At 60.1% G+C, this 55,887-nt stretch carries 53 protein-coding genes and 1 pseudogene (2 of these 54 running past the window's edge); 21 read left to right on the top strand and 33 right to left on the bottom strand.

From position 1 onward, the window contains the following. Positions 1–762 carry the 3' portion of an ATP-binding protein gene (locus ACZ9IM_RS15590; RefSeq protein ID WP_427624645.1) on the top strand. It extends 540 nt beyond the left edge of the window, so only the last 762 of its 1,302 coding nucleotides appear in the window; its start codon lies off the left edge, out of view; the stop codon is at positions 760–762. A 183-nt stretch (positions 763–945) separates the two neighbouring features. On the opposite strand, the gene pncA is transcribed toward ACZ9IM_RS15590, so the two are convergent. Continuing rightward, positions 946–1,575 carry a bifunctional nicotinamidase/pyrazinamidase gene (gene pncA / locus ACZ9IM_RS15585; protein WP_427624644.1) on the bottom strand — a complete coding sequence of 210 codons (630 nt, stop codon included), beginning with the start codon at positions 1,573–1,575 and terminating at the stop codon, positions 946–948. Between the two features lie 295 nt (positions 1,576–1,870). On the opposite strand from pncA, the gene ACZ9IM_RS15580 reads away from it, so the two are divergent. Together ACZ9IM_RS15580 and nudC are read left to right on the top strand one after the other, a co-directional pair. Further along, positions 1,871–2,683 (top strand): crotonase/enoyl-CoA hydratase family protein, encoded by an 813-nt coding sequence (locus ACZ9IM_RS15580; protein WP_476224399.1) that lies wholly within the window; start codon positions 1,871–1,873, stop codon positions 2,681–2,683. A 6-nt stretch (positions 2,684–2,689) separates the two neighbouring features. Then, positions 2,690–3,520, top strand: coding sequence for an NAD(+) diphosphatase (nudC, locus tag ACZ9IM_RS15575; RefSeq protein ID WP_476224398.1), 831 nt, complete (start codon positions 2,690–2,692; stop codon positions 3,518–3,520). Here nudC and ACZ9IM_RS15570 read toward each other — a convergent pair. The 3 genes from ACZ9IM_RS15570 to ACZ9IM_RS15560 form a co-directional block, all read right to left on the bottom strand. Further along, entirely contained in the window at positions 3,488–4,267 is a 780-nt protein-coding gene (locus ACZ9IM_RS15570) for a TSUP family transporter (RefSeq protein ID WP_008067915.1), read from the bottom strand. The genes nudC and ACZ9IM_RS15570 overlap by 33 nt on opposite strands. A 277-nt stretch (positions 4,268–4,544) precedes the next feature. Next, positions 4,545–5,021, bottom strand: a complete 477-nt coding sequence (locus ACZ9IM_RS15565; protein ID WP_008012921.1) for a nuclear transport factor 2 family protein — start codon at positions 5,019–5,021, stop codon at positions 4,545–4,547. A 56-nt stretch (positions 5,022–5,077) separates the two neighbouring features. Beyond that, positions 5,078–5,641 carry a TetR/AcrR family transcriptional regulator gene (locus tag ACZ9IM_RS15560; RefSeq protein ID WP_427624682.1) on the bottom strand — a complete coding sequence of 188 codons (564 nt, stop codon included), beginning with the start codon at positions 5,639–5,641 and terminating at the stop codon, positions 5,078–5,080. 216 nt (positions 5,642–5,857) lie between these two features. On the opposite strand from ACZ9IM_RS15560, the gene pssA reads away from it, so the two are divergent. The 7 genes from pssA (at position 5,858) to ACZ9IM_RS15525 (ending at position 14,497) form a co-directional block, all read left to right on the top strand. Further along, a complete protein-coding gene (gene pssA, locus ACZ9IM_RS15555; RefSeq protein ID WP_476224397.1) occupies positions 5,858–7,201 on the top strand; it encodes a CDP-diacylglycerol--serine O-phosphatidyltransferase in 1,344 nt (447 codons plus the stop codon). Between the two features lie 274 nt (positions 7,202–7,475). Continuing rightward, positions 7,476–8,492, top strand: coding sequence for an AraC family transcriptional regulator (locus ACZ9IM_RS15550; RefSeq protein WP_476224396.1), 1,017 nt, complete (start codon positions 7,476–7,478; stop codon positions 8,490–8,492). 245 nt (positions 8,493–8,737) lie between these two features. Further along, on the top strand, positions 8,738–10,402 hold the full coding sequence (locus tag ACZ9IM_RS15545) for an AMP-binding protein (RefSeq protein WP_476224395.1): 1,665 nt from the start codon (positions 8,738–8,740) through the stop codon (positions 10,400–10,402). A 16-nt stretch (positions 10,403–10,418) separates the two neighbouring features. Further along, complete coding sequence (locus ACZ9IM_RS15540) at positions 10,419–11,180, top strand: SDR family NAD(P)-dependent oxidoreductase (protein ID WP_476224394.1); 762 nt, start codon at positions 10,419–10,421, stop codon at positions 11,178–11,180. A 12-nt stretch (positions 11,181–11,192) separates the two neighbouring features. Further along, entirely contained in the window at positions 11,193–12,386 is a 1,194-nt protein-coding gene (locus ACZ9IM_RS15535; RefSeq protein WP_476224393.1) for an acetyl-CoA C-acyltransferase, read from the top strand. Positions 12,387–12,581: 195 nt separating this feature from the next. Next, entirely contained in the window at positions 12,582–13,709 is a 1,128-nt protein-coding gene (locus ACZ9IM_RS15530; protein ID WP_427624632.1) for an acyl-CoA dehydrogenase, read from the top strand. A 14-nt stretch (positions 13,710–13,723) separates the two neighbouring features. After that, entirely contained in the window at positions 13,724–14,497 is a 774-nt protein-coding gene (locus ACZ9IM_RS15525; protein WP_052966350.1) for an enoyl-CoA hydratase, read from the top strand. Between the two features lie 129 nt (positions 14,498–14,626). On the opposite strand, the gene ACZ9IM_RS15520 is transcribed toward ACZ9IM_RS15525, so the two are convergent. Together ACZ9IM_RS15520 and ACZ9IM_RS15515 are read right to left on the bottom strand one after the other, a co-directional pair. Next, on the bottom strand, positions 14,627–15,778 hold the full coding sequence (locus ACZ9IM_RS15520; RefSeq protein ID WP_427624631.1) for an acyl-CoA dehydrogenase family protein: 1,152 nt from the start codon (positions 15,776–15,778) through the stop codon (positions 14,627–14,629). Between the two features lie 3 nt (positions 15,779–15,781). After that, a complete protein-coding gene (locus ACZ9IM_RS15515) occupies positions 15,782–16,888 on the bottom strand; it encodes an enoyl-CoA hydratase/isomerase family protein (protein ID WP_427624630.1) in 1,107 nt (368 codons plus the stop codon). A 575-nt stretch (positions 16,889–17,463) separates the two neighbouring features. Here ACZ9IM_RS15515 and ACZ9IM_RS15510 point away from each other — a divergent pair. From ACZ9IM_RS15510 to astA, 7 genes are all read left to right on the top strand, one after another. Continuing rightward, on the top strand, positions 17,464–18,243 hold the full coding sequence (locus ACZ9IM_RS15510) for a transporter substrate-binding domain-containing protein (protein WP_427624629.1): 780 nt from the start codon (positions 17,464–17,466) through the stop codon (positions 18,241–18,243). 76 nt (positions 18,244–18,319) lie between these two features. After that, complete coding sequence (locus ACZ9IM_RS15505) at positions 18,320–19,045, top strand: ABC transporter permease (RefSeq protein ID WP_008072415.1); 726 nt, start codon at positions 18,320–18,322, stop codon at positions 19,043–19,045. Further along, on the top strand, positions 19,042–19,752 hold the full coding sequence (locus ACZ9IM_RS15500) for an ABC transporter permease (RefSeq protein ID WP_008008584.1): 711 nt from the start codon (positions 19,042–19,044) through the stop codon (positions 19,750–19,752). The genes ACZ9IM_RS15505 and ACZ9IM_RS15500 overlap by 4 nt, the downstream gene beginning before the upstream one ends. A gap of 53 nt (positions 19,753–19,805) precedes the next feature. Continuing rightward, entirely contained in the window at positions 19,806–20,567 is a 762-nt protein-coding gene (locus ACZ9IM_RS15495; RefSeq protein WP_427624628.1) for an ABC transporter ATP-binding protein, read from the top strand. Positions 20,568–20,579: 12 nt separating this feature from the next. Then, the gene (locus ACZ9IM_RS15490; RefSeq protein ID WP_007900194.1) at positions 20,580–21,059 is read left to right on the top strand and encodes an Lrp/AsnC family transcriptional regulator; all 480 of its coding nucleotides are present in this window, start codon (positions 20,580–20,582) and stop codon (positions 21,057–21,059) included. Positions 21,060–21,335: 276 nt separating this feature from the next. Beyond that, complete coding sequence (gene ctlX, locus ACZ9IM_RS15485; protein WP_476224392.1) at positions 21,336–22,280, top strand: citrulline utilization hydrolase CtlX; 945 nt, start codon at positions 21,336–21,338, stop codon at positions 22,278–22,280. Then, positions 22,277–23,311, top strand: coding sequence for an arginine N-succinyltransferase (gene astA, locus ACZ9IM_RS15480; RefSeq protein WP_008072418.1), 1,035 nt, complete (start codon positions 22,277–22,279; stop codon positions 23,309–23,311). Before ctlX ends, astA begins: the two co-directional genes overlap by 4 nt. A gap of 149 nt (positions 23,312–23,460) precedes the next feature. Here astA and ACZ9IM_RS15475 read toward each other — a convergent pair whose 3' ends face one another. The 9 genes from ACZ9IM_RS15475 to argH all read right to left on the bottom strand — a co-directional run bounded on the left by ACZ9IM_RS15475 (position 23,461) and on the right by argH (position 33,288). Next, positions 23,461–24,156 (bottom strand): HPP family protein, encoded by a 696-nt coding sequence (locus tag ACZ9IM_RS15475; RefSeq protein WP_427624624.1) that lies wholly within the window; start codon positions 24,154–24,156, stop codon positions 23,461–23,463. A gap of 158 nt (positions 24,157–24,314) precedes the next feature. Further along, the gene (locus tag ACZ9IM_RS15470; RefSeq protein WP_476224391.1) at positions 24,315–25,493 is read right to left on the bottom strand and encodes an MFS transporter; all 1,179 of its coding nucleotides are present in this window, start codon (positions 25,491–25,493) and stop codon (positions 24,315–24,317) included. A 138-nt stretch (positions 25,494–25,631) separates the two neighbouring features. Further along, positions 25,632–26,975, bottom strand: coding sequence for an MmgE/PrpD family protein (locus tag ACZ9IM_RS15465; protein WP_476224459.1), 1,344 nt, complete (start codon positions 26,973–26,975; stop codon positions 25,632–25,634). A gap of 50 nt (positions 26,976–27,025) precedes the next feature. Then, complete coding sequence (locus ACZ9IM_RS15460) at positions 27,026–27,913, bottom strand: polysaccharide deacetylase family protein (RefSeq protein WP_476224390.1); 888 nt, start codon at positions 27,911–27,913, stop codon at positions 27,026–27,028. After that, positions 27,906–28,754, bottom strand: coding sequence for a polysaccharide deacetylase family protein (locus ACZ9IM_RS15455; protein ID WP_476224389.1), 849 nt, complete (start codon positions 28,752–28,754; stop codon positions 27,906–27,908). Before ACZ9IM_RS15455 ends, ACZ9IM_RS15460 begins: the two co-directional genes overlap by 8 nt. A gap of 402 nt (positions 28,755–29,156) precedes the next feature. After that, positions 29,157–29,981 carry an ABC transporter substrate-binding protein gene (locus ACZ9IM_RS15450; RefSeq protein ID WP_476224388.1) on the bottom strand — a complete coding sequence of 275 codons (825 nt, stop codon included), beginning with the start codon at positions 29,979–29,981 and terminating at the stop codon, positions 29,157–29,159. A 53-nt stretch (positions 29,982–30,034) separates the two neighbouring features. Continuing rightward, positions 30,035–30,799: an amino acid ABC transporter ATP-binding protein gene (locus ACZ9IM_RS15445; protein ID WP_007900205.1), complete on the bottom strand. Its 765-nt coding sequence runs from the start codon at positions 30,797–30,799 to the stop codon at positions 30,035–30,037. A 10-nt stretch (positions 30,800–30,809) separates the two neighbouring features. Then, a complete protein-coding gene (locus ACZ9IM_RS15440; RefSeq protein ID WP_008015001.1) occupies positions 30,810–31,688 on the bottom strand; it encodes an amino acid ABC transporter permease in 879 nt (292 codons plus the stop codon). Between the two features lie 172 nt (positions 31,689–31,860). Beyond that, positions 31,861–33,288, bottom strand: a complete 1,428-nt coding sequence (argH, locus tag ACZ9IM_RS15435; protein ID WP_476224387.1) for an argininosuccinate lyase — start codon at positions 33,286–33,288, stop codon at positions 31,861–31,863. A gap of 305 nt (positions 33,289–33,593) precedes the next feature. On the opposite strand from argH, the gene ACZ9IM_RS15430 reads away from it, so the two are divergent. After that, positions 33,594–34,559 carry a LysR family transcriptional regulator gene (locus ACZ9IM_RS15430; RefSeq protein WP_427624614.1) on the top strand — a complete coding sequence of 322 codons (966 nt, stop codon included), beginning with the start codon at positions 33,594–33,596 and terminating at the stop codon, positions 34,557–34,559. A 375-nt stretch (positions 34,560–34,934) separates the two neighbouring features. Here ACZ9IM_RS15430 and ACZ9IM_RS15425 read toward each other — a convergent pair whose 3' ends face one another. From ACZ9IM_RS15425 to ACZ9IM_RS15410, 4 genes and pseudogenes are all read right to left on the bottom strand, one after another. Next, positions 34,935–36,314, bottom strand: coding sequence for a UDP-glucose dehydrogenase family protein (locus ACZ9IM_RS15425; RefSeq protein WP_476224386.1), 1,380 nt, complete (start codon positions 36,312–36,314; stop codon positions 34,935–34,937). Continuing rightward, positions 36,311–36,724: a 4-amino-4-deoxy-L-arabinose-phosphoundecaprenol flippase subunit ArnF gene (gene arnF, locus ACZ9IM_RS15420; RefSeq protein WP_427624612.1), complete on the bottom strand. Its 414-nt coding sequence runs from the start codon at positions 36,722–36,724 to the stop codon at positions 36,311–36,313. The genes ACZ9IM_RS15425 and arnF overlap by 4 nt, the downstream gene beginning before the upstream one ends. After that, positions 36,721–37,065 (bottom strand): 4-amino-4-deoxy-L-arabinose-phosphoundecaprenol flippase subunit ArnE, encoded by a 345-nt coding sequence (gene arnE / locus ACZ9IM_RS15415; protein WP_008072369.1) that lies wholly within the window; start codon positions 37,063–37,065, stop codon positions 36,721–36,723. The genes arnF and arnE overlap by 4 nt, the downstream gene beginning before the upstream one ends. Continuing rightward, positions 37,062–37,317: pseudogene (locus ACZ9IM_RS15410) on the bottom strand (lipid IV(A) 4-amino-4-deoxy-L-arabinosyltransferase); the annotation flags it as partial. The pseudogene ACZ9IM_RS15410 and the gene arnE, both read right to left, overlap by 4 nt. Positions 37,318–37,555: 238 nt before the next feature. On the opposite strand from ACZ9IM_RS15410, the gene ACZ9IM_RS15405 reads away from it, so the two are divergent. Continuing rightward, positions 37,556–38,494: a site-specific integrase gene (locus tag ACZ9IM_RS15405; protein ID WP_371317105.1), complete on the top strand. Its 939-nt coding sequence runs from the start codon at positions 37,556–37,558 to the stop codon at positions 38,492–38,494. A gap of 9 nt (positions 38,495–38,503) precedes the next feature. On the opposite strand, the gene ACZ9IM_RS15400 is transcribed toward ACZ9IM_RS15405, so the two are convergent. The 14 genes from ACZ9IM_RS15400 to ACZ9IM_RS15335 form a co-directional block, all read right to left on the bottom strand. After that, a complete protein-coding gene (locus ACZ9IM_RS15400; RefSeq protein ID WP_427624611.1) occupies positions 38,504–39,259 on the bottom strand; it encodes an ABC transporter ATP-binding protein in 756 nt (251 codons plus the stop codon). After that, entirely contained in the window at positions 39,253–40,314 is a 1,062-nt protein-coding gene (locus ACZ9IM_RS15395) for a FecCD family ABC transporter permease (protein ID WP_008072361.1), read from the bottom strand. The genes ACZ9IM_RS15400 and ACZ9IM_RS15395 overlap by 7 nt, the downstream gene beginning before the upstream one ends. Beyond that, entirely contained in the window at positions 40,311–41,495 is a 1,185-nt protein-coding gene (locus ACZ9IM_RS15390) for an ABC transporter substrate-binding protein (RefSeq protein ID WP_476224385.1), read from the bottom strand. Before ACZ9IM_RS15390 ends, ACZ9IM_RS15395 begins: the two co-directional genes overlap by 4 nt. 63 nt (positions 41,496–41,558) lie before the next feature. After that, positions 41,559–43,991, bottom strand: coding sequence for a TonB-dependent siderophore receptor (locus tag ACZ9IM_RS15385; protein WP_476224384.1), 2,433 nt, complete (start codon positions 43,989–43,991; stop codon positions 41,559–41,561). Positions 43,992–44,090: 99 nt separating this feature from the next. Further along, positions 44,091–45,068, bottom strand: coding sequence for a FecR domain-containing protein (locus tag ACZ9IM_RS15380; RefSeq protein ID WP_476224382.1), 978 nt, complete (start codon positions 45,066–45,068; stop codon positions 44,091–44,093). Further along, positions 45,069–45,584 carry a sigma-70 family RNA polymerase sigma factor gene (locus tag ACZ9IM_RS15375; protein ID WP_008072357.1) on the bottom strand — a complete coding sequence of 172 codons (516 nt, stop codon included), beginning with the start codon at positions 45,582–45,584 and terminating at the stop codon, positions 45,069–45,071. It abuts the gene before it with no gap. A gap of 80 nt (positions 45,585–45,664) precedes the next feature. After that, positions 45,665–46,909 (bottom strand): MFS transporter, encoded by a 1,245-nt coding sequence (locus ACZ9IM_RS15370; RefSeq protein ID WP_476224381.1) that lies wholly within the window; start codon positions 46,907–46,909, stop codon positions 45,665–45,667. A gap of 65 nt (positions 46,910–46,974) precedes the next feature. After that, positions 46,975–47,529, bottom strand: a complete 555-nt coding sequence (locus ACZ9IM_RS15365; protein WP_427624603.1) for a PqiC family protein — start codon at positions 47,527–47,529, stop codon at positions 46,975–46,977. Between the two features lie 17 nt (positions 47,530–47,546). After that, the gene (locus ACZ9IM_RS15360; RefSeq protein WP_427624601.1) at positions 47,547–49,202 is read right to left on the bottom strand and encodes a PqiB family protein; all 1,656 of its coding nucleotides are present in this window, start codon (positions 49,200–49,202) and stop codon (positions 47,547–47,549) included. Continuing rightward, the gene (locus tag ACZ9IM_RS15355; RefSeq protein ID WP_476224380.1) at positions 49,183–49,851 is read right to left on the bottom strand and encodes a paraquat-inducible protein A; all 669 of its coding nucleotides are present in this window, start codon (positions 49,849–49,851) and stop codon (positions 49,183–49,185) included. Before ACZ9IM_RS15355 ends, ACZ9IM_RS15360 begins: the two co-directional genes overlap by 20 nt. Beyond that, positions 49,848–50,444, bottom strand: a complete 597-nt coding sequence (locus tag ACZ9IM_RS15350) for a paraquat-inducible protein A (protein WP_476224379.1) — start codon at positions 50,442–50,444, stop codon at positions 49,848–49,850. The genes ACZ9IM_RS15355 and ACZ9IM_RS15350 overlap by 4 nt, the downstream gene beginning before the upstream one ends. Positions 50,445–50,731: 287 nt before the next feature. Next, on the bottom strand, positions 50,732–52,033 hold the full coding sequence (locus ACZ9IM_RS15345) for an NAD(P)/FAD-dependent oxidoreductase (protein ID WP_476224378.1): 1,302 nt from the start codon (positions 52,031–52,033) through the stop codon (positions 50,732–50,734). Continuing rightward, positions 52,030–53,118, bottom strand: a complete 1,089-nt coding sequence (locus ACZ9IM_RS15340; protein ID WP_427624595.1) for a polyamine ABC transporter substrate-binding protein — start codon at positions 53,116–53,118, stop codon at positions 52,030–52,032. Before ACZ9IM_RS15340 ends, ACZ9IM_RS15345 begins: the two co-directional genes overlap by 4 nt. 155 nt (positions 53,119–53,273) lie before the next feature. Beyond that, complete coding sequence (locus tag ACZ9IM_RS15335) at positions 53,274–54,632, bottom strand: glutamine synthetase family protein (protein ID WP_007900282.1); 1,359 nt, start codon at positions 54,630–54,632, stop codon at positions 53,274–53,276. Positions 54,633–54,795: 163 nt separating this feature from the next. On the opposite strand from ACZ9IM_RS15335, the gene ACZ9IM_RS15330 reads away from it, so the two are divergent. Together ACZ9IM_RS15330 and ACZ9IM_RS15325 are read left to right on the top strand one after the other, a co-directional pair. Beyond that, positions 54,796–55,722, top strand: coding sequence for a helix-turn-helix domain-containing protein (locus ACZ9IM_RS15330; RefSeq protein WP_476224377.1), 927 nt, complete (start codon positions 54,796–54,798; stop codon positions 55,720–55,722). Continuing rightward, on the top strand, positions 55,719–55,887 hold the 5' portion of the coding sequence (locus ACZ9IM_RS15325; protein WP_427624592.1) for a hypothetical protein. The gene runs 137 nt beyond the window's last position; the window shows 169 of its 306 coding nt (coding positions 1–169); its start codon is at positions 55,719–55,721; its stop codon lies off the right edge, out of view. Before ACZ9IM_RS15330 ends, ACZ9IM_RS15325 begins: the two co-directional genes overlap by 4 nt.

Raw genomic sequence — 55,887 nt, 5'->3', positions numbered from 1 at the left:
AGCGAGCGCACGCAGATTTCCCCCAGCTCCAACATCGGCAGCCTGGCCAATGTTTTCGACACCATGGCCGGCGACATCGAAAACTTGCTCAACCAACAGCGCGATCTGCTCAACGCCGTGTCCCATGAGTTGCGCACGCCACTGACGCGGCTGGATTTCGGCCTGGCCCTGGCACTGTCCGATGACTTGCCGGCCACCAGCCGCGAACGTCTGCAAGGCTTGGTCGCGCACATTCGCGAACTGGATGAACTGGTGCTGGAGTTACTGTCTTACAGCCGCTTGCAAAACCCGGGGCGGCTGCCGGAACAGGTCGACGTGTCGCTGGATGAGTTCATCGACAGCATTTTGGGCAGCGTCGATGAAGAACTTGAGTCACCGGAGATCGTGATCGATGTGCTGCTTAACGGCCAGCTCGAACGCTTCTCTCTGGACCCGCGACTGACCGCCCGGGCGATCCAGAACCTGCTGCGCAATGCGATGCGCTATTGCGAAAAACGGATTCAGATCGGTGTGCAGGTGTGCCCCAAAGGCTGTGAGATCTGGGTGGATGACGATGGCATCGGCATTCCGGAAGAAGAGCGGGAGCGGATTTTCGAGCCGTTTTATCGGCTGGATCGTAGTCGGGATCGCGCAACGGGTGGGTTTGGGCTGGGCTTGGCGATCAGCCGCCGGGCACTGGAAGCACAGAGCGGCACACTCACCGCGCAAGCTTCGCCGCTGGGGGGCGCGCGGTTTCGACTCTGGTTGCCGACACCTACTTGAATCTTTCACCGTACCTGTGGCGAGGGAGCTTGCTCCCGCTGGGGCGCGAAGCGCCCCCAATACCTACAAATACATTTCTCCAGAGAGACTTCATTCGAAGATTTTGCGACTGCTTCGCAGCCGAGCGGGAGCAAGCTCCCTCGCCACAAGGAGTCATTTGCCATGGGGGTTGTGCATGATCGTTCAGCCGAGTATTTCGGTTGACGGAATCAACCCGACCCCAGCCACTTGCATCCGATCAATCGCTGCCGCCAGCGATCCATCCAGATCAATCGCCCGACATGCATCCATCACCACAAACGCATTGAACCCCGCCGCCCGCGCGTCCAGCGCAGAAAACATCACGCAGAAATCCAGTGCCAGCCCGACCATGTAAACCGTGTCGATGCCACGTTCTTTAAGATACCCGGCCAAGCCTGTGGTGGTGGTTCGATCCGCCTCCAGAAACGCCGAATAGCTGTCGATGTCCGGATTGCAGCCCTTGCGGATGATCAGTTGGGCGTGGGGCAGGTCCAGTTTCGCGTGGAACTCGGCGCCGGGTGTGGCCCGTACGCAATGCTCAGGCCAAAGCGTTTGTTCACCGTAAGGCAACTGAATCACGTCGTAAGGTTTGCGCCCCGGGTGGCTGGAGGCGAATGAGGCATGGCCGGGCGGGTGCCAGTCCTGGGCAATGATGACCTGCTTGAACTGGCGCCCGAGTCGGTTAATCAAGGGCACGATCAGGTCGCCCTCCGGCACCGGCAGTTGACCGCCGGGGATGAAGTCGTTCTGTACGTCGATAACCAGCAGGGCTGCTCGTGAAGAGATTGGCATGGGGGTTCCTCCTTGGAAAGTCCGGTGCAAGCATAGTGACAAGTTTGCTCGTGTGCTAAGTCGGTTTCTCAATAATTTCGGTGGTGCGGCCAATCGCGAGCAGGCTCGCCCCCACAGGGGATTTGTGAACGCCCAGGATCCAATGTGGGAGCGAGCCTGCTCGCGATGAGGTCAGTCCAGACGCTGAAGAACCTGAAACCAGTCCCGCATTTGGCCGAACCACTGCCTTACTGTCGGCACTAATGCCTTGTTATAGTTCGGGCCTCATTTTCCGCCCCGGTAAAGGATCACTGCCATGTCTCAATACACCGCCTTCAGCGTCGAAATGGCCGATAACATCGCCCATGTGCAGATCAATCGCCCGGAAAAGATCAATTCGATGAACGCCGCGTTCTGGAGCGAGATCATCGAGATTTTCCAGTGGATCGACGATACCGATGAAGTCCGTGTGGTGGTGCTCAGTGGTGCCGGCAAGCATTTTTCGTCGGGCATCGACCTGATGATGATGGCCGGTATGCTCAATGAGTTGGGCAAGGACGTCAGCCGCAATGCACGGCTGCTACGACGAACGATCCTTACGCTGCAAGCCTCGTTCAATGCCGTCGACAACTGCCGCAAACCGGTGCTGGCGGCGATTCAGGGTTATTGCCTGGGCGGCGCCATCGACCTGATCTCGGCCTGCGACATGCGTTACGCCGCCGAGGACGCGCAATTTTCCATCAAGGAAATCGACATCGGCATGGCAGCCGATGTAGGCACTTTGCAACGCTTGCCACGGATAATCGGTGACGGCATGCTGCGTGAACTGGCTTACACTGGTCGCACCTTTGGCGCCGACGAAGCGCGCAACATTGGCCTGGTCAATCGCGTCTACAGCGATGCCGCCAGCTTGCTTGAAGGCGTGATGGGCATTGCCCGCGAGATCGCCGGCAAGTCGCCGATTGCGGTCACCGGTACCAAAGAGATGATCAGCTACATGCGCGACCATCGCATCGACGACGGCCTCGAATACGTCGCCACCTGGAACGCCGCCATGCTGCAATCCACCGATCTGCGCGTGGCCATGGCCGCCCATATGAGCAAACAGAAACCCGAATTTCTGGATTGATTAACCATGATTTCACGCTGGACCACCGCAGTACTGGACACCGATCAACCCGGCGGTTGGGCCGTGGCGCGCAGCCCCGAAGGCTTTTTGTTCGATGACAATGGCGCGCTGTTTCCACGGGAATGGCTCAAGCGTCAGGACCTGTCGATTCTCGCCGAGCATGGCATCGGTCACCTGGATGGCGAACCGGTCTACCTGCTGGAGCTGCGCAGTCACAGCGATGTGCCAGGCTGCAACTGGAAAGGCCTGCGAGCGTTCATGCTCGAAGGCGATCACACCGTCTACAAGGTGCTCGGCTACGCCGCGCAAATCGGTACCTGGGCCCGTGAACATCGTTTTTGCGGCAATTGCGGACAGGTGATGAGCCAGGTGCCGCGTGAGCGGGCGATGTACTGTGAGCCGTGTGATATACGCCACTATCCGCGCATTTCACCGAGCATGATCGTGCTGGTGACCCGTGGCGACGAGGTTCTGCTGGCTCGTTCGCCGCGTTTTGTCGCCGGGGTCTACAGTACGTTGGCGGGGTTTGCCGAGCCGGGTGAGTCGGCCGAGGATTGCCTGATTCGCGAGGTCCGCGAAGAGGTGCAGATCGAGGTCAAGAACATCCAGTACATGGGCAGTCAGTGCTGGCCGTTCCCGCATTCGATGATGCTCGGTTTTCACGCCGAATACGCCGGCGGCGAGATTGTCTGTCAGGAAGATGAGATCGAAGACGCCCAGTGGTTCAACGTGCACGAGCTGCCGCCGTTGCCGGCGTCACGCTCGATTGCCCGTTACCTCATCGATGTCTATGTGGCGCGGCGCTTAGGCCACGCTGAACCAGTGCTGCCAGGCTAACCGGACGGTCAAGCCGAGCACCACGGTGATGAACACCGGGCGAATGAATTTCGCGCCGCCGCTGATGGCGGTGCGCGCGCCGAAGAAGGCGCCGACCATCACCGACAGGCCCATGCTCAGGCCGATGATCCAGTCCACCTGCCCGGAAAAGATGAACACCGACAGCGCCGCGATGTTGCTGACGAAGTTCATGCTGCGCGCCACGCCGCTGGCCTTGACCAGGTCGATGGGGTAGAGCAGCAGGCTGCTGACGGTCCAGAACGCTCCCGTTCCCGGACCGGCCACGCCGTCGTAGAAGCCGAGGCTGAAGCCTTGAGTCGATTGCCACTTCTTCTTGATCGGTGCGTCGCTGTCCAGCGGCGCCTTTGGTGTGCCGCCGAACAACAGGTACAGACCGCAGGCGAAAACGATCACCGGCAGCATCTTGTTCAGCCATTCCGCTGGCAGGTAATGAGCGACCACGGCACCGGTGAGTGCGCCCACCAGCGTGCCGACAATGGCGTGCATCCATTGCCGTGGATGAAACAGTTTGCGCCGGTAGAAAGTGAAACTGGCGGTGGCCGAGCCGAAGGTCGAACTGAGCTTGTTGGTGCCCAGCACCAAGTGCGGCGGCAGGCCGGCGGTCAGCAGTGCCGGGGTGGTCAACAGACCGCCACCGCCGGCGATGGCGTCGATGAAACCGGCGATGAAAGCGACGAGAGCCAGAACGGCCAGGGTAGTGAGGTCAACGCTGAGTTCGAAAGGCATGGAATGGGCTTATTCGGCAGGGTCGCAGAAAAGAGCTGCGGGGAAGGGCCGCTATCTTACCCATATCCAACTTCTGCGGCGACCTGTCTGGCCCGCGAAGACGTCAGCCCAGGCGACACATCAGCCAATTGCCTCTGGTACGCCGAATCCTTGGTGAACACCAAAAAACCTGTGGGGGCCGGGCTTGCCCGCGATGACGGTTTCACATTCAACAAAAATGTTGTCTGTGACATCGCCATCGCGGGCAAGCCCGCTCCCACATGGGAACTCGGTGAAGTTATAGACCCAGATCAGACAGGCCCGGGTGATCATCCGGCCGACGGCCCAGCGGCCAGTGGAACTTGCGGTCGCTTTCCTTGATCGGCATGTCGTTGATGCAGGCGTAACGGTTGAACATCAAGCCGTTCTCGTCGAACTCCCAGTTCTCGTTGCCGTAGGAGCGGAACCAGTTACCCGAGTCGTCATGCCATTCGTAGGCATAACGCACGGCGATACGGTTGTCGCCATGGGCCCAGAGTTCCTTGATCAGCCGATAGTCCAGTTCCTTGGCCCATTTACGGGTCAGAAAACCTTTGGCTTCTTCGCGGTTGTGAGCGAACTCGGCGCGGTTACGCCACTGGGTGTCCAGGGTGTAGGCAAGAGACACCCGTTCCGGGTCGCGGGAGTTCCAGCCATCTTCGGCCAGGCGAACTTTTTCGATGGCCGATTCACGGGTAAACGGCGGCAATGGCGGACGAACTTCGGCAGTAGACATATTAAGTCTCCCTATCAAATTAGCGTTCAAGCAAGTTGTCGGGCTTATTAAAAGTGTTACAGGTCCAATAACTTTCGCGCCATGCATTGCGCATTATCGGCGGCACTGTGATCACCCATCACAAGCGCTACGGTAATGGCACCGTCGATCAGGATCAGCAGCTGTTTGGCCAGCGTCTCCGGGTCTGTTGCGCCATGTTCGGTACAGAGCTCGCACACATAGTCGAGCAGTTTCTGTTTGTGGTCTTTGGCGACCAGGCGAACCGGGTCTTGCGCATCGCCGGTTTCGCCGCTGGTGTTAATGAATGCGCACCCGCGAAAGCCTTCGGAGGCGAACCAGGTCTTGAGCACGGTAAACAGGTTGAGCAGCCGCTCGGCCGGGGTTTGTGCCTTGCCGACTTCCGTTCGGTACCAATGCATCCAACGCACATCGCGGCGTTGCAGGGCCGCGACGGTAAGCTCCTCCTTGTTGGCGAAGTAGCGGTAAATACTTTTTCTGGAAACGCCGGCGGTTTTCACCAGAAGATCCATGCCGGTGGCAGCGATGCCACTTTTGTAGATCAACTTTTCGGTGACATCCAGAATGATGTCGCGTGTGTCATTACTAGTGATTTCGTTCATGTGGCTAACAGTAGAATGATCGTTCTCCATGGTCAAGCTGTTATTTTTGGCACCCATAAAATTTCCTTCGCGAGCAAGCCCGCTCCCACAGGGGAATGCATTTCAAATGGGGGGGCGGGCTTGCTCTCGAAGAGGCCATTACAGACAGTAACAAGACCCAAACCGATCCATGGTGTAAGCTCTCGGGTTCTTCGGATTCGACCCTTTGCGAGCCCTATGCCGTCGCTTTTCAAACGCTCTCTGCTGCCTAAACTGCGCAGTTTTCCGCTGACCGCCGATGCCGTCACCATCCTCTCTGGCGCCGCCGAGTTCCGTCGTTGCCTGCTGGAACAAATCGCTCAGGCAACCCGGCGCATCTATATCGTCGCACTGTACCTGCAACAGGATGAGGCCGGGCAGGAAATCCTCGATGCCCTGCACGCCGCCAAACTGGCGCGCCCGGAACTGGACGTGGTGGTGGTCGTGGACTGGTTGCGCGCCCAGCGCGGTTTGATCGGTGCCGGCAAGCAGCCGGGCAACTCGGCCTGGTATCAGGAAACGACCCGCACCCACGAAAGCGTGGTGCCGGTGTACGGCGTGCCGGTGCAGACCCGCGAGCTGTTCGGCGTACTGCATCTGAAGGGCTTCGTGATCGACGATTGCGTGCTCTACAGCGGCGCGAGCCTGAACAACGTTTACCTGCATAAATTCGACAAGTACCGCTTCGACCGTTATCACCTGCTGCAGAATCACGCGCTGGCCGATTCGATGCAGCACCTGATTCAGCACGGTCTGATCGCCTCCAAAGCGGTGCATCGCCTCGACCTGCCGAACCTGCCGACCACCCGCAGCCTGCGTAACGACATCGGTGACTTGCGCAGCCGTCTCAAGCACGCGGCGTACGACACCACGGCGGGCAGCACGGCGAAGGGCGGTTTATCCGTCAGCCCCTTGCTCGGTGTGGGCAAGAACAACCCGTTGAGTCGGGTGATTTGCGAGCTGATCGCCAGTGCGCAACATCAGCTGACCATCTGCACGCCGTACTTCAACCTGCCGCTGGCGGTGACCCGGGAAATCAATCGGGCGCTGGCGCGGGGGGTGAAGATCGACATCATCGTCGGCGACAAAACCGCCAACGATTTCTACATCCCGCCCAGCGAACCGTTCAAGGTGATCGCGGCGCTGCCATACCTTTACGAAATCAGCCTGCGACGCTTCGCCAAGCGCCATCAGCGCAGCATCGACAGTGGCAAGCTGAACCTGCATTTGTGGAAGGATGGCGACAACACCTATCACCTGAAGGGCATGTGGATCGATCAGCGCTATACCTTGCTGACCGGCAATAACCTCAACCCGCGTGCATTCCGTCTCGACCTGGAAAACGCGTTGCTGATCGATGATCCGAAAGGTGAATTGCTGGAGCCACGTGGCAATGAGCTGGCGGAGATTTTCCAGCACACCAGCCGCATCGAGCGGTATCAGGATCTGGAAACGCTGCCGGATTATCCGGCGGGAGTGGCCAAGTTTCTCAAGCGTGTGAGCCGGGTACGGATCGAGCGGTTGTTGTATCGGATTTTGTAGGGACTAGCACGGCGGGGCAGGTGTGGTGCCTGCCCAAATGCCATCGCGAGCAGGCTCGCTCCCACATTGGAATTGTGATCGACTCAAATCCACTATGGGAGCGGGCTTGCTCGCGAAAGCGGTGTGTCAGGCGACATCAATGTTGACTGTTATGGCCCCTTCGCGAGCAAGCCCGCTCCTACAGGGATCTAGGCTGCCCACAGGGATCTGCGCCGGGCGGGTGGCTGCGCTAATATGCTCACCACTCAAACAAGAACAAGGCTCGCCTCGGTCAATGTCGGAAAAAGACACCATCTCCATTCAACTGGTGCGTGAAGCGCTGTTGCAAAGTTGCGCCCCGGGCGCGGCCACCGAAGAGGTGTTGAACAAGGTCGGCATCGATCCGGCGCTGCTGGAAACCACCGACGCCCGCGTTCCGGCCACTGCTTATGCAAGGCTGTGGCGCTTGTTGGCCCGGCGCGGGGACGATGAGTTTTTTGGCATGGACCCGCGCAAGCTCAAGTCTGGCAGTCTGGAGTTTCTGTGTCGTTGCTCGATGGTTCAGCCAAGCCTGGCCGCCGGGCTGACCTCGGGGCTGAGCTTTCTGTCATTGATGCTCGAACGCATGCCCGCGCAATTGGTGCGCCAGCAAAGCCTGGCAGAAATCGTCCTGCTGGAGGACGACGAAGACCCGCGCCGCGCCTTCACCTATTTCACTTACTGGATGATCGTGCATGGCGTTGCCTGCTGGCTGGCAGGGCGGCGGATTCCGATCCTGGCCATCGAGTTGCGTTGCCCGGCGCCGGATTTTTGCGATGACTATCGGGTGATGTTCTCCGAGAACCTGCGGTTCGACCGGCCGCGCACGCGGATGATTTTCTCCGCTGACTGCCTGGATTTGCCGATCAAGCGCAGCCCTGAAGAACTGAAGCGATTCCTCGCCCATGCGCCGGCGAACATTCTGGTCAAGTACCGCGATCCCGAGAGCCTGGCCAGTCGGATCAAGCACGACTTACGGCAACTGCCCGCCGAACACTGGCCGGAAACCGAGGCATTGGCGCAACAACTGTGCATGTCGGCCTCGACCCTGCGTAGGCGCCTGGCTGAAGAGGGCCAGACGTATCAGGGGCTCAAGGACAGTGTGCGCAAGGAACTGGCGATCGTCTGGCTGGCGGAGCCTGCCATCAGCTTCGCCGAAATCGCTACCCGTTTGGGGTTTGCCGATACCAGCTCGTTCTACAAGGCGTTTCGCAAGTGGTCGGGGTCCAATCCGGGGCATTATCGGAGTTTGATTCTTAACGAGGCGAGCTGATCGATCGTTCCCACGCTCTGCGTGGTAATGCCTCAATGGACGCTCTGCGTCCGCTTCCGGGACGCGGAGCGTCCCGGGCTGCATTCCTTTGCTGCGCGTGGGAACGAGGTAGGTAGTGACCTTGGCCAAACCAGTCACACAACTTGATAGCTTTGACCATTGTCCCGCTCCCCGCGCAGAGCGAGTATTTCCCTGTTAGTTACGGTTCCCCCCCAACCTAATAAAAATACTCAGGGATTCTGGCAATGCGCGATTACTTGTCTGCCACGTCACAGTTCAATTATCAGCACACCGTCGATGCCGCGCTCACAGGGTCGTTGAGCGCGCTCAATGCCTGCGTCGAGTGTTGCGACCGGCATGCCTTGCCGGGACGCATCGCGCTGTTCTGGGAAGGTCGCGACGGCGCCAGCGCGACCTACACCTTCAGCGACTTGCAGGACAAAGCCGCGCGTTTCGCCAATTTCCTGCTGGCCCAGGGCGTGAAGAAGGGCGATAAAGTCGCCGGCCTCTTGCCACGCAACATCGAATTACTGATCACCGTGTTCGCCACCTGGCGCATCGGCGCGGTCTATCAGCCACTGTTTACCGCCTTCGGCCCGAAAGCCATCGAACACCGTCTGAGCAGTTCCGGCGCCAAAGTAGTGGTGACCGACGCAGTCAATCGCCCGAAACTGGCTGAAGTGGCCGACTGCCCGACCATCGTTACCGTTGGCGGCGCCAAGGGCCAGGGCATCGTACGTGGCGACTTCAGTTTCTGGGCCGAACTGGCCAACTACTCCAGCGTCTGCGAACCGGTATTGCTGACCGGCGAAGACCCGTTCCTGTTGATGTTCACCTCGGGCACCACGGGCCCGTCGAAAGCGCTGTCGGTGCCGCTGAAAGCCATCGTCGCGTTCCAGAGTTACACCCGTGACGCGGTGGACCTGCGCCCTGAAGACGCATTCTGGAACGTCGCCGATCCGGGTTGGGCCTACGGCATCTATTTCGGTGTAACCGGGCCGATGGCGATGGGGCACCCGATCACCTTTTACGATGGCCCGTTCACCCTCGAAAGCACCTGCCGGGTGATCAACAAATACGGGATCACCAACCTCACCGGTTCGCCGACCGCCTACCGCTTGCTGATTGCCGGAGGGGACGAGTTTGCCCGCTCGATCAAGGGCAAGCTGCGCATCGTCAGCAGCGCCGGCGAGCCGCTGAACCCGGAAGTGATCCGCTGGTTCGCCGATAACCTCGGCGTGGTGATTCATGACCATTACGGCCAGACTGAACTGGGCATGGTGTTGTGCAATCACCACGGCCTCGATCATCCGGTGCACGTCGGCGCTGCCGGTTTTGCCTCGCCGGGCCACCGCATCGTGGTGCTCGACGACGAATACAAAGAACTGGGCGTCGGCCAGCCAGGCATCCTGGCCATCGACCGGACCCAGTCGCCGATGTGCTGGTTCGGCGGTTACGAAGGCGCACCGACCAAGGCCTTCGTCGGCAACTATTACCTGAGCGGCGACACCGTCGAGTGGAACCCGGACGGCAGCATCAGCTTCGTCGGCCGCAGCGACGACGTGATCACCACCTCCGGCTATCGCGTTGGCCCGTTCGACGTCGAAAGCGCGCTGATCGAACACCCAGCAGTGGTCGAAGCGGCAGTGATCGGCAAGCCCGATCCGGAACGCACTGAGCTGGTGAAAGCCTTCGTCGTGCTCAGCCCGCAATACCGTGCCGAACCTGCACTCGCCGAAGAGCTGCGCCAACACGTGCGCAAGCGTCTGGCGGCGCACGCGTACCCCCGTGAAATCGAATTTGTCAGCGAATTGCCGAAAACCCCAAGCGGCAAACTGCAGCGCTTTATCTTGCGCAACCAGGAAATCGCCAAGGCTCAAGAGGCTGCCGCGAAGAACGTTTCAGCTTGAATCCAAGGAAACAATGATGCAGATCGAAAACAAGGTTTTTCTCGTCACCGGCGGTGCGTCCGGCCTCGGTGCCGCCACCGCTGAAATGTTGGTGGCTGCCGGCGCCAAGGTGATGCTGGTGGACATGAACGCCGAAGCCGTCGCGGCCCAGGCTGCACGTCTTGGCGCGCAAAGCGTGGTGGCGGATATCAGCAATGAAACTGCCGCAGAAGCGGCGGTCCAGGCGACGGTCAAAGCGTTTGGCGGCCTCAATGGTCTGGTCAATTGCGCTGGCATCGTCCGTGGCGAGAAGATCCTCGGCAAGAACGGCCCCCATGCACTGGTCAGTTTCAGCCAGGTGATCAACGTCAACCTGATCGGCAGCTTCAACATGCTGCGTCTGGCGGCGGCGGCGATTGCCGAAACCGAAGCCGACGAAGACGGTGAGCGTGGCGTGATCATCAACACCGCGTCGGCCGCAGCCTTCGACGGCCAGATCGGTCAGGCCGCGTATTCGGCGTCGAAAGGCGCGATCGTCAGCCTGACCTTGCCCGCCGCCCGTGAACTGGCGCGCTTCGGCATCCGCGTGATGACCATCGCCCCGGGCATTTTCGAAACGCCGATGATGGCCGGCATGACCCCGGAAGTGCGCGCGTCCTTGGCCGCTGGCGTGCCATTCCCGCCGCGTCTGGGCAAGGCGAGCGAGTACGCCGCGCTGGTCAGGCATATCATAGAAAACAGCATGCTCAACGGCGAGGTGATCCGTCTCGACGGTGCCTTGCGCATGGCCGCCAAATAAGGAGGATTAGACATGACACTTTCCAACGATCCGATTGTTATTGTCAGCGCCGTCCGCACCCCGATGGGCGGTTTTCAGGGCGAACTGAAAAGCCTGACCGCGCCACAGCTGGGCGCCGCGGCGATTCGTGCTGCCGTTGAGCGTGCCGGTATTGCTCCTGAATCCGTAGAAGAAGTGCTGTTCGGCTGCGTGCTCTCCGCCGGTCTCGGCCAGGCGCCGGCGCGGCAAGCGGCACTGGGCGCCGGACTGGATAAATCGACCCGTTGCACGACACTGAACAAGATGTGCGGTTCGGGCATGGAAGCCACGATCCTGGCTCACGACATGCTGATCGCCGGCAGTGCCGATGTGGTAGTCGCTGGCGGGATGGAAAGCATGTCCAACGCGCCGTACCTGCTGGACCGCGCCCGCAGCGGTTACCGCATGGGCCACGGTCGGGTGCTCGATCACATGTTCCTCGATGGTCTGGAAGATGCCTACGACAAGGGCCGCCTGATGGGCACCTTCGCCGAGGATTGCGCCGAAACCAACGGTTTTACCCGCGAAGCGCAAGATGCCTTTGCCATCGCTTCGACCACTCGCGCCCAACAGGCGATCAAGGACGGCAGCTTCAACGCCGAGATCGTGCCGCTCACCGTGACCGTCGGCAAAGAGCAGGTGCTGATCAGCCACGACGAACAGCCGCCGAAAGCCAAACTGGACAAGATCGCCTCGCTGAAACCGGCGTTCCGTGACGGTGGCACCGTGACGGCGGCGAACTCCAGCTCGATCTCCGACGGCGCGGCGGCATTGGTGTTGATGCGCCGTTCCGAAGCAGAGAAACAAGGCCTGAAACCGCTGGCGGTGATTCATGGTCACGCTGCATTTGCCGACACGCCGGGGCTGTTCCCGGTGGCACCGGTGGGCGCGATCAAGAAGCTGATGAAGAAAACCGGCTGGTCGCTGGACGAAGTCGAGTTGTTCGAAGTCAACGAAGCGTTCGCGGTGGTCAGTCTGGTGACCATGACCAAACTGGAAATTCCCCACGAGAAGATCAACGTCCACGGTGGAGCCTGCGCGTTGGGTCACCCGATTGGTGCGTCCGGCGCGCGGATCCTCGTGACCTTGCTCTCGGCCTTGCGCCAGAAAGGACTGAAACGCGGCGTTGCAGCGATCTGCATCGGCGGCGGCGAAGCCACGGCCATGGCTGTGGAATGCCTGTACTGAAACTGACGCTATCCCATTGTGGGAGCGGGCCTTGTGGCGAGGGGGCTTGCCCCCGTTGGGCTGCGCAGCGGCCCCAAGAATCTGCGAGCGCTGCGCACTCGAACGGGGGCAAGCCCCCTCGCCACAAGGCGCTCCCACAGGTTCAGCGTTTCAACCAGGCATTTTGTGCGTTAGGCTCATTTTTAAGGACTTGGCATGATTCCCAATGACGAACAACTTCAGATCAGCGACGCGGCCCGGCAGTTTGCCCAGGAACGGCTGAAACCGTTCGCCGCCGAATGGGACCGCGAACATCGCTTCCCCAAGGAAGCCATCGGCGAGATGGCCGACCTGGGCTTCTTCGGCATGCTGGTGCCGGAAGAGTGGGGCGGTTGTGACACCGGTTACCTGGCCTACGCCATGGCCCTGGAAGAAATCGCTGCCGGCGATGGCGCCTGCTCGACCATCATGAGCGTGCACAACTCGGTAGGTTGCGTGCCGATCCTCAAGTTCGGCAACGACGATCAGAAAGAACGCTTCCTCAAGCCTCTCGCTAGCGGCGCGATGCTCGGTGCGTTTGCCCTGACCGAACCGCAAGCGGGCTCCGATGCGAGCAGCCTGAAAACCCGCGCCCGGCTCGACGGCGATCACTACGTGCTCAACGGCTGTAAGCAGTTCATTACCTCCGGGCAAAACGCCGGGGTGGTGATTGTGTTTGCGGTGACTGACCCGAGTGCCGGCAAGCGTGGGATCACAGCGCTGATCGTGCCCACCGATTCACCGGGCTATAAAGTTGCGCGAGTCGAAGACAAGCTCGGCCAGCACGCCTCCGATACCTGCCAGATCCTCTTCGAGGATGTGAAAGTCCCGGTCGCCAATCGACTGGGCGAGGAGGGCGAAGGCTACAAGATCGCCTTGGCCAACCTCGAAGGCGGCCGTGTCGGCATCGCCTCGCAATCGGTGGGCATGGCCCGCGCCGCGTTCGAAGCGGCCCGCGACTATGCTCGTGAACGCGAGAGCTTCGGCAAGCCGATCATCGAACACCAGGCGGTGGCCTTCCGGCTGGCGGACATGGCGACCCAGATTGCCGTCGCCCGGCAGATGGTGCATTACGCGGCGGCGTTGCGCGACAGTGGCAAACCGGCGCTGGTCGAGGCGTCCATGGCCAAGCTGTTCGCTTCGGAAATGGCCGAGAAGGTCTGCTCCTCGGCGTTGCAAACCCTTGGCGGTTACGGTTACCTGAACGACTTCCCGCTGGAGCGGATCTACCGCGACGTGCGGGTGTGCCAGATCTACGAAGGCACCAGCGATATTCAGCGCATGGTTATTTCGCGCAATCTTTGAGAAGGAATCCACCTATGAACTACGAAACGATTTTGCTGGAAACCCACGGCCGCGTCGGCCTGATCACCCTCAACCGTCCGCAAGCCTTGAACGCGTTGAATGCGCAAATTGTCAGCGAACTGAACCACGCCCTCGATGGCCTGGAAGCCGATTCGAACATCGGTTGCATCGTGCTGACCGGCTCGAAAAAAGCCTTCGCCGCCGGTGCTGACATCAAGGAAATGGCCGAGCTGACGTATCCACAGATCTACCTCGACGACTTGTTCAGCGACAGCGATCGCGTGGCCAACCGCCGCAAGCCGATCATCGCCGCGGTCAACGGTTTCGCCTTGGGCGGTGGTTGTGAACTGGCGTTGATGTGCGACTTCATTCTGGCGGGCGACAACGCCAAATTCGGTCAGCCGGAAATCAACCTCGGTGTGCTGCCGGGCATGGGCGGCACTCAGCGTCTGACTCGCGCAGTGGGCAAGGCCAAGGCTATGGAAATGTGCTTGAGCGGGCGTTTGATCGATGCGGTGGAAGCGGAGCGTTGCGGCATTGTTGCGCGGATCGTGCCGGCGGATGAGTTACTGGAAGAAGCGCTGAAAGTCGCGGCGCTGATTGCCAAGAAGTCACTGCCGATTGCGATGATGATCAAGGAAAGCGTCAACCGCGCGTTTGAAGTCAGCCTGTCGGAAGGCGTGCGATTTGAACGCCGGGTGTTCCATGCGGCGTTTGCCACGCAGGATCAGAAGGAAGGGATGGCGGCGTTTATTGCCAAGCGTGAGGCGGAGTTCGTCGGCAAGTAATGCGGCGTCCTCACCGATCGTTCCCACGCTCTGCGTGGGAATGCCGCCCGGGACGCTCCGCGTCCCTTCGCAAACATGACGCAGAGCGTCACAGAATGCATTCCCACGCGGAGCGTGGGAACGATCTTCTTAGACCAGGTAGTGCTTGAGCTCCCGGGCAATCACCATCCGCTGTATCTCGCTCGACCCTTCATAAATCTGCGTGATCCGCGCATCCCGGTAGTAGCGCTCCACCGGGTAATCTTCCAGATACCCATACCCGCCATGAATCTGTATCGCCGACGAGCAGACCTTCTCGGCCATTTCCGAGGCAAACAGCTTGGCCTGGGAAGCCTCCGACAGACACGGCTTGCCGGCACTGCGCAACCGCGCGGCGTGCAGGATAAGCAAACGTGCAGCATTCAAGCGGGTGTGCATGTCGGCCAGCATATTGGCGATGCTCTGGTGTTCGATGATCGGCTTGTCGAACTGCACCCTATCCCGCGCATAAGCCAGCGCCGCTTCGAACGCTGCGCGGGCGATGCCCAAGGCTTGCGCGGCGATGCCGATGCGCCCGCCTTCGAGGTTGGAGAGGGCAATGGCCAGACCTTTGCCGCGCTCGCCCAGCAGATTGGCCTCGGGAACGGTGCAATTGTTCAGGGTCACGGCGCAGGTGTCAGAAGCGCGGATGCCCATCTTGTGTTCACTGCGGTCGACGATGAAACCCGCGGTTTCGGTCGGCACCAGGAACGCCGAGATACCGCGCTTGCCCAGCTCCGGATCGGTCACGGCGAAGACAATCGCCAGTTTCGCCCGTTTGCCATTGCTGACGAATTGCTTGGCGCCGTTGATCACCCACTGGCCGCCGCGCAATTCGGCGCGGGTGCGCAGGTTATGCGCTTCGGAACCGGCTTGGGGTTCGGTGAGGCAGAAGCAACCGATGGCCTGGCCGCTGGCGAGGTCCGGCAACCATTGCTGTTTCTGCTCTTCGGTGCCGTAGTTGAGCACCGGCCCGCAGCCCACGGAATTGTGGATGCTCATCAGCGCACCGGTGGCGCCGTCACCGGCGGAAATCTCTTCCACCGCCAAGGCGTAGGCCACGTAGTCGACATAAGTGCCGCCCCATTCCTCGGGCACCACCATGCCCAGCAGACCCAGTTCACCCATCTTCGCCACCAGACCGTCATCGATCCAGCCGGCCTTTTCCCAGGCTTGTGCGTGGGGCGCGATTTCGCCGCGGGCAAAATCCCGGGCCATGTCGCGGATCATCACTTGCTCTTCGCTCAATTCGATATCGTGCATGGCTCAGCTCCCGCTCTGGTCGAACCCGGTGAAAAAACTCGCCACGTGCCCGGCGTCCAGCGCCTGCAGAGTCGGCGGATTCCAGCGCGGGTTCTTGTCTTTGTCGATCAGCAAGGCGCGCACGCCTTCGATCAGGTCGCCGCGTTCGAACCACTGGCGATCCAGGTGCAGTTCGAGGGCGAAGCACTGTTCCAGGCTCAGGTGCCGACCGCGCCGCAGCATTTCCAGGGTCACGCCCATGGCCAGCGGTGAACGGCTTTCCAGCAGGTCAGCGGTGGCCGTGGCCCACTCATGACTGTCGGCGACGGTCACTGCACGCAGTTGCTCCACCATACTCGGCACATCGGGCAGGGCGAAGAAGTGATCGATGGCCGGCCGCAATGCCGCTAATGGTGCCACCGGCAGTTGTTGCACGGCGAGTTTCGCCAGCAGACCTTGAAGGTCCTTCAACGGAGTTTCGTGCCATTGGAGCTGATCGAGTTGCTCGTCCAGAGTGCCCAGCTTGTTGCTTTCCAGGTACCAGTCGGCCAGGCCGCAATAGAGCGCATCGGCCGCGCGGATTTGCACGCCGCTGACACCGAGGTAAATACCCAGTTCACCGGGAACGCGCGGCAGAAAATGGCTGCCGCCGACATCCGGGAAATAACCGATGGCCACTTCCGGCATCGCCAGACGGCTGCGCTCGGTGACCACCCGCAAATCGGCGCCTTGCACCAGCCCCATGCCACCGCCCAGCACAAAGCCATCCATCAAGGCCAGGACCGGTTTGCGATAGTGATGGATGGCGAGGTCGAGGGCGTATTCCTCGACGAAGAAGTCTTCGTGCAGGGTGTCGCCGCTTTTGAAACTGTCGTACAGCGAGCGAATATCGCCGCCGGCACAGAACGCTTTCTCACCAGCACCGCGCAACACCACCGCATGCACCTGCGGATCCTGTGCCCAGGCATCGAGCTGCTGTTGCAGGCTGCGAACCATGTCCAGGGTAATGGCGTTGAGGCCGGCGGGGCGATTGAGGGTCAGGTGACCGATGTGATTGCGAACCTCGGCCAACACTTCGTTTTGCGTGGCATCCATGGGCTGTGTTGTCGGGGATGAAACCTGAGCAGTCATCACTAACTCCCTGCTTTTATTGTTCTTTCTAGAGAAGCTCGCGCGCGAGCGATGCTGGATCGTATCAGTGCAAATTTGTGATGTACAACCGGGATACGTGCAGGTCCCGTCTGCATTTTTACCTTAGAGCAAGATCAAAAGATCGCAGCCTGCGGCAGCTCCTACGCAATCGGTGTTCATGCCGAAAAATCGCGGTGGACGCGGTCAATGCAGGAGCTGCCGAAGGCTGCGATCTTTTGATCTTTCTTTTGATCTTTCCTCCGATCTTTACTCCCATCCGGCAATCAACGACAGAATCGGCTGCGAAAGGCCTTCGTTCAGCGCACTTGAGCTGTCTGAACAGGGACTTACGACACCCGTGCCGTCCGGGCAATTGGCATTCTGGCAATCCATTTCAAGCACTTGCGATTAAGGGCCTGGAACGGACTGACCCCGACGACTGATTAGACCCAGTCGAAAACAACAACAAATACGGCTGCGGTGAATGCCGCATCGACTCTCTGCCCCTGTCAAAAAGTGTGGTGCGGCGCAGGCGCCAAGCCGCGATAAATCCAAATAATCCGGGACTCTAGAAGATGAACATCAAATGGCTGACCTTACCGGCATTGGCTTTGCTGTGCTGCTCCACCGGAGCCAGCGCCAAGGAATGGAAAGAGTTGCGATTCGGCGTCAACCCCAGTTACCCGCCTTTTGAATCCACCACCGCCGATGGCGGTGTGCAGGGGTTTGGCGTGGACCTGGGCAATGCGATTTGTGCCGAGCTGAAGTTGAAGTGCGTGTGGGTCAGCAATGACTTCGACGGGCTGATTCCGGCCCTGAAGGCGGGCAAGTTCGACGCCATCGAATCCTCGATGACGGTCACCGACGTGCGCAAAAAACAGATCGACTTTACCGATCGCCTGTACGCCGGACCGACCGCCATCGTCACCCGCAAGGATTCCGGCCTGTTGCCCACCGCCGAATCGCTACGAGGCAAAACCATCGGTTACATGCAGGGCACGATTCAGGAAACCTACGCCAAGGCCAAACTGGGGCCGGGCGGGGTGAAATTGCGCGCTTACCAGAACCAGGATCAGGTTTACGCCGACCTGGTTTTCGGGCGTCTCGATGCGTCGATTCAGGACAAGCTGCAAGCGCAGATGAGCTTTCTGACGTCTCCCCAAGGGGCGGACTTCCAGAACAGCGAAGGCATCAGCGACCCGTTGGTGCCATCGGAAATCGCCATCGGCATCCGCAAGGACAACGAAGAGCTCAAAGGCATGCTCAATACCGCCATCAAGGCCCTGCATGAAAAGGGCATCTACGCACAGATCCAGCAGAAGCACTTCGGCGATCTGGACCTCTACAACAACTGATCCTCGCGCCCAAAGCGCTGCGTCCTGGTAACAGGCGCAGCGCTTGCAAGCGGGTGCCTCAAGACAGGTGACTGGCGTGAATTCCTTCCTGAATCTGATCGGGGTCGATCTTTCGTCCCTGCAAGGCTATGGCCCTTTGTTGCTGCATGGCACCTGGGTCACCCTAAAATTGTCGGCGCTGTCGCTGCTGGTAAGCATGGCGCTGGGGTTGCTCGGCGCGGCGGCCAAGCTGTCGCCGCTGAAACTGTTGAACCTGCCCGCCACCTTCTACACAACGCTGATTCGCGGTGTGCCTGACCTGGTGCTGATGCTGCTGATTTTCTACAGCCTGCAGGGCTGGCTGAGCAGCCTGACCGAAGCCATGGACTGGCCTTACATGGAGATCGACCCCTTTGTGGCCGGCGTCGTCACTCTCGGTTTTATTTACGGCGCGTACTTCACCGAGACCTTTCGCGGGGCGATCCTGAGCGTGCCGCGTGGCCAGCAGGAAGCCGCCGCCAGCTTCGGTCTGAACCGCTGGCAGCGTTTTCGTTTCGTGGTGTTCCCGCAAATGATGCGGTTCGCCTTGCCGAGCCTGGGCAACAACTGGCTGGTGCTGCTCAAGGCCACGGCGCTGGTGTCGATCATCGGTTTGTCGGACCTGGTCAAGGTGGCGCAGGAGGCCGGTAAAAGCACTTTCAACATGCTCGACTTCCTGCTCCTGGCGGGGGCGCTGTACCTGCTGATCACCAGCGCGTCGAACTACGTGTTGCGAGTGCTCGAGCGGCGTTATAACCAGGGCGTACGGGGGATGGCGCGATGATCGAGTTGATTGCCGAATACTGGAAACCCTTTCTGTTCAGCGACGGCTACAGCCTGACCGGGCTCGCCATGACCCTGTGGTTGTTGGTGGCGAGCATCGTGATGGGGTTCTTCCTGTCATTGCCATTGGCGATCATGCGCACTTCGCGCTGGGGTCTGCTGCGTTGGCCGGTTCAGCTGTTTACCTATGTGTTTCGTGGCACGCCGCTGTATATCCAGTTGCTGATTTGCTACAGCGGGATCTACGGTATAGCCGTGGTCCGCTCGCAACCGCTGCTCGAAGCGTTCTTTCGCGATGCGATGAACTGCACCTTGCTGGCGTTCACGCTCAACACCTGCGCCTACACCGTGGAAATCTTCGCCGGGGCGATTCGCAGCATTCCCTACGGTGAAATAGAGGCGGCTCATGCCTATGGCTTGAGTGGCTGGCGCCTGTACCTGCGGCTGATCCTGCCTTCGGCATTGCGTCGGGCGCTGCCGTATTACAGCAACGAAGTGATTCTGATGTTGCACGCCACGTCGGTGGCGTTCACCGCGACCATTCCCGACATTCTCAAAGTCGCCCGGGACGCCAATGCCGCGACCTTCATGACTTTTCAGGCCTTCGGCATTGCCGGCCTGCTGTACCTCGCGCTGTCGTTCGGTTTGGTCGGCGCGTTTCGTCTGGCGGAGAAGCGCTGGTTGAGCTTCCTCGGGCCGGCGCACTAATTCCTCTTTTCATCCAGAGCAGCGCCGAAGCAGGCACTGCTGGAGACTTACGCATGTACAAACTCACGGTTGAAAATCTGTACAAACGTTTTGGTGACAATGAAGTGCTCAAAGGCGTCTCGTTGAACGCACGGGCCGGCGATGTGGTGAGCATGATCGGTGCCAGCGGTTCGGGTAAAAGCACCATGCTGCGCTGCATCAACTTTCTGGAGCGGGCGGACGAGGGTGCCATTGTGCTGGACGGTGAACGCGTCATCACTCGCCCGGGCGCTGGCGGCATGCGAGTCGCCAACCCGGCACAGTTGCAGCGCTTGCGCACACGCCTGGCGATGGTGTTCCAGCATTTCAATCTGTGGAGCCATCTGACCGTACTGGAAAACATCATACTGGCGCCGTGTCGGGTGCTGGGTATCAGCCGCAAGGCCGCCGAAGAGAGCGCGCGGGCGTATCTGGACAAGGTCGGTTTGCCGCAACGGGTGGCCGATCAATACCCGGCGTTTCTGTCCGGTGGGCAACAACAGCGCGTGGCGATTGCCCGGGCGTTGGCCGTGGAGCCGGAGATTCTGTTGTTCGACGAGCCGACCTCGGCCCTCGATCCGGAACTGGTGGGCGAGGTGTTGAAGGTGATTCAGGCGCTGGCCGAAGAAGGCCGGACCATGTTGATGGTGACCCACGAAATGGGCTTTGCCCGGCAAGTGTCCAGCCAGGTGTTGTTCTTGCATCAGGGGCGGGTCGAGGAGCAAGGTGATGCAACCATCCTTGACCGGCCAGAGAGTGAACGTTTACAGCAATTCCTATCGGGTCGTTTGAAGTGAGGCAAGACGTACATGGCGGATATCCGCGATCTGTCGATTGTGCTTGATCGTATCGATCAGGCCATTATCGAAGTGCTGCGCCACGAAGGGCGCATCACTTATCAAAAGCTTTCCGAGCGCGTACACCTCACGCCCAGGCCGTGCCTGGAGCGGGTGCGCAAGCTCGAACAGCTCGGGGTTATCCGTGGCTACGGGGCTATTCTCGACGAAAAAAAACTGACGCCGGGCCTGTCGCTGCTGGTGTTGGTTGCGCTGTCGAACCAAAGCGGGCGGGCGGCGCAAAAGGCTTTTGAGGCCAAGGTTCGCGGTTGTCCGCAGGTGCTGGAATGCCGCTTGATCAGCGGTGCGTTCGACTACAGCCTGCGCATGCGTTGCCGGGACATGGAGCATTATCGGGTGCTGACCGAAGTCTGGTTCGACGACCCGGAGTTGCACATCGACAAACTGGTCAGCCATCCGGAACTGGCGATGGTCAAGACCACGATGGAATAGGGCGCGTTCGGCGAGATTAAGGTCAAGGTCAAGGTCAAGGTCAAGGTCAAGGTCAAGGTCAAGATCAAGGTCAAAAGATCGCAGCCTTCGGCAGCTCCTACGCGCCTGTGGGCGCCGCCGAAGGCTGCGATCTTTTGCTTTTCACCCCTCGCCGAATCGGCTGAACGATCCCGGATTTTCAGCCATTTCCATCACCCGCCAAGCCCTTATCAACCGGGTTTTTCCCGGCTCTGAACAGACAATGAGCACCTCTCAACCCTCATTGAATCTGTGCCCATGCAAACCACCAATACCGTTTTGATGATTCGCCCGACACGTTTCTCGTTCAATCAGGACACGGCGGCGAACAACCGTTTCCAGCGCCCGGCCTCGGTGTCCGAGGACGTGCAGCAAAAGGCCTTGGAAGAGTTCGATGGCTACGTCGCCGCCCTGCGCAGCCACGGCGTCGAAGTCCTGGTGCATAACGACCTCGAAGCCCCGCATACCCCCGATTCGATCTTCCCCAACAATTGGTGGAGTAGTCACCCCGACGGCACACTGGTGCTGTACCCGATGCAAGGCCACAACCGCCGTCTGGAGCGCGATAAAGGTGTGCTCGACTGGCTGCGGGGCGAGTACCGCGTCGAGCAGTTGCTGGACCTTTCCAGCCTGGAACAGCAGGAAGTGTTCCTCGAAGGCACCGGCAGCATGGTGCTGGACCGACAGCAGCGGGTTTGTTACGCCGGCTATTCCACACGCACCCACGCTCGGGCGCTGGATCAACTGGTCGACCATTTGGGTTACGAGCTGTGCGCCTTCAACGCGGTGGACCGCCAGGGCGTGGCGATCTATCACACCAACGTGATGATGAGTGTCGGCACCCAGCTGGCCATCGCGTGCCTGGCCTCCGTCACTCATCCGGGCGAACGCCTGGCCCTGCGTAAACGTCTGGAAGACAGCGGCAAAAAGGTGATCGCGCTGGACTGGGCGCAGCTGGAGTCGTTCGCCGGCAACATGCTGGAAGTCCACAACGCTGCGGGCGAACCCTTGCTGGTGATGTCGCGCACCGCCTGGCAATCGCTGGATGCCGATCAGCGCCGTTTGATCGAAGCCCACACCACGCCGCTGCCGGTGAACATCGACACCATCGAACGCATCGGCGGCGGCAGCGCCCGCTGTATGTTGGCCGAAGTCTATTTATCTAAACGTCAGGCCAAACCTGCCCAGGAGCAAGTGCGATGATCGTCCGTCCTGCAACACCGGCAGATTTGCCGGCACTGTTAGCCCTGGCCCATAGCGCCGGAACCGGTTTGACCACCTTGCCGGCCGATGCGGCGCGTTTGACCCAGCGTCTGGAATGGGCGGCGAAAACCTTTGCAGGCGAGGCCGAGCGCGGCGATGCCGACTACCTGTTTGTGCTGGAGAACGACCAGCAAGAAGCGGTCGGTATTTGCGCGTTGGCAGGCGCCGTCGGTTTACGCGAGCCCTGGTACAACTATCGACTGGGCCTGTTTGTCGCCGCGTCGAAAAACCTAGGGATCAATCAGCAACTGCCGACGTTGTTCCTCGGCAATGACATGACCGGCCACTCGGAGCTGTGTTCGCTGTTTTTGCATGCCGATCACCGCAGCGGTCTGAATGGTCGTTTGTTGTCGAAGGCGCGCTTCCTGTTTCTGGCAGAGTTTCGTCAGCACTTCGGTGACAAGGTGATCGCGGAGATGCGTGGCTATTCCGACGAAGAGGGTGTTTCACCGTTCTGGGAAGGCCTGGGGCGACACTTCTTCAAGATGAATTTCGCTGACGCCGACTACCTCACGGGCCTTGGCAACAAAACCTTCATCGCCGAACTGATGCCCAAGTTTCCGCTGCCGACCTGCCTGTTGCCCGAGGCAGCGCGAGCGGTCATCGGTCGCGTGCACCCCAACACCGAACCGGCACTGGGCATGCTCAAGGCAGAAGGGTTCGAGCATCGGGATTACATCGATATCTTTGACGGCGGGCCGCTGATCGAATGCGCCACTGGCGACATCCGCGCGGTGCGTGACAGTCAGGTGCTGCAACTGAGCATCGGTACGCCAGGAGAGCAGGCGGCGACGTACCTGATCCACAACCGCCAGTTTGCCGAATGCCGGATTACGGCAGCACCGGCGCGAGTCGCCGCCGGGACCTTGATTGTCGATGCGCAAACGGCGAAAACGTTGGGGTTGAGTGCCGGGGCGTCGGTGCGCGCGGTGAGTGTGGCAGTGCCGGCGCGGCAGCAGTCCGCGGCCTGAGCTGTTGTTGAGTCTGCGATGAACCTGTGGCGAGGGAGCTTGCTCCCGTTCGACTGCGCAGCAGTCGCAGGCTCTGTAGAGGGGCCGCTTCGCAGCCCAGCGGGAGCAAGCTCCCTCGCCACAAAAGCCTGTTGCTGCCTTTGATGAACTCAGGTTCTGCCGCTCAGCACTTCACCGATGCTACGGCGCCTGGCATGCAACTCGCTGGCATGGATCAACTGCTCGAGGTCTTCAGGGGTGACGTCGTAGAAGGCCTCCATGTCGGCGAGGGCCAGTTTCAGATCCGCGGCAGTGATCGCCTGACTGTCAGGGGCGGGCATCATCGGCGCCGGTTCTGCGGGACGTTTTGGGTAACGAATGCGCGTCAGATTGTTGTACGCCAATGCGCTGAGCAGCATCGTCGAGGCACTGAGCATCACCGGGCCGAGGGCTTTCCACTCCAGGGCGATGGTCGCCGGGTCTGCCACCACCATAAGCAACGCCAAGGCACCGGCCGGTGGGTGCAAGCAACGCAGCCAACACATCAGAATCAGTGCCATGCCAGCAGCCAGGCAAGCGCTGCCGAGGGTGCGTCCGAGCACATGAGCGACCAGTAGCGAGACCACTCCCGCGCAAAGGTAACCGCCAAGAATCGACCACGGCTGGGCAAGCGCGCCCGAGGATACAGCGAACAACAGCACCGCCGAGGCGCCCAGTGGCCCGATCAGATGCAGCGCCACTTGCATGCCGAATACCTGACTGCAGAGCCAGACGCTGAACATCGTGCCCAGCGACATGCCGATGGCTGCGCGGCTCCATTCTGAAGGGCGGGTATTGATGGCAGCAGGTAACCAGCGAGCGAACATGAGGCAAACGGTCCGTATAAAAATCGAGGCAAAAAAAAGGCTTAGCTGGGATACCCAGAAAGCCCTTGAAGTGGTTCCAACTATTGGGGGAGGAACGCCGCACAGTGTGCCGATCATTCCTTATGCTGACAAATTCATATTAATGCTGCTTCAGTGCATTATTTTTGCAGTATTGCCACGCGCCGACCGCTCATGAAGCACAGCAAACCGCCCATCGCCGTCAACGCACTCAGTGCATAAAACATGGTGGGCGCGGGCGTGTGCAGCAGCAGATAGCCACAGATCACCGGGCTCAGCGCCCCACCGAGGGCCGCGAGATTCTGCGCGCCATAGTAGCTGCCACGCAGTTCTTCCGGGGCCAGGGTGTCGACGAACAGAAATTCGGCCGGGTAAATGATCATTTCGCCAAGTGTGAAGATGAACATCGCCACGCACCAGCTCACCAGGCTGTCAGCCAGGCTGAAACCGATCAACCCGAGGATGAACAGGCTGGTGCCACCAGCAATCCAGTAACGCAGTTGTTCGCGTTTGAGGAACCGCCCGATCTGGTATTGCAGCAGGATCACGCTGATGGCGTTGCAGGCGAGCAGGGCGGCCATGGTTTCCAGGGCGCGTTTGGTGTCTTGGGTGACCAGCAGGTATTGCGACAGATACAGGGTGAAACGACCGTGCACCACGGTGCTGAGCAGGCAGCCGCAAGTGAACATGATCAGCGTGCGGTCGTTCTTCAGGGTGATCAGGGTTTTGAGGAAACTCTGGGGCTGGCCGATGGCGGGTGTCTGGGCCGGTTCTTTGGGGATTCCGCTCATCAGGAAAATACTGAAGAACGCGATGCCGCCGGCAATCAGGAACGGCGCCAGCGGCTGCACCCCGGCGATCACCACGCCGAGCATCGGGCCGGTGGCGTAGCCGATATTGGTCAGGGTGTAGCGCAGCGAAAAAGCCTTGGCGCGCTGGCCCACGGGCAGGTTTTCGCTGAGGATCGCCTTGGACCCGATCAGGAACAGCGCCGAGGCAGTTTCGGTGATCACCAGGGTGGCGGTGGTCAGGTAGAGGTTTTCGGCGAAGGTCAGCAACACGAAACCGATGGCGCTGGAGAGCATGGTCAGAATCAGCAGCCGACGTTTTTCGAGGCGGTCGATGATGTAACCGCCGTAAAGCGCGAGCAGCGTGGCGATGAACACCGCGATGCCCAGCAACAGGCCGACGTCCTGTTGGTTAAGGCCGAGTTTGTTGCTCAGAAACAGGGTGAGCAACGGGCTGGTAATGGCGCGGCTGACGACGATGGTCAGCGAGCAGATCATCAGCCGGCGGATAACGAGCGAGTAAGTGACCACGGTGGGGCAAATGTCCTTATTTCAGATTTTAGCGAGGTGTCGCCGCCAATCGCGAGCAGGCTCGCTCCCACAGGGGCACGCATTTCAAATGTGGGAGCGAGCCTGCTCGCGATGAGGTCCGCGAAGGCAACGCAATATTCAATTCAACCACCGATCAAGGGTGCGAACCGATTCCAGTTCTTCAAGCCGCCACAACTGCTCAAGCAAGCCTTTCGCCTGCTCCTGCGGCATCACCCGCCCCGCCAGACTGCAGAATTTCTCCTCCAGCGCCTCATCACTCAGCGGATTCCCCGGCGCCCCCAATGGCACCTCAACGCACAAACTCGCGTGCCGACCATCCACGGTCTGCAGGCTGACCACAGGCTCGCCATCCTCCGACAGTAGCGGGTCGACTTCAAGGTGAATGCGCGACATCCAGTGAGCAATTCGCGGATGGTGGCGCTGTTCGTCGTCGTAGGCTTCCAACCGGCAATGCCCATGGACCAGTCGGGCGGCGAGGGCATAGCGCAAGCTCATCTGCGCCGCCGGCAGGGTGTTGATGTCCTGACCGCCACACATGTCCTGAAGGAATCCGCACAGCGAAACCTGAACGCTCTCGACCTGATCCACGCTGACCTGCAATTGATCCAGCAACAGGCCCAATGCATCGATCGCCGAATGCGTCCCCCGGCATGCCGCGTAGGGTTTGATCGAGCAGCGGGCGAGTTTCCACACACGGCCCAGTTCGGCATCCAGCGCCTCGGGCACGGCGGTATCCGCCGCGAGGGTCTTGAGAAAACCGCCCCAGACATCATCGAACAGTTTTGTCGGCCCGGTGATGCCTTGTTGCGCAAACCGCGCCGCCAGCAATCCACCTTCGGCGGCCCTTCCGCTGTGGAGTTTTTTGCTTTGCGAGCCGTCATGAATGAACGCCCAAAGACCGCCGCTGAAGCTGCCGGCAATGCCCAGCGCCGCCAGGGTTTGCTGGGCATCCAGACCCAGAATCCGTGCACTGGCCGCCGCCGCACCAAACACCCCGCACGTCGCGGTGGAGTGCCAACCGGCGCCGTTGTGGGCCGAATAACTGCCGCAGGCTTCAAGCACCCGGCGGCCGATTTCGTAGCCGATCACCACGGCGGTGATCAACTCGCGGCCGTTGACCGGTTTTACCGACATCGAGAGCGCTGCCATCACCGCCGGCAGCACCACCGCGCCGGAGTGATCGCAGCCGCCGGTGTCGTCCAGCTCCAGGGCATGTGCGGCGATGCCGTTGAGCATGGCGGCCTGCGCTGCGCCGACGCGCTGACCGGTACCCCAGACCAACGTGCTGCCGGCTTCACCCTCGAAAACCTGACGCGCCTGCTTCGCCACATCACTGCCGGCCCCGGCCAGGGTCACGCCGAAGGTGTCGAGGATGTGTCGCCTGGCTTGCTCCACCAACGCGGAGGGTAAATCTTCGAAGCGAGTATCGACGCAGAACTGCGCCAACCGCTCCATCCGCATCACCCCATCGTAGGCGCTGCCGAAGGCTGCGATCTCTTGATCTTGATCTTTCATACGCCGTAATCCCGGTAATGACGTTCGTACACGGCCGCCGGATGATCCTCGGCCACGGGCGCTGCCGATTCAGCCCACCATTGAGCGACCTCGGCACCGGTGGCGATCCACACGTCGTCATGCTGTTGGATGCTTTGCAGCAATTCGCGTAACACACCGATCCGCCCGGGCGTGGCGATGATTTCCGGGTGCAGCCGCAGCACGTAACACAGCCCGAAGCGGTGAAACCCGGCGAAGTCCATTTGCAGGTTGCCCAGGGTATGGCTGTAGGAAGCGATCCGCGATTGCGCCGGCGGCACCGCCGGGCTGAGGTTGAAGGCGAAGTAGGGTTCGTCTTCCAGTTCGTAGTGCAACGGCAGCTCGATCACTTCGGGGGCCGTCGGGTGAGCGAAGGGCAAATCATCGCCGCGCCATGACGAGTCCCAGCGGATGCCATGCGCCCTTAACGCTTCAATGAAGCCGGGTGCACCGTTGCCGGCGGGGATGCGAAAGCCTGTCGGACGCTGACCAGTCAACGCGCTCAATGCCGCGCAACCCTTGGCGACCTCGGCGCTTTGCTCGGCCAGCGTCAGCTTGTCGTAGTTCTGATGGCGATACCCGGCGCAGGCAATCTCATGCCCGCCAGCCTGGATCGCTCGGATGTGCTGCGGGTTTTCCTCGGCAACGATCCCGGGGATGCACCAACTGCTGGAAACGCCCAGCTCTTCGAAAAGCCTGAGCAAACGCTCGACGCCGCGTTGGGTGCCGTAGCGCCACACCGATAAAGTCTTGTCGCGCCCGGCGACTTCCGGCGCCTGGGTGAGGATGCCGTGGATGTCGTTGTAATCGACGGTCAGCACCACGGCGCAGCGGTAGCCGTTGGGCCAGACGATGGAATCAACCATGGTGATGCTCCTTCAGCCACCAGTGGGCGACGTCGCGGCAGGTGGCGAACCAGACGTCGTCGCGTTGGCGCATGTGTTCGAAGAGTTTTTCCAGAAGCAGGATGCGCCCCGGTTTGCCGGTGATCTTGGGATGGAACAGGGTGGTCAGGCACAACCCTTCATCCATGGCACCGTTGAACTCGCGGCACCAGTTGTCGAGGGTCAGTTCGTAGCTCGCCGTACGGTCCAGCCCCGACGGAAAGTCCGGCGCGCGGGTGTAGGCGAGGGAGGCGTAGTCGTCCATTTCCCAGCGTCCGGGGATTTCCACCAGTGGCTTATCGAAGCCCGGCACGCTGACCAGATACGGCCGATCATCGCCGCGCATGCTGCTGGAATAAGTCACGCCGGCTTCCACCAGCATGGCCGGCGTTTCGGCTCGCCAGTCGCCGGACGGAGTGCGAAAGCCTTCGGCGCGGATGTGTAGATGCTTCCAGAACACCTCGCGGGATTTGTGCATCACGTCCTTTTGCTGGTCCAGCGTCAGGGCGTAAAAGGATTCATGTTTGTAACCGTGGTAAGCGACCTCATGCCCGCGCTCGACGATTACCTGGCACTGTTTCGGCCAGTTCTCCACGACCCAGGCCGGGACGAAAAACGTGGTCGGGATCCGGAATTCATCCAGCAAATCGAGAATCCGCGGCAGCGCCCGATAGGGGCCATAACCACCGAAACCGAAATACTCGGGTTTACGCCAGATCGAACCGTTGAGCATCGCATCGCCGGTCGGGCCATCGAGGTCGAAGGCCAGGGCGAGGCAGGCTGTGTGCTGGTCCGGCCAGGTCGGTTGGGGTGAGGAGGACATGTGGTGCTCCAACTATTTAAAAGTAAACGCCGAACCCTGTGGGAGCGGGCTTGCTCGCGAAGGCGGTGTGTCAGTCAACATCAATGCTGGCTGACAGGGCCTCTTCGCGAGCAAGCCCGCTCCCACAGGTTTTTCGGTTGGTCACAAAATTGTGATCAACCCGGATCTAGTGTGGGAGCGAGCCTGCTCGCGATGGGGCCGGCACATTCAACATCCATGTCATCTGACAGACCGCTATCGCGAGCAGGCTCGCTCCCACAGGTTTTTCGGTGGGCCACAACATCATGATCGACCCGGATCTCGTGCGGGAGCGAGCCTGCTCGCGATGGGGCCGGCACATTTAACATCTATGTCATCTGACAGGCCGCTATCGCGAGCAGGCTCGCTCCTACGGGGCAAGCATTACTTGCCGGCGTTAATGGTCACGGTCTTGATTGCACCCAATTCCAGGTCCCACTTCTTCAGGATCGCCTGGTAGCTGCCGTCATCGACCATGCTCTGCATCGCCACTTTCACCGCTTCACTCAGCTCAGGCTTTTTCTTGCTCACACCCAGCCCGGTGAACTGCTTGGAAATTGGCAGGCCCACGGTTTTGTACATGTCCTTTTCCTGGGTCTTGAGGTACGGCAGGGTTTCGCTGCCTTGCATGGCCGCGTCGATACGGCTTTGACGCAGTTGCGCGCGAGCATCGGCCGAGCCTTCGGTGCCGATCACGTTGATCGCAGGTTTGCCGGCGGCTTCGCAATTGGCCTTGCTCCACTCGGCGATTTCCGCCGGGAAGGTGGTGCGGCGGCTGGTGCCGACTTTCTTGCCGCACAGGTCGATGATCTCGTTCGTGTCCTTGTTTTTCTGCAAGGTGTAGAACTGCGGGCCGCTGGTGAAGTAGTCGACGAAGGTCACGCTGGCCTGACGCTCAGCGGTGTCGGTCATGCCCGACATCACCATGTCGACACGGTCGGTGGTCAGCGCGTTGATCATTTGTTCGAAGCCGGTTTCCTGCCATTTGATCTTCACGCCCAGCCGCTCGGCCAAGGCGTTGCCCAGGTCAACGTCGAGGCCGGTGAGGGTGTTGGTGGCCGGGTCCTTGAAATCCATCGGCGGGTAGTTCGGCATGATCGCTACCACGACCTCGCCCTTGTCCTTGATGCTGGCCGGCAATTCGGCGGCAAAGCTGACAGTGGAAGCCATAACGCCTGCGAGTACTGCTGGAATAACGAAGTTCTTCATGGTCGTTCTCTTATGTGTGTTGTTACGCAGCTCTTGGTTTCCGAGGCTGGCGCTTAGGTTCGAACGGCAGAAATGAAGCTTTGGGTGCGTGGGTTTTGTGGACTTATTAGTATTTCTTCGGGGCTTCCAGCCTCCACGATCTGTCCTTCGTCCATGAACACCATGCGGTTGGAAACCTCGCGAGCGAAGCCCAGTTCATGGGTGACGACGATCATGGTCATGCCGGTCTGCGCCAGATCGCGCATCACCGACAGCACCTCACCGACCAGTTCCGGGTCGAGTGCCGAAGTGGGTTCATCGAACAGCATCAGCTTGGGGCGCATGGCCAACGCGCGGGCAATCGCCACTCGTTGTTGCTGACCACCCGACAGTTCGATCGGGTAGCTGTTGCGTTTGTCGGCCAGGCCGACGCGAGCGAGCAATTCCAAGGCTTCTTCGTGCGCCTCTTTGGGCGAACGCTTGAGCACCTGGCACGGCCCTTCGATGATGTTTTGCAGCACAGTCATGTGCGGGAACAGGTTGAAGCGCTGGAACACCATGCCGGTAGCCAGGCGCTGACGGGCGATCTGCGACTCGTTGAGTTCGTGCAGCTTGTTGCCGACGATGCGGTAACCCACCAGTTCGCCGTCGACCCACAGGCCGCCCTTGTCGATTTTTTCCAGCTGATTCACGCAGCGCAGCAGGGTGCTCTTGCCGGAGCCGGACGGGCCGATGATGCACAGCACTTCGCCTTGCTCGACCTCGATGTTGATGTCCTTGAGTGCGTGGAAATGGTCGTAGTACTTGTTCAGGCTCACGGCCTTGACGATGCTTCTCATGTGCGGCTCCTCAAGAACGCTTGCCGGCGCCGCGAGCGAAACGACGCTCCAGACGGCTTTGACCAAAAGACAGAACAGTGACGGTGGCCAGGTACCAGATACCGGCGACGATCAGCAGCTCCATCACGCGGGCGTTGGCGTAGTAGATGTTCTGGGCGTTGTAGAGCAGTTCCGAGTACTGAATGACGCTCGCCAGGGAGGTCATTTTCACCATGCCGATGAACTCGTTGCCCACCGGCGGAATGATGATCCGCATGGCCTGGGGCAGGATGATCCGGCGCAGGGCTTGCAGGCGTGGCATGCCGATCGACTTGGCGGCTTCGTACTGCCCGGTGTCGACCGAGAGCAGACCGGCGCGCACCACTTCGGCGGTGTAGGCGCCCTGGTTGATGCTCAAGCCGAGGAGGGCGGCCACGAACGGCGTCATCAGGCTCACGGTGTCCATTTCGAACAGGCCGGGGATGCCGATGGTGGGGAAAATCAGCGCCAGGTTAAACCACAGCAGCAGCTGCAGAATCAGCGGCGTGCCGCGAAACAGCCAGGTGTAGGTCAGCGCCACATAGCGCAGGATCGGGTTGGCCGACATGCGCATGATGGCGGTGATCACCCCGAACACGATGCCCAGCGCCATCGCCAGCACCGCCATGACGATGGTGTTGAGCAAGCCCCACATAATTGCCTGTGAGGTGAGGAACTGGCCGATGTACGACCATTCGATCTTGCCTTCGGCGAAGGCCCGTACCAGACCGACAATCGCAATCACGATCACTGTGGCGAAGAAAATCCGCCCGTAGTAACGCCGTGGTACATGCTGGTACTGGGTGATATCGAACTGGTTTTCCGCCAGTTTGCGCTCCGACTGGAGTCGTTCTGCCTGAGTCTGGCTCATGTTGTTTCTCCGTACGCCGCGCTCAATCAAGACGGCATGTATGGTTTTTCAGGTTAAGCGCAACCCTGTGGGAGCGAGCCTGCTCGCGATGGGGGCGGGTCAGTCAACATGGATGTTGAATGTAATACCGCTATCGCGAGCAGGCTCGCTCCCACAGGTTTTGCTCTCTGACTTAAAGACGGAAACCCTGATAGTTCTCGGTCCACTGCTGCTGCGCCGCAAGGGCAGTTTTCAGTCGGCCAATCTGCTCGCGCACCTGTTGCGGCGCGGTGCCGCCCCAGCCACTGCGGGCGGCGATGGCGGCTTCCAGCGTCAGGCTGTCGCGCACTTCAGGCTTGAGGCGCGAATCGATCTCGGCCAGCAGCGCCGGGGATGCTTCCCACAATTCGATCTCATGTTTCTCACAGGCCTGGACCAGTGCGCCGGTGATTTCGTGAGCTTCCTTGAACGGCACGCCGCGCACCGCCAGCCAGTCGGCCACTTCGGTAGCGAGGGTGAAACCCAGCGGGGCCTGACGACGCAGTTCTTCGACGTTGACCTTCATGGTCGCGACCATTCCAGCCATGGCCGGCAGCACCAGCAGCAGTGTGTCGACGCTGTCGAGCACGCCGTTCTTGTCCTCACTCAAGTCGCGGTTGTAGGACAGCGGCAGGGACTTGAGGGTCGACAGCAAACCGGTCAGGTTACCGATCAGGCGACCGGCCTTGCCCCGGGCCAGTTCAGCGATGTCCGGGTTTTTCTTCTGCGGCATGATCGAACTGCCGGTGGCGTAGGCATCGTCCAGCGCGACCCAGCGAAATTGCCGTGACGACCACAGGCAGAATTCTTCGGCGAGGCGGGAAATGTTGATCCCCAGCATGCTGGCGATAAACAGAAACTCGGCAACATGATCGCGGCTGGCCACGGCGTCGATGGAGTTTTCGCAAACACCGCTGTAGCCCATTTCCTTGGCTGACTGCTGCGGCAGACGTGCGATGGCGGAACCGGCCATGGCCGCCGCGCCGAGTGGCGACAGCGAGGTGCGTACATCCCAATCCACCAGGCGCTGCACGTCACGCAGCATCGATTGGGCGTGAGCCAGCAAGTGGTGAGCGAAGACGATCGGCTGGGCCTGTTGCAGATGAGTGAAACCGGGGCAGATGCTCTCGATGTGTTGCTCGGCCTGATCCACCAGCGCTTGTTGCAAGGCCAGCACTTCAACGGCCAGGGTGCGCACGTGATCACGCAGGAACAGCCGAAGGTCGTTGGCGGTCTGGTCGTTGCGCGAGCGGCCGGCGCGCAGCTTGCCGCCCAGTGCGCCGAGGCGTTCGGTCAGCAGGCGCTCGATGAAGGTATGCACGTCTTCGTCGTCCAGCGTCGGCGCGATGCTGCCGGCACGGAAGTCATCACCGATACGCTCCAGAGCGTCGAGCATGGTCCGGGTTTCCTGCTCGCTCAGAAGCCCTGCGCGCTGCAATTCCCGGGCATGCGCCTTGGAGCCGGCGAGGTCGTACGGGGTGAGGCGAAAGTAGCGCTCGGGGCAACGGGACAGGGCCGCCAGGGCTTCGGACGGGCCGCTCTTGAAGCGAGCACCCCAGAGACGGTCGGTGGTTTGAGACATTGTTGTTTTCCTCATCGTAAAGCGAATTGAAATCGGTATGCCGAGCCTGAAACACCCGCCGAAAATCATTCGGGCGTGGTTCGGCTCAATCAAATTCAAGGGCAGGGGAAAAGCGCAGTTGCTAAATGGCGAGAGCTGATCGAAATGTCAGCTTTTAATAGTTCGAAATCAGTGAGTTGGCACTGATCTGCGGGATTTATTAACGGTTGCCAAGCTTTGTTTTCTGTGTTCATTATTATTAGCCAGCACTGTTTTTGTTGTTGGACACAGATTGTTGAATAGGGCGCCAGAGGTAAATAAGCATTATGGAAACCCCACTTTCCAATTCCGGAAACCCGCCGCCAAAAACGCTACATCGGGCACCGCTGGCCCTCAGCGGTCTGGACTTCAAACTGCTCAAAGTATTCAAGGCTGTGGTCGAGGCCGGTGGCTTCAGTGCGGCGCAGAATGAGCTGAATGTGGGCCTGGCGGCCATCAGCAAACAGATCTCCGACCTCGAGATTCGCATCGGCATGCGCCTGTGTACCCGAGGGCGGGAAGGTTTTCACCTGACCGAAGAAGGGCGTCTGGTGTACCAGGCGTCGATCGATTTGTTTGCCTCCGTCGATAACTTTCGTGACCGGCTTAGTTCGGCGCAGAATGAACTTATTGGCGACCTTGGGGTGGGTGTTATTGATAATACGATTACCGACGATAATTCACCGTTAGTTGCGGCGCTAAGAAAAATAAATGAAGAGTCGCCGAAAGTAAGGTTTCAACTTCAGGCGTCTCAGTTAGATGAGGTGGAAAGAGGCGTCGTCGAGGGGCGGTTAGTGGCCGGGATCGTGCCGGTTTATCAGAAAAGAGAGGAGTTCGATTACTTCCCGCTTTATGAAGAACGCTCGTACGTGTATTGCGCTGTCGGCCATCCGCTGTTCTCAGTGCCGGAGGCGGAGATGGGCAGCAATGTGCTGCAGGATTACGAGTGCATCAACCACCGTTACGCGATCCATCGAGACAAACTGAATTTTGCCCGCTACGACAGCTTTTCTGCCTCGGCGACTCAGGTCGAAGCCGTAGCGCTGCTGGTCAAGACCGGCCGTTTCGTCGGCTTTCTGCCCGAGCATTACGCGGCAACCCTGGTGGCTCAGGGACAGTTTCGGGCGGTGCGGCCGGACCTGATCAACATCGTCACGCCGTTCAATTTGATCCTGCGTCACAACACTGTGCGTAGTCCGCTGGTAAAGGCGTTTGCCCAGGCGTTGGGTGTGGATTTGAAGGCGTCGTTTTGACGCAAACGCAGCGTCAAGCGCATCGCACAGCGTCGCTCCCCAGGCAAACCGTGGTTGCTTTCATTGTTCAACACCGCCGTTAAACGTGGGCCGATTTCAGCCCGGCTCAAAGTTTCAAAACCGAGTTGCCGATAAAACGATTCATTCCAGGGCAAGTCGTGAAACGTAGTCAAAGTCAGACCGTGGAGTTCTCGTCTTCCAGTGCCGTTAACAGCAACTAGCGGCCAGCCCCAAGGACAAGATTGCGTACACCGAGTTCATGTAGGAGCTGCCGCAGGCTGCGATCCTTTGATCTTGATCTTCAGCAACTTCAAAGCCGTCAGAAAATCGCAGCCTTCGGCAGCTCCTACAAAGGGGGGCTGGAAGATGGGCGCGTCACGCCACGACCGAGGCCGCTGGCCATTGCTGATGGGGAATCGGCAGGTTGCGTGATTCGCCACGGCCCATCGGGAAGTACAGGAAGCCACTGCGGGCCAGGCGTTCGGCGTCGTACAGGTTGCGGCCGTCGAAGATCACCGGAGCGTTAAGCCGTTGCTGGATCAGATCGAAGTCGGGTGCCTTGAACTGCTGCCATTCGGTGCAGATGATCAGTGCGTCGGCACCCGCGAGCACCGATTCTGGCGTACCCATGAGCATCAGCTTCGATTCGTCAGGGTAAAGGTGTTGGGTTTCCTGCATGGCCTCCGGGTCGAACGCCCGCACATAGGCCCCGGCAGCCCACAGCGACTCCAGCAGTACCCGGCTCGGCGCATCGCGCATGTCGTCGGTGTTGGGCTTGAAGGCCAGGCCCCACACGGCGAAGGTTCTGCCGCGCAAGTCGCCCTTGTAGAAGGCGTTGATGCGTTCGAACAGTTTGTGTTTCTGCCGCTGGTTGATGGCTTCCACTGCTTGCAGCAGGTCGCTGGAGCAATGGGCCGCTTCGGCACTGTGAATCAGCGCGCGCATGTCCTTGGGAAAACACGAGCCACCGTAACCGCAGCCGGGATAGATGAAGTGATAACCGATGCGTGAATCGGCGCCGATGCCCAGCCGCACCGATTCGATGTCGGCGCCCAGGTGTTCGGCCAGTTCGGCGATCTGGTTGATGAAACTGATCTTGGTCGCCAGCATGCAGTTGGCGGCGTATTTGGTCAGCTCGGCGCTGCGCAGGTCCATGAACATGATGCGGTCATGGTTGCGATTGAATGGGGCGTAGAGATCGCGCATCACATCGCGCACGTCATCGCGTTCACAGCCGATGATGATGCGGTCCGGGCGCCGGCAATCGGCCACGGCCGACCCTTCCTTGAGAAACTCGGGGTTGGAGACGATATCGAACTGCAGCAGTCGACCGACCTTGAGCAGGCACTTTTCGATATGCGCGTGCAGCGTATCGCCCGTACCCACCGGCACCGTGGATTTCTCCACCAGAATCACCGGTTGTTCACGGTGACGCGCCACCGCTTCACCCACCGACAGCACATAGCGCAGGTCCGCCGAACCATCGTCCCGGGATGGCGTGCCGACGGCGATGAACAGCACCTGGCCATGTTGCACCGCGAATTTTTCGTCGGTGGTGAACTGCAAACGTTTGGCTTCCAGGCTTTCGCGCACCAGACTGGCCAGCCCCGGTTCGAAGATGCTGACGTGGCCTTGTTGCAGCAGCGCGACTTTTTTCTCGTCAGTGTCCATGCACACCACGTCGTGGCCGACTTCAGCCAGGACGGCAGCTTGCACCAGGCCGACATAACCGCTACCAAATACGCTGATTTTCATGGAGCTCTCCTGATTGTGGGCGCGTGAGCAGGTCGAGAGTTGATGGTGATGACACCGAGGATGACCAACGCCACCCCGAGGGTTTTCGAAAGGCTGAAGGATTCGTTGAACAGCGGCAGGCTGGCGGCCAGCACGTACACCAGCGCGTAGCTGATGCTCAGCAGTGAATACGCCCGCCCCAGGGGCAAATCCCGCAGGGCGGCGAGCCAGGTGAACATCGACACGGCATAGGCAAGGATGGCGGCCAGCACGACGGCCACGGCGAACACATCGACGCTGCCGTTGCTCAGGGCGGGTACCAATTGTTCGGGATGGGGCAAACGGGTCATGCTCCAGCGCATGCCCAACTGTGCGACGCTGCCCAGCAGCACGCTGCCCAGAGCGAAGGCGAGTCCGCGACGCAGGCTCATGCGTGTTGCCCCAGCAGCGCCACGCCAGCGATTACCAGCGCCACGCCCAGCCAGTGACGGCGGTCGATGGTTTCGTGAAAGACGAAGCGGGCGACCAGGGTGATCAACACAAAATTCAGGCTGAGCATGGGATAGGCGACGCCGACTTCGAGGCGTTGCAACACCAGCAGCCAGACCAGCAAGCCCAATCCCAGAGAGGCGAGCGCCAGCCACAGCCACGGCGAGCGTAGTTTCTCGCCCCAGCCCGACGTCTTGCCGCGCCAACTTTCCACGGCGTACTTCTGGGCGATTTGGCCCAGGCAGGTCAGCAGGCAGGCAGCCAATACGAGCAGCAGGCTCATGACGCCCCCTGAGGAAAGATCAGAATCACCAGGTTGCCTTGTTCATAACGTTTGCCATCCTTGGGCAGTCGTTCGATTTCTTGTAGCTCGCCACTCTGGCGGGCTTCGCGCATCCACGATTTGCACCTTGTCCGAGTCGACTCGCTGCTTCACTGAATCAGAATAGGCGAGGCCATATTTCAATTCGCCTATCGTGTTGTATAACGCCACGTCGGGGCGTTTCAGGCGCCAGGCCAGGGCTGAAGCGGTGCCGGCTAGCACAATTGGTCTCGCTCATCGCAACCGTTGGTATCCAGTCAAGCAGACGTTTGGCATTGGTGATAAGCCAAGAAGCCATCAATTGACTTTTCCGGCCATGACCGGCAGCGTGACGGCCCCTCGGGCTGGTCGAATGCAGGTAATAGCCCGACAGAAGTCCCTCGTTTTTATCTCAAGTAAATTTCATTGTTCAGTTGTTTTGTTGAACTTTATTCATTTCAAGGCCGTTTCATTGATTGACTTACCTGCTACAGAATCCAGCATTTCCAAAGCCAACCCGTTAACCCTGTACCTGGCACGTCTGGCACCGTCCAGCCAGTTGACCATGCGTTATGTATTGCAGGACGCCGCCGACCGTCTGGACTTCGAAGACATGAACATCGAAGAGATTCCCTGGCATCAACTGCAACCCGAGGATGTCGTTGCACTGGTGGCGACCTTGCGCGAAGACGGCTACGCGCCCAATACCTCGTCGCTCTACGTTAATGCGGTGCGCGGGGTGATGAACGAAGCGTGGCGCATGAGCCTGATCAGTCAGGAGCATCTGCTGAAAATGCGTTCGGTCAAAGGTATTGCCGGCACGCGACTGTCCCAGGGGCGCAACCTCAAGCGCACCTTGATTCGCGACTTGATGGAGGTCTGCGCCGCCGATCCTCGGCCACAAGGGCTGCGGGATGCGGCAATCATCGGGATTCTGTACGGTTCCGGGATGCGCAAATCGGAATCGGTGAATCTGGACCTGGCCCAGGTGGATTTCACCGAGCGCAGCCTGTGCGTCACCGCCAAGGGCAACAAACAGTTGATCAAGTACGCGCCAGCCTGGGCCTTCGCCAAACTGGATGCGTGGCTGGAGTTGCGGCGTTCGCAGTTAAAGGAGGGCGAGACGGATGATCCGTTCCTGTTCAACCGCATCCGCCGTGGCAGCCACATTACCCGCGAGCGCATCACCAAGCATGCGATCTACTACATTGCCCGGCAACGCGGTGCGCAAGTCGGGGTGAAAATCATGCCGCACGATTTTAGGCGGTCGTTCATCACCCGAGTGATTGAAGAGCACGACCTGTCGATCGCGCAGAAACTGGCCCACCACAGCAACATCCAGACCACGGCCAACTATGATGTGCGCGACGACAATGAACGCCGTCGGGCAGTGGATCGCTTCGACCTTTGACGGCGGGTTTCAGACGATATCGTCGATCAGAATGTGGCTTTGGGCACGGCTGCATTTCTCGATCCGTGCTTTGACCTTGTAGACCTCGCGCAGCATCTGCTCAGTGATCACTTCATCGCTGGGCCCGCTGCCGTGGCTGGTGCCGTTGGCGATGACCAGCACCTGATCGGCAAAGCGCAGGGCCTGATTCAGGTCGTGGATCGCGATGAACACAATCACCTCGCGTTTGCGCGCCAGTGCCCGCATGAAGTTCAGCACTTGCACCTGCCGATGCATGTCGAGGGCGCTGGTCGGTTCGTCCATCAGCAGGATTTCCGGCTCGCGCACCAGGGTTTGTGCAATCGAAACCAGCTGTTGCTGGCCGCCGCTGAGTTCGCCGAGGTTACGAAAAGACAGCTCGGTGATCCCCAGTGCGCCGAGGATATCGTCCACCCGTCTCAACTCGTCGTCGTGCACGACCCAGCCTGGGGTCAGTTGTTTGCGCGCCAGCAGCACCGACTCGTAAACCGTCAGACGGGCGCTGGCATTCAGGCCTTGAGGCATGTAGCTGATGCCTCGTGAGCCTTTTTTCGAGTCTTGCAGAATGACTTGTCCTGGCCCGTCGATCAGCCCGGCCATGCGCTTGAACAGGGTCGACTTGCCCGCCGCGTTCGGCCCGACCACGGCGACCACCTGGCCACCGGTGAAGGTCGCGGTGGTCACGCCGCAAATGATCTCGCGCTGGCCGTAGCGGGCGCCAAGGTTCTCAAGCTGGATCTTCACCATGAGTTTTTCTTCCCGCTGAGAATCAGAGATATGAAGAACGGCACGCCGATCAGCGAGGTGACCACGCCAATGGGAAATATCGCGCCCGGGATCAGGGTTTTACTGACGACCGAACTGGCGGACAGGATCAGCGAGCCGGTCAACAGCGAGGCGGGTAAAAAGAACCGTTGATCTTCGCCGATCAGCATCCGTGCGATGTGCGGCCCGACCAGCCCGATAAAGCCGATGGTGCCAACAAACGCCACCGGAAACGAGGCGAGCAGGCTGACCATGATCAACGTCTGAAAGCGCAGGCTGCGCACGTTGATCCCAAAACTCGCGGCCTTGTCATCGCCCAGGCGCAGGGCGGTCAAAGCCCAGGCGCGTTTGGCGAAAATCGGCAGGGTGATCAGGATTACCAGGCAGATCACCCCGAGTTTTGGCCAGGTGGCTTTGGTCAGGCTGCCCATGGTCCAGAACACCACCGCCGCGACCGCTTGTTCGGTGGCGAAGAATTGCACCAGCGCCAGCAGCGCATTAAAGGTGAACACCAGCGCAATGCCGAGCAGCACGATGGTTTCCGCCGTCACGCCACGGCGCATGCTCAGGAAATGGATCAGCAGTGCGGAAAGCATCGCCATGATGAAGGCATTCACCGGCACCATGTACTGCGCCGCCAACGGGAACAGCGCCACGCCGAAGGCCAGGCCCATGGCCGCGCCGAAACTGGCGGCGGCGGAAATGCCCAAGGTGAAAGGACTGGCGAGGGGGTTGTTGAGGATGGTCTGCATCTGCGCGCCGGCCAGCGACAACGCCGCGCCGACCGCCACCGCCATCAGCGCCACCGGCAGACGGATTTCCCACATCACCACCCGCACTTGCGCCGATGCGGTGTCCGGTGAAAACAGCGCATTGAGCACTTCGCTCAAGCTGTAACTGGCGGGGCCCAGGGCCAGATCCAGCAACACGCTGCACACCAGCAACACCACCAACGCCGCGAGGATCAGCCGTTTGCGCAGCACCAATTGGCGGTAGGTATCGCGCTGGACGATCTGTACTTCACCCAGAGAACTCATTGGCGGCTCTCCTTCAGGCTGACGAAGTAACCCGACTCGTACGGTACCGGCAGGAATCGTTCATGCAGTTCGCGAAATGAGGCGTCGGGATCGAGGTCGGCAAACAGTGTCGGGTGAAACCATTTGGCGAGTTGCTGGATGGCCACGAATTGGTAAGGGCTGTTGTAGAACTGGTGCCAGATCGCATGAAACGCCTGAGTGTCCTGAGCCTTGATCCCGGCATATGCCGGGCGCTGGGTGTACCAGGCCAGTTTGCGTCGGGCCTCTGTGAGGTCGGCGCCCGGGCCGACGCCGACCCAACGCCCACTGGGCGCGAAGGCTTCCCAGTTGGCACTGGTCACGACCACGTGATCCGGGTTGGCGACGATCACCTGCTCAGGGTTCAACTGGCCGAAGGTGCCCGGAATGATGTCTTTGGCGATGTTGTTGCCGCCGGCCATCTCGACGAAACGACCGAAGTTCTCATTGCCGAAACTCAGGCAACAGTCGTCGGTGTAACCGCCGATACGCTCGATGAACACGTTCGGGTGCGGCGCTTGACTGGCCTTGATGACGTCGGTGACGCGGCGGATCTGCTGGTTGCGAAAATCGATGAACGCCTCGGCGCGCGCTTCCTTGCCGAACAGTTTGCCGAACAGGCGCATGGTCGGTTCGGTGTTGTCCATCGGGTTGTTGCGAAAATCGACATAGACCACCGGAATGCCCAAGGCGTCGAGCTTTTCGATGTAGCGAGCGTCTTCAGTGGCATGTTGGGCTTCGATGTTGAGGATGATCACGTCGGGCTGCTGCGAGATCGCTTGCTCGATGTCGAACGTGCCGTCTTCAAAGCCGCCGAAGGTGGGGATCTTCGCGATGTCGGGGAATTTGCGCAGGTAGGCGCCGTAGGTGTCCGGATCGGACTGGATCAAGTCTTTGCGCCAACCGACGATGCGTTCGATCGGATTCTGCGTATCCAGCGCGGCGACCAGGTACAGCTGTCGACCTTCGCCGAGAATCACTCGTCTGACCGGCAGGTGAACCTTGACCTTGCGGCCCAGCAAGTCGGTCACTGTGACTGCTGCAGGGTCCAGAACAGCGGCGACCGCGTTGCGCGGTGCCAGTGAAAAAATCAAAGCCACGCCCAGCAGTCCTGCCAATAGCAGGGCAACGAAGGCGTGGCTGCGTCGATGAACAGATGCCATGGTTGAAGCCTTTACAGGGCCAGCCCGAGCAGCGGCTCAGGCCACTGCTCGGGCTGGACGTTTTCAGAAATCGACGGTGGCCGACAGTTGCAGGGTGCGCGGTGAACCTTGGGAGAAAGCGCCGTAAGACGCGACACCGGACCAGTACTCACGATCGAACACGTTCTGCACCGTCGCCCGGAACGTGGTCGGGCGTTCCGCGATGCGGGTGGCGTAACGCGCGCCAACATCGAAGCGAGTCCATGGGTCGAGTTCCTGGGTGTTGGCCTGGTTCACGTATTGGCTGCCGGTGTAGATCGCGCCGCTGGTCAGCGTCAAACCCTCGACCCACGGGGTGTCCCATTCGGCCCAGAGGTTGGCCTGAACCTCGGGCACACCCACCGGTTTATTGCCGCGATTGGCGGCGGTGCCGGTTTTGGTCAGTTCGGCGTCGAGCAGGGTCACGCCACCGAGCAGGCGCGTGCCTTGGGCGATTTCACCGAACACGTTCAACTCGACGCCACGGTTGCGTTGCTCGCCTTGCACCGAGAACACGCCGTTGGCCAGTTCGCCGCTGGGCTTCTTGATCTGGAACAGGGCGAGTGTAGAAGTGAAGGTGCCGTAATCGACCTTGACCCCGACTTCCTGTTGGCGGGAGATGTAAGGCGCGAAGATTTCGCCCGAGTTCGAGGCCGTGGCAGGCGCAATGTCGCCTTTGCTCAAGCCTTCGATGTAGTTGTAGTAGAACGAAACGTGATCCCAGGGTTTGACCACCACCCCGAACAGCGGCGTGGTTTCGCTTTCATCGTACGAGGTGGTGACCACGCCGGCGGTGTTGTAGTTATCGGACTGGATATTCTGCTTGCGCAGGCCGAGGGTGACCTGCAAACGTTCGTCCATCATCGACAGGGTGTCGGCCAGGGCCACGCCGGACAGCTCGGTCTCGGAGACTTTCAGCGCATCGGGGCTGGCAATCGATGGTTTCGGACGGTCGACCGGGTGATACATGTTCGACAGAACCGCCGGGCCGGAGTTGATGCCCCTGGACAACTCGTCGCGGTAACGGGTGACTTGCACGGTGGTACTGTGGCTGATCGGGCCCGTGTCGAAGCGCACGCGGGCACCGGCATCGACGGTGTAACGCTCAACTTCGAATTTGTAATAGCCGGGGACCGAGCGCGTATCGCCAGCGCTGTTGAGGATGGTCGGGGTCTGGTCGGACATTCGCGCGACATCCGACTTGCCGCCGCCAGCGTGGGCGAACACGGTCAGGGCGTCGTTGAGGTCGTACTCGGCGCCGAGCAAGGCGGATTTATCACGGGTTTCAGACCAACCCCAGTCCTGGCTGACGTTAGTACGGCCATTGGCTGCGGACGGAATCTCCACGCCGGAAGCAACGAGGAACGGTCGTGACGCGGCGTCGAATTGTTCCTTCTGGCTGATCAGGTCCAGGGTGGTGCGCAGGCGGTCACCCTGATAATCCAGCGAGATCGAACCGATATCGACGTCACGGGATTGATCGTCGATGGCGGTGTCGCCTTGCTGGGTGCTGCCGTTGATGCGCACGCCGAACTGGCGTTCCTCACCGAAGCGCCGACTGACGTCGATGTGCCCGCCGATCTGCGAGTTCATGGCGTAACTGGCGGTGAACCGGGTCAGGTCTTCATCGAGAGAGCGCTTGGGCATCACGTTGATCACGCCACCGACGCCGCTGTTGGGTGACATGCCGTAGAGCAGGGCGCCAGGGCCTTTGATCACTTCGATGCGTTCGGCGTACTCGGTGAACACCCGATAGTTGGGGGCCACGCCGTACACGCCGTCGAACGCCAACTCACCGAGGTTGCCTTCACCCACCGGGAAGCCGCGGATGAAGAAGGAATCGACGATACCACCGGTCTGGCCCGTGGAGCGCACCGAGGAGTCGCGCTCCAGCACATCGGCCACGGTGACCGCCTGCTGATCCTTCATCAGTGCCGAGGTGTAGTTGCTGACGCTGAAGGGCGCGTCCATTACATCTTTGTTGCCCAGCATGCCGAGGCGCCCACCGCGGGCGACCTGACCGCCTGGATAAGCTGGCGGCAGGCTATTGGTGCGAGCGTCGATGCCGTTGACCGTGGTTTCGTCAAGGGTCAACCCGCCTGCACTGTCGGCCGGACGCGGTGCCAGGGTATAGCTGCCGTCATTGCGCGAGACGATTTCCAGCCCGCTGCCGGCCAGCAATCGGCTGAGCGCTTCCTGCGTCGAGTATGTGCCCGACAGGCCCGGGCTGGTCAGGCCTTCGGTCATCGAGGGCTGAAATGACAGGGCAATGCCGGCGTCCACGGCAAATCTCGACAACGTTGCACCCAATGGCCCCGGCGCGATGTTGTAGGCGCGGGTAGCTGCGGCATCCAGCTGTACCGGCGCGGCGGCCGAGGCAGTCGGGCTGACGGCAGCGGTCAGGGCAAGGCTTAGCAACGCGCTACGGACAGCCAGTTTCAACGAGCGATCCGAACACTGAGGGCGTGCAACGAACATGGAGTGATGACCCTTTCGACGAGGTTGAGAAGTTCTTCCTTCCCTAGCCAGTCGAGATCAAAAAAAGTATCACCTGCACCGCAATATTTTTTTGCGAGCTCAGGCGGGAGAAAGCGTGACCCAATAGCCGCTTAAATGCCCGGTGGCGATTACTGGGTACGTCTGCACGAGCATGTTCAAGGTGCGTTGTGTGTCGCTGATGGGGAAGGCGCCGGAAATGCGCAGATCGGCAATGGCCGGGTCGCAGCGTACGAAGCCTTTGCGATAGCGCGCCAGTTCGGCGAGGAAGTCGGCCAGACGTACGTTGTCAGCCATCAACATGCCTTGAGCCCAGGCGCTGACGGCGCTGTCCACCGGGTTCAACCGGCCAAAGGCTTGCGCGGAAAAATCGGTGCGTTGCCCGGCATTGACGATCAATGGGGCGACGTGACTGTCACGGGGCAACTCGACTCTGACCGCGCCGTCCAGCACGGCAAGGTGGGTGCGGGTCTGCCATTGGCGAACGGTAAACCGTGTGCCCAAGGCCTGCATGCGCCCCTGACGGGTGCTGACCAGAAAAGGTCTGGCCTGGGGCAATACATCCGGCACGGTCTGCACCAGAATTTCACCTTCGCGCAAGTTGATCAGTCGCTGGTTAGCGTCGAACAGCACATCGATGGCGGTGTCGGTATTCAAGGTGATGTGCGAACCGTCGGCCAGGGTCATTTCACGACGTTGGCCCACGGCAGTCCGATAGTCGGCCGTCCATTGTTGCGATTCCAGCAGTTTCCAACTGCCCCAGCCGGTGGGCAGTACCGCGAGGATAGTCGCCAGTTTTGCCAGTGCGGTGCGTCGCTCAGGATTGCTTGGGCGATCCAGCGCCGACATCGCCAGTGACGGCGGCAGCCCGCCGAGCTTGCTTTGCAGCAATTGCGCACGAGCCCAGGCGCGATGACGCTCGGGGCTGCTGACACGCCAGCATTCCCACTCGGCACGCTGGGTTTCGTTGAAGTCGCTTTCGCTCAGGCGCATCAGCCATTCGGCGGCTTCTTCGAGAATTCGCGGATCGATTTGCGCGTCACTGTGGCGAGTCGACATTCATTCCACCAGCATCAGGCATTGCACGAAAGCCTGCTTCATGTAGCGCTTGACGGTAATCAGCGAGACGCCCAGTTGCGCGGCGATGTCCTCGTATTTCAGCCCGCCAATCTGCGATAGCAAGAATGTACGCTTCACCAGCGGCGGCAGGGAATCGAGCATCGCGTCGATTTCGTGCAGGGTTTCCAGCACCATGAAGCGCAGTTCGGGGGAGGGCGCTTCGGGCGCGGGCAGCAACGCCAAGGCATCCAGGTAGGCGCGTTCGAGCGCCTTGCGCTGATACCAATTGACCAGAATGCCCTTGGCCACACAGCTCAGGTAAGCCCGAGGCTGCTCAATGACCGCGACCCGGGAAGCGAGTATGCGAGTAAAGGTGTCCTGTGCAAGATCGGCCGCATCCATGGCGTTGCCCAGTTTTTTGCGCAGCGTGGCATACAGCCAGCCATGATGGCCGCTGTACAGGGCCTCGATCATGCGCAGGTGATTGTTGTGAGTCGCGGGCAGGGTATCGCTCATGGATGATAATTTTTAGCGATTGAGAAGTATTCCCAATGCTAGTTGACTGTGACCCTGCGGCGCAAGAGGCGCCTTCAGGATCAATCGCCGGGAGGGACCTGGCTCGGTTGCATCACCACTGGCCAATAGCGCAAGGCGACAATCGGAATCAGCGCGACTACGTAGGCCAGGCAAACAAACAGGTAGGTGTATTGCAAACCATAGACCTGGCTGAGCAAACCACCGGCCGAGATACCCGCGATGGAGGCGAATTGCGCGGTACTTTGGGCAATCCCCAGCACGTAACCCTGCTGTGAGCTGTCGGCGGTTTTCGAGATCAGTGCCATCAGCACCGGCGTCGTCGCCCCCAGCAGCACTCCCCACACGAAGTAGGCAATGACAAACACCGCCGGGTTGCGGGTGATGCCGGCCACGGCGGTCAGGCCGATGCAACCGATAACAATGCAGGTGATGCGGTGCAGGGTGTCCTGCTGGCTACGGTGCTCGAAGTAGCGCGACCACGGCGCCGCCGAGATGATGAAACCCAAGGCCAGTAAGCCATAGCACAGGCCGACCACCGAATTGCGGACCTCGAACACCGAGCTGACATACAGCGAGAACGAAGTCTGGGGCAGCATTCGCGCCAGCAACAAAATTCCCATCACGCCCAGCAACGACAGCAGCGGCGAGCCTTGCCACACACTACGTGAACGCTTGACCGGTGCAGTGGCATCCACCACCGATGCTTTCTTCACCGGCGGCACATCCGGCAAGGTCACGGCCGCCACCACGGTGCAAATCGCACAGAGGGCCGAGGCAATGATGTTGATCCAGAAGAAGGTCGCGTAATCGAGGATCAGCCCGCCGACCACGGCACCGAGCAATGAACCGACGTTGGTGGATATTTGCAGGATTGCAAACAGCCGCGCCCGGCGTGAAGGCGCTTCAATGCTGACGCCGTAGGCCTGGGCCGGGGCGATGTACCCGGCGAACGCGCCCTGCAAGAAGCGCAGGAGCAGGATCACCCAGATATCGCTGCAGAGGGCCAGCCCAAGCTGGGTCAATGACAAACCGGCCAGGGCGCGGATCATCATCAACTTGTGGCCATACCGGTCGCCGATACGGCCCCAGAATGCGCTGGTCAGAATAATCCCCAGCATCGGCCCGACGTAGACGGCGATACTGGCGAAGCTGAACACCGACTCCGACGACGTCAGCCCACGCAGATGGACGGGCCAGAACGGCCCGCTCATTTCCATCGCGCCCATGGAGATGAGCTGGATCGCGAACAGAAGATAAATCAGGATTCTTACGCTTGAACCCTGAAGGGTACCTGTATGGGACATCGGTCAGCCTCGGTGGTTGGGCGGCATCCTACGTGCTTTGCCACCGAGGGAAAACCGCGCACTTGCTACTTGACCGACGGACAGCCCCGTGAAGATCCGATTGCAGCCTGACTGATGGCGGCAGCTAACCGCTTCACATTGTTCTGATGGGCGACCACCAGCTCATCAATGCTCGGGCCAGCGGGGGTCTGCAACGTGCTGCGACAGGTGATCAGCGCAGCATCGCCGGGGCCGAGATTGCGCAGGCGCCATTTGACGTCGATCAACGCGTATTGGCCGGGGATCGAATCGAAGCGCTGCACGTCCAGTCGCAACGACACTCTGCGTTGCAGATTGTTGGTGACCAGTTGATCGACCAGGGCGCTGCGCAATTCATCCACCAGACTCGCCGCCCACCATTCGGTTTCGAGGATCGCCAGGCCACTGTTACCTTGGCGAATGACAATCTGCGGCCGATCGACCTGGGGCGGCACCGTGATGCCTTCGATCTGAATCTCCGCGCCGCCGCTTGCGCCGCTCAGTTGGGTCGGGGTCAGGGTATGGAACTGAATCGGATCGCTGCGGCAAGCGGTGAGCAGCAACAGCGCAGTGACCAGCGAGATCTTCAGCGGGAAAGCCATGGGTATTGCTCCTGTGGTCAGTTGCGCGGTGGCGCCTTCATATCCATCGGTGCGGCGTTGTCGGGACGACCGCGAATCAGTGATTCCGGATGCCGGCCCAGGTAATCCGAGAGTTCACGCAAGGAGCGTGACATGCGCCCGAGTTCGTCCAGGGTCTGGGTCAACTGCTCCCGTTGCGGCGAATCCTCGGCCAAGGTCGAGCTGGCCGATTGCAAGGCCTTGCTGACGTCCCCCAAGGTGGTCTGCACGCCGGGCAGGGTCCTGGCGTTGAACTGTACGAGGCCCTTGCGCAGTTCGACGAGGTTGCTGTCGAGATTGCCGGCAATGCGGTCGATCGGTAGCTGGTTGATCTTGTTGACCATGTTTTCCAGTTTTTCCTGCAACTGCTCGAGGCTGCCAGGAATGGTGGGGATGGTGACGGGGCGGGCGGTTGGATCGAACACGACTTTCTCTGCGTCGGGGTAGAAGTCGAGCGCGATGTAGAGCTGACCGGTCAACAGGTTGCCGCTACGGGCCTGGGCTCGCAGGCCGTTTTCGATGAAGCTGCCCATCAGCCGCACACCAGCGGCTTCGTCATTAGGGTCATGCTTCAAGGCCTCGAGCATTTTGGTATGAGCCTGACCGAGGCGTTGCGGGTAGATCACGATGCCGACATTGACCGGGAAGCTGCGCTTTTTCGCGTCGAAATCCAGATTGACCGAGACGACTCTGCCAAATTCGATGCCGAGGAACTCCACCGGCGCGTCGATCTTCAGCCCGCGCAAGGCCTGATCGAAGCGCAAACTCAGGAACTGCCCCTTGCCAAAGGGGGGCGCGAGGGCGGTTTGTTGGTCTTCGAACAGGTCGAAGGCTTTATTCTCGCTGGCCGGCTGATCATTGGGGCTGTATTCCGGCGCGCGAAACGCGATGCCGCCCACCAACAACGAAGACAGGGATTCGGTATTCACCGCAAAACCATTGGCACCCACGCTCACATCGATACCACTGGCGTTCCAGAACCGGGTGTTCTGCGTGACGAAGACGTCATTGGGCGAATGCACGAAAATTTCGATGTTCACCCCTTTGCCGTCGGCATTCAGCGCATACGCCACCACTTGCCCGACTGGAATCTTGCGGTAATAGACGGGGGAGCCGATGTCCAGCGAGCCCAGGTCCTGGGTGTGCAGCATGAAGCGCTTGCCCGGCTCGCCATAGGTAATGGGCGGCGGGTTTTCCAGACCAATGAAGTGTTTGGAACGGGCATTGGCCTCGCCGATGTCGGCGCCGATGTAATCGCCTGACAGCAGGGTATCGATGCCCGAGACGCCGCCGGCACCAATGCGCGGTCGCACGACCCAGAATTGCGAATCTTCGCGGGTGAAGTTTTCAGCCTGTTTGTCGAGTTTGATCGTGGCGTTAACGCTTTTCTGATCGTTGCTCAGCTTCACTTCAGAGACATGGCCGATGACCACGTTGCGGTATTTGACCTCGGTCTTGTTGGCCGTAAGACCGCTACCGGTCTTGAACGTGACGGTGATGGTCGGGCCTTCCTGCATCATGCTGTGTATCACCAGGGAGATCCCCACCAGCACCGCAACGATCGGCACAATCCACACCAGCGAAACGCTGAAGCGACGGGTCTTGATACTGGCCTGGCCGGGGTCTTGCGGCCCATCAGTGGCTTGCGACTTCATCCATGACCTCCTCGTTGGGTGGGTTATGCCGCTCGTTATCCCGCTTTTCATCCCAGATCAGCCGCGGATCGAAACTCATGGCAGACAGCATGGTGAATACCACCACCAGACCAAAAAACAGAATACCCAGGCGCGGTTGAATATCGCCCAGGGCCTGGAATTTCACCAGTGCGGCGACCAGTGCGACAACAATCACATCGAGCATCGACCAGTAGCCGATCAGCTCGACGAAACGGTAAAGCTTCGAGCGCTCCTTGCGCGCCCAAAGGCTGCCGCGTTGCACAGTGATCAGCAGCAGGGAGAGGGCAACGAACTTGATGCCTGGCACCGCGATGCTGGCGATGAAAATAATCAGGGCAATGTCCCACGCACCGTGTGCCCAGAACTCCAGCACACCGCTCATGATGGTGCTGTCGGAGCCGTTGCCGAACAGACTGGTGTTCATCACCGGCAGCAGATTGGCCGGGACATAGAACACCAGTGAGGTCAGCAAGTAGGCCCATGTGCGGGTCAATGAATTGGTTTTTCGAGCATGCAGGGGCGCGCCGCAGCGTGGGCATTCGTGAGGGTTATCCGTTATGTCGCAGGCCAGACCGCAGCTATGGCACAGGCACAGGTTGAGTTCGCTGGCGAGCGGTGGCCTGTTCATAGGGTGTCCCACAATTCACGGACATCGCGCCCGGCGATGCGGATCAGTAGCAGGCTGAGGACAGCCAGGGCAAACAGGCCAAGGCCGGGTATTACATCGAGCAAACCTGCCAGTTTGAACACCGCCACCATTGCCCCCAGCAGGCAAACCTCGAGCATGCTCCAGGGCCTGAGGGTTTCCAGCCAGCGCATGCACAGCTTGAAGCCTGGCGAGCGCCGATGCACGAGGGCGAAGCTCAGGACCCAGATCAGCAACACCAGTTGAAAAAGCGGCGCGATGATGATGGATATCGCCGCCACCAGCGCAATAAAGGTGATCGGTCCCTGGCTCAACGCCAATACCGAATCCCATAGCGTCGCACTGTTTTTCAGGCCCTTGAGGCTGATGCTCATGACGGGATAGAAGTTGGCGAAAATCCACAGCACCGTTGCCGTGAAGGCCAAAGCCAGACGCTGCTCCACCGACAGTCCGTTATAACGCTGCAGCACGCCGCCGCAGCAGGTACACAGGGCTTTCTGATGTTTGGCGAGCGTGACTTTTTCATACACGCAGTCGCAGTGCTCGCAGATGATCAGTTGGTCAGTCGTAGCCATAGGCCGCACTCGCCAGGAGGCAGGAAAGTCAGAGCACTCCCTCAATATAGAAGTGACTTGCGATTGAGCAAATAAAAGACTGATCAAGAGGACGGGGACATAAAGTCTGATCGACCGCGTCATCGTTCTTCGCGAGCAAGCCCGCTCCCACATTCGACCGCATTCCTCTGAGAGAACTCGGTCAATTGTGGGAGCGGGCTTGCTCGCGAAGACGGCCCGACATTCAACCAATAAGTGGCTGACATGTCGCCCTCGCGAGTAAACCAGTACCCACGATGGCACCCCCTTCAGCCGAGCAATTCGCGCAGGCGATACCAGAACATGCCGAGGGCCAGCAGCGGTGAGCGCAGGGCTTTTCCACCGGGGAAGGTCATGTGCGGCACGGCGCTGAAAACGTCCAGCCCCTGGCTATGCCCGGCATGAATCGCTTCGGCCAGCAATCGTGCGCACCAGTGGGTCACGTTCAGGCCATGACCGGAGTAACCCTGGGCGTAGAACACGTTCGGGTACTGGCTCAAGCGTCCGGCCTGGGGAAAGCGGTTGGCGGTGATGCCGATCATGCCGCCCCATTGATAGTCGATGCGCACGTCCGCCAGCTGTGGGAAGACCTTGAGCATTTTTGGCCGCATATAAGCGCCGATATCCCCCGGATCGCGCCCGGAATAATGACAGGCACCGCCAAACAACAAGCGTCGATCCGCCGAGAGCCGGTAGTAATCGAGGCCGACTTTCTGGTCGCACAGCGCCAGGTTCTGCGGGATCAATTGCGTGGCAACCTCAGGCGCCAAAGGCTCGGTGGCGATGATGTAACTGCCTGCCGGTAAAACCTTGCCAGTCAGGCGTGGTTCGAGTTCTTCCAGGTGCGCGTTGCAGGCCAGCACCAGACTACCGGCGCGCACCGTGCCGCCCGCGCAACGAACCTGAACGGTGCTGCCATGGATCAACTCCAGCACCGGGCTTTGTTCGAATATTCGCACCCCGAGGGATTTGGCAACGCGCGCTTCGCCAAGCACCAGATTCAGCGGATGCAAATGACCCGACCCCATGTCGATCAGGCCGCCGGCATAAACATCGGAGCCCACCACTTGCTGGCGGATCTGCCCGGGGCCGACGAGTCGGGTTTCATGGCTGTAACCCAGTTCGGCAAGGTTTTGCAGTTCAGCCTTGAACGCCTCGAACTGCGCCGGGGTGTTGGCCAGCTCGCAGAAGCCCCAGCGCAGGTCGCAATCGATCCCATGCTCACGGATGCGATTACCCACCAGTTCCACCGATTCGATGCCTGCACGCTCCAAATAGCGCACGCCGTCCTGACCGACATATCGGGCGAAACCGCTGACGTCATGGCCGATGCCGCGGATCAACTGCCCGCCATTACGCCCACTGGCGCCCCAGCCGATCCGCCGGCCTTCCAGCAGAATCACCGAGAGCCCGCGCTGCGCCAGTTCGATCGCGGTGTTAACCCCGGTAAAGCCGCCGCCCACCACGCAGACATCGGCCTCAAGATCCGAGCCCAGCGCGGGGTAAGGTGTCATGCCCTTGGCCGATGCCGCGTAATAGGAATGAGCGTGTTCGTTGTCGTACTGATTCATTGGTTGGACTTCACTTTGCTCCAGGAGCGGGTCATCAGACGCATGATCGGCTGGGGCGGGGTGGTGGAGATGTAGAGTTTGTCGAGCACTTCCTGAGGAGGATAGACCTCTGGATTATTGACCAGCTCCGGGTCCATGTATTGCTTGGCCGCCGGGTTTGGATTGGCGTAACCGACCGACGCGCTGACCTTGGCGATTACCTGCGGATCCAGCAGGTTGTTGACGAACGAGTGAGCCTCTTTCGGGTTGCTGGCGTCGGCAGGAATCGCCAGCAGGTCGAACCAGAGGTTACTGCCTTCCTTGGGGATCGAGTAGGCGATATTCACGCCGTTCTTCGCTTCCTTGGCTCGGTTCGCCGCCTGGAACACATCGCCCGAATAGCCGAACGCAACGCAAATGTCGCCATTGGCCAGGTCCGACACGTATTTGGACGAATGGAAATAGGTGATGTAAGGCCGGATGGTCAGCAGTTTGGCTTCGGCCTTTTTAAAATCCTCGGGGTTTTCGCTGCGTGGGTCCATGCCCATGTAGTTCAGGACCGCCGGGAACACTTCATCGGCCGAATCCATCATCGACACGCCGCACTGACTGAGCTTCTTCAGGTTCTCTGGCTCGAAAAACACCGCCCAGGAATCGATGCGATCGATGCCCAGCACTTGCTTGACCTTGTCGACGTTGTAGCCAATGCCGTTGGTGCCCCACAGGTACGGCACCGAATGTTCATTACCCGGATCATTTTTTTCCAGCAAGGCCAGCAGTTTCGGGTCGAGGTTTTTCCAGTTGGGCAGTTGCGAGCGATCCAGTTTGAGGAACGCGCCGGCCTTCACCTGGCGTGCGAGGAAGTGATTGGAGGGCACCACCACGTCATAACCCGTACGGCCGGCGAGCAGTTTGCCCTCCAGGGTTTCGTTGGAATCGAATACGTCGTAGATCACTTTGGTCCCGGTTTTTGCCTGGAAGTCGGCGAGGGTGGTCTCACCGATGTAATCGGTCCAGTTGTAGACGCTGACGCTCGGCTGAGCCTGCGCCCCGGCGCTGAACGCCAAGGCCAGCGCGACCGGAACCACGGATTTCAATAGACGCATATCGACACCTCTTTTAGTTATTGAATTTCTTCAGGCGTTTGATCGTTCCCACGCTCTGCGTGGGAATGCAGCCCGGGACGCTCTGCGTCCCATTGGAACGCGGAGCGTCCCTTGAGGCATTCCCACGCGGAGCGTGGGAACGATCATCAGGGGGGTTAGACGCTGAGTAGCAAAAACTCGCGCTCCCAGGAGCTGATCACGCGCTTGAAGTTTTCGTGTTCGGCCCGTTTGACCGCGACGTAACCGCGCACGAATTTGCTGCCCAGATAACGCTCGATGGTTTCGCACTCTTCCATGCGTGTCAGTGCGTCCTCGATGGTGATCGGCAGGCGCAGATTGCGTCGCTCGTAGGCACGGCCCTGCACCGCGGCGCTCGGCTCGACCTTTTCGACCATGCCCAGATACCCGCACAACAGGCTCGCGGCGATCGCCAGATAGGGGTTGGCATCTGCGCCCGGCAAGCGGTTTTCCACGCGCATGGCGTCAGGGCTAGAGGTCGGTACGCGCAGGCCGACGGTGCGGTTTTCTTCGCCCCATTCAACGTTGACCGGCGCCGAGGTGTCGGGCAGGAAGCGGCGGAACGAATTGACGTTGGGCGCAAACATCGGCAGCACTTTGGGAATGTATTTTTGCAAGCCGCCGATGTGGTGCAGGAACAGTTCGCTCATCTGCCCGTCGGCATCGGCGAAAATCGGCTGGCCGGTGGCAATGTCCACCACGCTCTGGTGCAAGTGCATGGCACTGCCGGGCTCGTCGCCGATCGGTTTGGCCATGAAGGTCGCGGTGACGTTGTGCTTGAGTGCCGCTTCGCGCAGGGTGCGTTTGAACACGGTGATCTGGTCCGCCAGATCCAGCGCGTCGCCGTGACGGAAATTGATTTCCATCTGCGCCGGGCCGTCTTCGTGGATCAGCGTGTCGAGGTCCAGGCCCTGGAGTTCACACCAGTCATAAACGTCTTCAAACAGTGGATCGAATTCGTTGGCGGCGTCGATGGAAAACGACTGACGACCGCTTTCCGCACGACCGGAGCGTCCCAGCGGCGCCTTGAGCGGCAAGTCCGGGTCTTCGCAGCGCTGGGTCAGGTAGAACTCCATTTCTGGCGCGACAATCGGCTTCCAGCCTTTGTCGGTGTAGAGCTGCAGCACTTTCTTCAGCACGTTGCGCGGCGACAGTTCGATGGGATTGCCGAACTTGTCGAACGTGTCATGGATCACGATGGCGGTGGGTTCGATGGCCCATGGAATGACGTAAACCGCATCGGCGACGGGCTTGCAGACCATGTCGATGTCGGCCGGGTCGAGCAGGTCGTAGTAGATGTCGTCGTCAACAAAGTCCCCGGTTACCGTTTGCAGCAGCACACTTTCCGGCAGGCGCATGCCTCGCTCATGCAGGAATTTGTTGGTGGGTGCAATCTTGCCGCGAGCGATGCCGGTCAAGTCGCTGACCACACACTCGACCTCGGTAATCTTGTGATCTTTCAGCCACGTGAACAGCTGATCGAAAGGGGCATTCATAAAAACCTCATTATTGGTTTGATTAACGCCGGGGAGGGACGCGGCTTCATCCACCGAACACTTCCCCTGTGGCGCGTTGACGACTATCTTGGGTGAGCCTTGCCGTTCCATCTATCCACTTTAAACAGCACAAAGCGCACCAAAAGAGTGCGCGAGGCACCCCATGACAGCGTGCAATCCGTTGCAGGTTCAAGCGTTCAACACCGCCGACGTGGCCGAGCAAATCCGCGCCACACCGGGTTGGGTGCAGCACTATCAGCAAATGTCCCCGGGGCATTTCGCCGGGCGGGTGCGCTATCTGGACTTGCAAGGCGTAGAGATTTACGAAGAACAGATGAACACCCGTGTCGAGCAGAATTTCAGCGCCCCGCAAGGCTCGCTGGCGTTCTGTTTCGATCGCAGCGACAACTCGCTGTACGTGCTGAACGGTGAAAGCCGCAACATCTGGATCACCCCGGAGAACTACCAGGAAATCGCCGTGGTGTTCGGTCCGGAATTCGTTCAGCGCCATGGCCTGGACGTGGCGCGGCTCGAAGGCTTGTTCATGTCGCCGCTCAATTCAGGTCAGAACGCACTGTTCAGCCGCTGGTTGAGCGGGACGTTGACGCGGCTGACGCAGACGCTGGATCCGCCGAGCAAAGAGGCGTTGACCCAGCAACTGTTGGAGGACTGTTTGTACATCCTCGATAACGCCTGTGTGTGCCTGGATCGCGCAGGTTTGCAGCGCCGGGCGGAGGAGCGAACGATCATGAAACGCGTCGCCGAATGGGCTGCCGATACACCGGAAGAAACCCTCAATTTGCTGGAGCTGTCTCAGGTGGCCGGGGTTTCGCTGCGTCAGTTGCAGCATGCGTTCAAGGCGTATACCGGGATGACACCCACGCATTGGTTGCGCTTGCGTCGGCTCAACAGCGCGCGCCGCGAATTGCTCAGGCGAACGGCCGGGGAAACGACGGTCGCGCAAGTGGCGATGGATTGGTCGTTCTGGCATTTGGGGCGGTTTTCCAGCAGTTATCGAGCGTTGTTCCAGGAACTTCCCAGCCAAACACTGGCCCGCAAACACAGTGGACCGTGTCGGAGATCATCATGAGTCGGTTATCGTCTTTCTGCCTGTGTGTCGTCATGTCGATGGTCTATTCCCTGGTTCAGGCCGAAACGGTCGTGCCCTTGAACGGGCAGAGCTCGCAACAAGTCCAGCTGGATATCAATGATTGCAGCAACGTCACGGACAACCAGAGCACCTCAAGCCTGCCAG

It is taken from the genome of Pseudomonas sp. TE12508, assembly GCF_056279485.1.
Note: the sequence above shows the minus strand (reverse complement) of the source record. Positions and strands in the feature narration are given on the sequence as shown.

What these genes read in the sequence shown, in the direction of transcription:
- pncA (WP_427624644.1), bottom strand. Translation starts at nt 1,575, where the DNA reads ATGCCAATCTCTTCACGAGCAGCCCTGCTGGTTATCGACGTACAGAAC.
- ACZ9IM_RS15580 (WP_476224399.1), top strand. Translation starts at nt 1,871, where the DNA reads ATGTCTCAATACACCGCCTTCAGCGTCGAAATGGCCGATAACATCGCC.
- nudC (WP_476224398.1), top strand. Translation starts at nt 2,690, where the DNA reads ATGATTTCACGCTGGACCACCGCAGTACTGGACACCGATCAACCCGGC.
- ACZ9IM_RS15570 (WP_008067915.1), bottom strand. Translation starts at nt 4,267, where the DNA reads ATGCCTTTCGAACTCAGCGTTGACCTCACTACCCTGGCCGTTCTGGCT.
- ACZ9IM_RS15565 (WP_008012921.1), bottom strand. Translation starts at nt 5,021, where the DNA reads ATGTCTACTGCCGAAGTTCGTCCGCCATTGCCGCCGTTTACCCGTGAA.
- ACZ9IM_RS15560 (WP_427624682.1), bottom strand. Translation starts at nt 5,641, where the DNA reads ATGAACGAAATCACTAGTAATGACACACGCGACATCATTCTGGATGTC.
- pssA (WP_476224397.1), top strand. Translation starts at nt 5,858, where the DNA reads ATGCCGTCGCTTTTCAAACGCTCTCTGCTGCCTAAACTGCGCAGTTTT.
- ACZ9IM_RS15550 (WP_476224396.1), top strand. Translation starts at nt 7,476, where the DNA reads ATGTCGGAAAAAGACACCATCTCCATTCAACTGGTGCGTGAAGCGCTG.
- ACZ9IM_RS15545 (WP_476224395.1), top strand. Translation starts at nt 8,738, where the DNA reads ATGCGCGATTACTTGTCTGCCACGTCACAGTTCAATTATCAGCACACC.
- ACZ9IM_RS15540 (WP_476224394.1), top strand. Translation starts at nt 10,419, where the DNA reads ATGCAGATCGAAAACAAGGTTTTTCTCGTCACCGGCGGTGCGTCCGGC.
- ACZ9IM_RS15535 (WP_476224393.1), top strand. Translation starts at nt 11,193, where the DNA reads ATGACACTTTCCAACGATCCGATTGTTATTGTCAGCGCCGTCCGCACC.
- ACZ9IM_RS15530 (WP_427624632.1), top strand. Translation starts at nt 12,582, where the DNA reads ATGATTCCCAATGACGAACAACTTCAGATCAGCGACGCGGCCCGGCAG.
- ACZ9IM_RS15525 (WP_052966350.1), top strand. Translation starts at nt 13,724, where the DNA reads ATGAACTACGAAACGATTTTGCTGGAAACCCACGGCCGCGTCGGCCTG.
- ACZ9IM_RS15520 (WP_427624631.1), bottom strand. Translation starts at nt 15,778, where the DNA reads ATGCACGATATCGAATTGAGCGAAGAGCAAGTGATGATCCGCGACATG.
- ACZ9IM_RS15515 (WP_427624630.1), bottom strand. Translation starts at nt 16,888, where the DNA reads ATGACTGCTCAGGTTTCATCCCCGACAACACAGCCCATGGATGCCACG.
- ACZ9IM_RS15510 (WP_427624629.1), top strand. Translation starts at nt 17,464, where the DNA reads ATGAACATCAAATGGCTGACCTTACCGGCATTGGCTTTGCTGTGCTGC.
- ACZ9IM_RS15500 (WP_008008584.1), top strand. Translation starts at nt 19,042, where the DNA reads ATGATCGAGTTGATTGCCGAATACTGGAAACCCTTTCTGTTCAGCGAC.
- ACZ9IM_RS15495 (WP_427624628.1), top strand. Translation starts at nt 19,806, where the DNA reads ATGTACAAACTCACGGTTGAAAATCTGTACAAACGTTTTGGTGACAAT.
- ACZ9IM_RS15490 (WP_007900194.1), top strand. Translation starts at nt 20,580, where the DNA reads ATGGCGGATATCCGCGATCTGTCGATTGTGCTTGATCGTATCGATCAG.
- ctlX (WP_476224392.1), top strand. Translation starts at nt 21,336, where the DNA reads ATGCAAACCACCAATACCGTTTTGATGATTCGCCCGACACGTTTCTCG.
- astA (WP_008072418.1), top strand. Translation starts at nt 22,277, where the DNA reads ATGATCGTCCGTCCTGCAACACCGGCAGATTTGCCGGCACTGTTAGCC.
- ACZ9IM_RS15475 (WP_427624624.1), bottom strand. Translation starts at nt 24,156, where the DNA reads ATGTTCGCTCGCTGGTTACCTGCTGCCATCAATACCCGCCCTTCAGAA.
- ACZ9IM_RS15465 (WP_476224459.1), bottom strand. Translation starts at nt 26,975, where the DNA reads ATGCGGATGGAGCGGTTGGCGCAGTTCTGCGTCGATACTCGCTTCGAA.
- ACZ9IM_RS15460 (WP_476224390.1), bottom strand. Translation starts at nt 27,913, where the DNA reads ATGGTTGATTCCATCGTCTGGCCCAACGGCTACCGCTGCGCCGTGGTG.
- ACZ9IM_RS15455 (WP_476224389.1), bottom strand. Translation starts at nt 28,754, where the DNA reads ATGTCCTCCTCACCCCAACCGACCTGGCCGGACCAGCACACAGCCTGC.
- ACZ9IM_RS15450 (WP_476224388.1), bottom strand. Translation starts at nt 29,981, where the DNA reads ATGAAGAACTTCGTTATTCCAGCAGTACTCGCAGGCGTTATGGCTTCC.
- ACZ9IM_RS15445 (WP_007900205.1), bottom strand. Translation starts at nt 30,799, where the DNA reads ATGAGAAGCATCGTCAAGGCCGTGAGCCTGAACAAGTACTACGACCAT.
- ACZ9IM_RS15440 (WP_008015001.1), bottom strand. Translation starts at nt 31,688, where the DNA reads ATGAGCCAGACTCAGGCAGAACGACTCCAGTCGGAGCGCAAACTGGCG.
- argH (WP_476224387.1), bottom strand. Translation starts at nt 33,288, where the DNA reads ATGTCTCAAACCACCGACCGTCTCTGGGGTGCTCGCTTCAAGAGCGGC.
- ACZ9IM_RS15430 (WP_427624614.1), top strand. Translation starts at nt 33,594, where the DNA reads ATGGAAACCCCACTTTCCAATTCCGGAAACCCGCCGCCAAAAACGCTA.
- ACZ9IM_RS15425 (WP_476224386.1), bottom strand. Translation starts at nt 36,314, where the DNA reads ATGAAAATCAGCGTATTTGGTAGCGGTTATGTCGGCCTGGTGCAAGCT.
- arnF (WP_427624612.1), bottom strand. Translation starts at nt 36,724, where the DNA reads ATGAGCCTGCGTCGCGGACTCGCCTTCGCTCTGGGCAGCGTGCTGCTG.
- arnE (WP_008072369.1), bottom strand. Translation starts at nt 37,065, where the DNA reads ATGAGCCTGCTGCTCGTATTGGCTGCCTGCCTGCTGACCTGCCTGGGC.
- ACZ9IM_RS15400 (WP_427624611.1), bottom strand. Translation starts at nt 39,259, where the DNA reads ATGGTGAAGATCCAGCTTGAGAACCTTGGCGCCCGCTACGGCCAGCGC.
- ACZ9IM_RS15395 (WP_008072361.1), bottom strand. Translation starts at nt 40,314, where the DNA reads ATGAGTTCTCTGGGTGAAGTACAGATCGTCCAGCGCGATACCTACCGC.
- ACZ9IM_RS15390 (WP_476224385.1), bottom strand. Translation starts at nt 41,495, where the DNA reads ATGGCATCTGTTCATCGACGCAGCCACGCCTTCGTTGCCCTGCTATTG.
- ACZ9IM_RS15385 (WP_476224384.1), bottom strand. Translation starts at nt 43,991, where the DNA reads ATGTTCGTTGCACGCCCTCAGTGTTCGGATCGCTCGTTGAAACTGGCT.
- ACZ9IM_RS15380 (WP_476224382.1), bottom strand. Translation starts at nt 45,068, where the DNA reads ATGTCGACTCGCCACAGTGACGCGCAAATCGATCCGCGAATTCTCGAA.
- ACZ9IM_RS15375 (WP_008072357.1), bottom strand. Translation starts at nt 45,584, where the DNA reads ATGAGCGATACCCTGCCCGCGACTCACAACAATCACCTGCGCATGATC.
- ACZ9IM_RS15370 (WP_476224381.1), bottom strand. Translation starts at nt 46,909, where the DNA reads ATGTCCCATACAGGTACCCTTCAGGGTTCAAGCGTAAGAATCCTGATT.
- ACZ9IM_RS15365 (WP_427624603.1), bottom strand. Translation starts at nt 47,529, where the DNA reads ATGGCTTTCCCGCTGAAGATCTCGCTGGTCACTGCGCTGTTGCTGCTC.
- ACZ9IM_RS15360 (WP_427624601.1), bottom strand. Translation starts at nt 49,202, where the DNA reads ATGAAGTCGCAAGCCACTGATGGGCCGCAAGACCCCGGCCAGGCCAGT.
- ACZ9IM_RS15355 (WP_476224380.1), bottom strand. Translation starts at nt 49,851, where the DNA reads ATGAACAGGCCACCGCTCGCCAGCGAACTCAACCTGTGCCTGTGCCAT.
- ACZ9IM_RS15350 (WP_476224379.1), bottom strand. Translation starts at nt 50,444, where the DNA reads ATGGCTACGACTGACCAACTGATCATCTGCGAGCACTGCGACTGCGTG.
- ACZ9IM_RS15345 (WP_476224378.1), bottom strand. Translation starts at nt 52,033, where the DNA reads ATGAATCAGTACGACAACGAACACGCTCATTCCTATTACGCGGCATCG.
- ACZ9IM_RS15340 (WP_427624595.1), bottom strand. Translation starts at nt 53,118, where the DNA reads ATGCGTCTATTGAAATCCGTGGTTCCGGTCGCGCTGGCCTTGGCGTTC.
- ACZ9IM_RS15335 (WP_007900282.1), bottom strand. Translation starts at nt 54,632, where the DNA reads ATGAATGCCCCTTTCGATCAGCTGTTCACGTGGCTGAAAGATCACAAG.
- ACZ9IM_RS15330 (WP_476224377.1), top strand. Translation starts at nt 54,796, where the DNA reads ATGACAGCGTGCAATCCGTTGCAGGTTCAAGCGTTCAACACCGCCGAC.